Below are 57,450 nucleotides of genomic sequence, written 5' to 3'. Positions count from 1 at the left end.
CGATCTTTTCGTTAAACGAGCTCCAGATCAGCAGGGCGATCAGCACGATGTGCAGAATCACCGAAATGATTATCGCGCGTTTTAACTTGTCGTTCTGCTCGGTTACCTTCGACACTCTCGGATCCCAAAAACGGTTCGCTTTAAATCGGCTGTGTCATCAAACCGACAGATTTCACGCCTGCCTGATGTAACAGGTTCAACGCCTTGATGATTTCGTCGTAAGGCACGTCTTTCGCTCCACCAATCAGGAACACCGTCTTTGGATTGGCTTCAATGCGACGCTGTGCTTCACTCACCACCTGTTCCGGCGGCAGCTGCGTCATACGATCGTGATCCACCACCAGGCTGTATTGCCCGACGCCAGCCACTTCAACAATGACCGGAGGATTATCATCCGTTGAGACCGTTTTCGAGTCGGTCGCATCAGGCAGATCCACTTCCACGCTCTGCGTAATAATCGGCGCGGTTGCCATAAAGATGAGCAGCAACACCAACAGCACGTCCAGCAGTGGAACTATGTTGATTTCCGACTTAAGGTCGCGGCGCCCGCGACCACGGGTTCTGGCCATCGTTAACCTCGACTTACTTCGTGTTGTCGGTGGAGAAAGCCTGACGATGCAGGATAGCCGTGAACTCTTCCATAAAGTTGTCGTAGCCCTGTTCCAGCTTATTGACACGCTGGTTCAGACGGTTATACGCCATAACGGCAGGAATGGCCGCGAACAAACCGATTGCCGTGGCGATCAACGCTTCGGCAATACCCGGCGCAACCATCTGCAACGTCGCCTGCTTCACCGCGCCAAGCGCGATAAAGGCGTGCATAATCCCCCACACCGTTCCGAACAGACCGATATACGGGCTGATAGAACCGACGGTGCCAAGGAAAGGAATGTGGTTTTCCAGCGCTTCCAGCTCACGGTTCATGGAGATGCGCATCGCACGGCTAGCGCCCTCTACCACCGCTTCGGGTGCGTGGTTGTTTGCACGATGCAAACGGGCGAACTCTTTGAAGCCCGAATAGAAAATTTGCTCAGAACCGCCCAGTTCATCGCGGCGCCCCTGGCTTTCCTGATACAGGCGCGATAATTCGATACCTGACCAGAACTTATCTTCAAAGGCTTCGGCTTCGCGACCCGCTGCATTCAGGATGCGCGTGCGCTGAATAATGATCGCCCATGAGGCAATAGAAAAGCCGATCAAAATCAACATGATAAGTTTGACCAGAAGGCTCGCCTTCAGGAACAAATCAAGAACATTCATGTCAGTCACTGCTTGAACTCCGCGACAATAGACTTGGGAAGCGCAATCGGCTTCATTAGATGTGGGTTGATGCAGGCAATCAGGACTTCTGCTTCATTCAGCACCTTGCCTTCTGCATTCACGATACGCTGCGAGAACGTCATGGTTGCGCGCGTCATGGCAGTCACTTCACTCTGGATATCCAGAAGATCGTCAAGACGTGCTGCGGCAACAAAGTCTATCGTCATGCGTCGTACCACAAACGCCACCTGTTCTTCTAACAGGGCTTGTTGATTGAAATGGTGCTGGCGCAACATCTCGGTACGTGCTCGTTCATAGAAAGCAAGATAACTGGCGTGGTAAACCACACCACCGGCGTCGGTGTCTTCGTAATAGACCCGAACCGGCCAGCGAAACAGCGTTGTACTCACTCTACATCCCGGTCTCATTTTAAACGTTGCTACTATACGCAAGTGAGATCGGCTTGGGAATGGTCCGCCAGAGCCAGGAGAAAATAATTATCACACGTTAACAACTGGAAGGAATTTCAGGATATTTCTTGACCAGGCACTGACATAAACTCACGTCAGCGCCCGAATAAAGCGGATAAAAAGCATCGGGGACTCAATGATAGAACCAATAGATTCCCAGAATCAGTACGATCATTGCGGGCAACGGTGAAAACACGGCTCGCCAGCGCGTTTGCAATGGACGGAAGCCCGTACCATGAATCACCCCAGTGCACACCGCCCAAATCATCAATAATCCATGCCAGATGGCTAAGTCGCTCGTGCGGGCGGCAAAGCGTGACGGTTGCCAGATAACACAGCCCGCCAGCCACAGCGCCAGTATCAGCGAAAGGGCCCGTAACGGGCCCTTGTCCATCAGACGATACAGCGTCTGAATCAGTGTGCGCATCAGTGTTGTTTATCCTTTGCGCCACTCTCTTCTGCTTGCTCAATCGCCAGCGCCGTGATCACGCCAAACGCACAGGCCAGCAAAGTGCCAAGAATCCAGGCAAAATACCACATGCTCAATCTCCTTAATCAGTACAGGGAGTGCGTATTGCTCTCAATGTGTTCTTTGGTGATACGGCCAAACATCTTGTAATAACACCACGCGGTATAGGCGAGGATAATCGGGACAAAGATGATGGCGGCGAAGGTCATCACTTTCAGCGTCAGCAGGCTTGAGGTGGCATCCCACATGGTCAGGCTAATGCCCGGCACGGTGCTGGAAGGCATAATGAACGGGAACATCGCGATGCCTGCGGTCATGATGACGCATGCCAGCGTCAATGAAGAAAAGACAAACGCCCAGGCGCCCTTCTCCATGCGCGAACAGAGCACTGTCAGCAGCGGCAGCACCACGCCAAGCAGCGGGAACAGCCACAAAATTGGGGTCTGCTCAAAGTTCACCATCCACGCACCGGCTTCACGCACCACTTCTTTACCTAGCGGGTTGGATGCAGCGTGATGATCGATGACGCTTTTCACCACATAGCCATCAATACCGTATTTCACCCACACACCGGCTAATACGAAGCACACCATCATCACCAGCGCACTAATTTGCGCAGTGCCGCGCGCACGCAGATGCAGTTCGCCGTTGGTGCGCATCTGCAGATAGGTCGCCCCTTGCGTCAGGATCATCGCGACGCTGATCACCCCCGCCAGCAAACCAAACGGGTTCAGCAGCTGGAAGAAGTTACCGGTGTAGAACAGGCGCAGATACTCATCCGCATGGAAAGGTACCCCCTGCAACAGGTTGCCGAAGGCCACGCCAATCACCAGCGGTGGAACGAAGCTGCCGATGAAAATGCCCCAGTCCCAGGTGTTACGCCAGCGCATGTCCTCAATCTTCGAACGGTAGTCAAAACCTACCGGGCGGAAGAACAGCGAAGCCAGCACCAGAATCATCGCAACATAAAAACCGGAGAACGCTGCGGCATACACCATTGGCCAGGCGGCAAACAGCGCGCCACCAGCGGTGATCAGCCACACCTGGTTGCCGTCCCAGTGCGGGGCGATGCTGTTAATCATGATGCGGCGTTCGGTATCGGTACGGCCGAGAATGCGAGTGAGCATACCCACGCCCATATCGAAACCGTCGGTGACCGCAAAGCCAATCAGCAGCACGCCAATCAGCAGCCACCAGACAAAGCGCAATACTTCATAATCAAACATGGTTGCTCTCCTTATCCACGCACGGGCTGAGCAGCCGCTTTCACGGTCTCATGATGGTAGCGACCTGTTTTCAGGCTGCTAGGACCCAGACGGGCGAACTTGAACATCAGATACATTTCCGCCACCAGGAAAAGGGTGTAAAGACCGCAAATCAAAATCATCGAGAACAGCAGATCGCCGACGGTCAGTGATGAGTTCGCCACCGCAGTCGGTAGGACTTCACCAATTGCCCACGGCTGACGACCATACTCAGCGACAAACCAACCTGACTCGATGGCGATCCACGGCAGCGGAATACCGTACAGCGCCGCTTTGAGCAACCAGCGGCTCTTGCCGATGCGGTTACGAATCACACTCAGGAATGAGAGCGCGATAATGCCGAGCAGCAGCACGCCACACAGCACCATGATGCGGAAGGCGAAATAGAGCGGAGCCACACGTGGAATCGAATCCTGCGTGGCCTTCTGAATCTGCGCTTCGGTCGCATTAGCGACATCCGGGGTATAGCGCTTCAGCAGCAAGCCATAACCGAGATCCTGTTTGCTGGCTTCGAACTGGCTACGCACCGTCGGATCTTTGCTCCCCGCGCGCAGTTCATTCAGCAACGCGTAGGCTTTCATGCCGTTACGGATGCGCACTTCATGTTGCGACAGCAGATCTTTCAGACCGGTAACCGGCGTATCCACCGATCGGGTCGCAATCAACCCGAGCAAATACGGGATTTGAATGGCGTACTTGTTCTCCTGCGAATCCTGATCGGGAATACCAAACAGAGTGAAGGCCGCAGGTGCAGGCTGCGTTTCCCACTCAGCTTCAATTGCTGCGAGTTTGGTTTTCTGTACGTCACCCATTTCATAACCGGATTCATCACCCAGCACGATCACGGACAGGATCGCCGCCATGCCAAAGCTGGCTGCAATACCGAATGAGCGCTTAGCGAAAGCCACATCACGGCCTTTCAGCAGATACCAGGCACTGATACCCAGCACGAACATCGCGCCAGCGGTGTACCCTGCCGCCACGGTGTGAACAAATTTCACCTGCGCAACCGGGTTGAGCACCAGCTCGGAGAAGCTCACCATCTCCATGCGCATGGTTTCGAAATTGAATTCAGAGGCGATCGGGTTTTGCATCCAGCCGTTTGCCACCAGAATCCACAGTGCGGACATGTTAGAACCGAGCGCCACCAGCCAGGTCACTGCCAGGTGCTGGACTTTGCCGAGGCGATCCCAACCGAAGAAGAACAGACCAACAAAGGTGGATTCAAGGAAGAACGCCATCAAGCCTTCAATGGCGAGCGGCGCACCAAAGATATCGCCGACGTAGTGGGAGTAATATGACCAGTTGGTCCCGAACTGAAACTCCATGGTGAGACCGGTTGCGACACCCAGTGCAAAGTTGATACCGAACAACTTGCCCCAGAACTTGGTCATATCTTTATAAATTTGCTTACCCGTCAGGACATATACGGTTTCCATGATCGCCAACAAAAACGCCATACCCAGCGTTAAAGGGACGAACAGGAAATGGTACATCGCCGTCAGGGCAAACTGTAAACGCGACAGCTCGACAATATCTAACATGATGACTCCTTGCTCCTCGCATGAATTTACTCTGCGGCTGACAACGGTAAACAACGAACATTGACGTGCAGAATAAGATCCAGGAACGACTGATTATTGATTCCAGTTTTATTACTGACAGAACAGAGAAATCTGTAGCCCGAAATGAGTGAGTAACAGTGTTGAAAATTTCCCGAAAAACCGATCGCTTCAATCTGTTTCGAGCGGGAGTGTGATGCAAGGAGGCGACAGAATTGCGCTAACAACGCCTGGCTCAAACTCCTGAAAATTCGCGGAAAAGACTGAATTGATGCAGCGCAATTTATACCGTTTGTCGTGCGTGATGCCAGCAGTAAAGTTTGTTATATCTCACGCTTTATTGATCTGGATTAAGACAATATTTTTTCAGATATGTAGTGTTAGCGTTGTTGTTAATTAGTTGTCATATACGCGTGATGCAATTAAGGAAATAATTACTTCTCCCGTATTTTTTTAACGTTAATACCGGATGCTAAGGTTTAATTTCTCATGTGAAATCACGCACATTTTCCTATCTTTACCTTACCAACTTAGTAAGCATAGCGGCAGATTTTATCTCCGTTACGGTTTTTCCCTGCTTTTTGTGTCACTCTGCACAGGGCGTTGTTGCCACTGGCTTCCCCTGCCCTTTCAGGCATAAAAAAAGCCACCCGAAGGTGGCTTAATGCGCATCACAAGTGACGGCTTATTTGATTGGCAGAACCGCTTTAACGGCGTCGCCGATGTCAGCCAGGCTGCGTACGGTTTTCACACCGGCCGCTTCCAGTGCTGCGAATTTCTCGTCAGCGGTGCCTTTACCACCGGCAATGATGGCGCCTGCGTGGCCCATACGCTTGCCTTTCGGTGCAGTCACACCTGCGATGTAACCAACAACTGGCTTGGTCACGTGCTCTTTGATGAAGGCTGCGGCTTCTTCTTCAGCGCTACCACCGATCTCACCGATCATCACGATCACTTCGGTCTGTGGATCATCCTGGAACATTTTCAGGATATCGATGAAGTTGGAACCTGGGATCGGGTCACCACCGATGCCTACGCAGGTTGACTGGCCGTAGCCGATGTCAGTGGTCTGCTTAACGGCTTCATAAGTCAGGGTGCCTGAACGGGATACGATACCGACACGGCCTGGCTGGTGAATGTGGCCCGGCATGATACCGATCTTACATTCGCCTGGGGTGATCACGCCTGGGCAGTTCGGGCCGATCATGCGCACGCCAGCTTCATCCAGTTTCACTTTCACGGTCAGCATATCCAGCGTTGGGATACCTTCGGTGATGGTGATGATCAGTTTGATGCCTGCGTCGATGGCTTCCAGGATACCGTCTTTGCAGAACGGTGCTGGAACGTAGATCACGGTAGCAGTTGCGCCCGTGGCTTCTACTGCTTCACGCACGGTGTTGAACACTGGCAGACCCAGATGCGTGGTGCCGCCTTTGCCTGGCGTGACACCGCCAACCAGCTGCGTACCATAGGCCAAAGCCTGCTCAGAGTGGAAAGTCCCCTGGCCACCGGTGAAACCCTGGCAAATGACTTTGGTGTTTTTGTCGATAAGAATGGACATTATTTACCCTCCGCGGCAGCAACAACACGCTGCGCAGCGTCTGTCAGGCTGGTTGCTGCAATGATGTTCAGACCGCTGTCGGCCAGTTTCTTCGCGCCCAGCTCGGCGTTGTTACCTTCCAGACGTACCACTACTGGCACGTTCACACCCACTTCTGCAACTGCACCGATGATGCCGTCTGCGATCAGGTCGCAACGCACGATGCCGCCGAAGATGTTAACGAATACAGCTTTAACGGCATCGTCAGACAGGATGATTTTGAAGGCTTCGGTTACGCGCTCTTTGGTCGCGCCGCCGCCGACATCGAGGAAGTTAGCAGGCTGGCCACCGTGGTGTTTCACGATGTCCATGGTACCCATTGCCAGACCAGCACCGTTTACCATACAGCCGATGTTGCCATCCAGCGCAACGTAGTTCAGTTCCCACTGTGTCGCGTGTGCTTCACGTGGATCTTCCTGGCTTGGATCGCGCATTTCACGCAGCTCAGGCTGACGGAACAGGGCGTTACCGTCGGCGCCCAGCTTGCCATCGAGGCAGATCAGATCGCCCTGCTTGGTGATCACCAGCGGGTTGATCTCAACCATTGCCAGGTCGCGCTCCAGGAACATGGTCGCCAGGCCCATGAAGATTTTGGTGAACTGGCTGACTTGCTTACCGGACAGACCCAGCTTGAACGCCAGTTCACGGCCTTGATAAGGCTGAGGACCGGCCAGCGGATCCAGCGCCATTTTGTGGATCAGGTGCGGGGTTTCTTCCGCCACTTTCTCGATTTCCACGCCGCCTTCAGTTGAAGCCATGAAGATCACGCGACGGGTAGCACGGTCAACCACCGCACCCAGATACAGTTCCTGGTCGATGTCAGTCGCTGCTTCAACCAGAATCTGGTTTACCGGCTGACCATCAGCATCAGTTTGGTAGGTCACCAGACGCTTGCCCAACCAATGCTCAGCAAATGCACGGATATCTTCCTTGCTGTTCACCACTTTCACGCCACCCGCTTTACCGCGGCCACCGGCATGTACCTGACATTTTACTACCCACGGACCTGCGCCAATTTTAGAGGCGGCTTCTTCTGCTTCACGTGGCGTAGCGCAGGCGTAACCAGTTGGAGCTGGCATGCCATAGCGAGCAAACAACTGCTTCGCCTGGTATTCATGTAAGTTCATGATGTTCTATCCATTCAGATATGAGTTTGGGCGCACCGTTGTGCGATGCGCCCGGCGAAAATTAGACGTCCAGCAGCAGACGTGCCGGATCTTCCAGCATCTCTTTCACCGCGACCAGATAGCCAACGGATTCACGACCATCGATCAGACGGTGGTCGTAAGAGAGAGCCAGATACATCATTGGCAGGATGACAACCTGACCATTGACCGCCATCGGGCGCTCTTTGATTGCGTGCATGCCCAGAATCGCGCTCTGCGGTGGGTTGATGATCGGGGTAGACATCAGGGAACCGAACACGCCACCGTTGGTGATGGTGAAGTTACCGCCGGTCAGCTCGTCAACCGTCAGCTTACCGTCACGGCCTTTCACCGCCAGTTCTTTAATTTTCTTCTCGATGTCAGCCATGCTCAGAGCATCGACATCTTTCAGCACTGGGGTTACCAGGCCACGCGGCGTAGAAACCGCGATGCTGACGTCGAAGTAGTTGTGGTAAACCACATCTTCGCCATCGATAGAAGCGTTCACTTCCGGATAGCGTTTCAGCGCTTCAACCACGGCTTTGATGTAGAAGGACATGAAGCCCAGACGCACACCGTGACGTTTCTCGAACGCGTCGCCGTACTGCTTACGCAGATCCATGATCGGCTTCATGTTGATTTCGTTGAAGGTGGTCAGCATCGCGGTGCTGTTTTTCGCTTCCAGCAGACGCTCAGCCACACGCTTACGCAGACGCGTCATTGGTACGCGTTTTTCGCTGCGGTTAGCCACAGCAGCCTGTGGTGCCGCGGCCGCTGCTGCAGGCGCCGCTTTCGCGCCGTCGGCTTTCTTCGCAACATGCTTCTCAACATCTTCACGCGTCAGACGACCACCCACACCGGTGCCTTTGATCTGGCTGGCGTCGAGGTTGTTTTCAGCGATCAGGCGACGAACCGCTGGGCTCAGCGCATCGTTGCTCTCATCTTCCAGAGACGCGGTTTTACGCTGTTCTGGTGTCGCTTCTTTCGTTTCTACTTTCGCAGAAGTCTCTTTACCACCGCTGTTGCCTTCCACCAGGCGGCCTAACAGCTGGCGCGAGAGCACCGTTGCGCCTTCGTCTTCCAGAATCGCTTCCAGTACACCGTCTGCTGAAGCAGGCACTTCAAGCACAACTTTGTCCGTTTCAATCTCAACCAGTACTTCATCGCGACTGACCGCATCGCCGGGTTTTTTGTGCCAGGTTGCAACCGTTGCGTCCGCTACAGATTCAGGCAAATCGGGAACCAGAATTTCTACGCTACTCATTTTCTTTCCTTTTAATTAACCAAGGTTCAGCGCGTCGTTAACCAGGTCTTGCTGCTGTTGTTGATGTACGGACATGTAGCCCACGGCTGGTGAAGCAGAAGCCGGACGACCTGCGTAACGCAGTGACGCACCGAATGGAACCACTTCGCGGAAATGATGCTGACTGCAATACCATGCGCCCTGGTTCAGCGGCTCTTCCTGACACCAGACGAAATCCTGCACATGCGCATAATTTTTCAGAACGTCCTGCACCACTTTGTGCGGGAACGGATAGAGCTGTTCGATACGCACGATGGCGACATCGGTCTGCTCATTCTTGCGACGCTGTTCCAGCAGATCGTAATAAACCTTACCAGAACACATCACCACGCGTTTCACTTGCTTAGGATCCAGATCGTCAATCTCGCCAATCGCCGGTTGGAAGCTGCCATTGGCCAGTTCTTCCAGGCTGGAGACCGCCAGCGGATGGCGCAGCAGCGATTTCGGTGACATTACGATCAGCGGACGGCGCATACCACGCAGCGCTTGACGGCGCAGCATGTGATAAACCTGTGCTGGCGTTGACGGCACGCACACCTGCATGTTCTGTTCAGCACAGAGTTGCAGATAACGCTCCAGACGCGCAGAGGAGTGCTCTGGGCCCTGGCCTTCATAACCGTGTGGCAGCAGCATGACCAGGCCACACATACGGCCCCACTTCTGCTCGCCAGAGCTGATGAACTGGTCGATGACCACCTGAGCACCGTTGGCGAAGTCGCCGAACTGCGCTTCCCAAATGGTCAGCACGCGCGGTTCTGCGGTGGCATAGCCATATTCAAAGGCCAGTACCGCTTCTTCTGACAGCACGGAATCCCAGACCTTGAACTGACCCTGGCCGTTATGGACATGGTGCAGCGGGGTGTAGGTTGAGCCGTTGGTTTGGTTGTGGATCACTGCATGGCGGTGGAAGAAGGTACCGCGGCCGGAGTCTTCACCTGACAGACGGACTGGAATGCCTTCATCAACCAGCGTGGCGTACGCCAGGTTTTCCGCGCCGCCCCAGTCAAATGGCTTGTTGCCTTCCGCCATCTCTTTACGGTCGTTGTAAATCTTCGCCACGCGCGACTGCACTTCTACCGCTTCCGGTACGCTGCTGATGCGGCGCGCCAGCTCTTGCAGGCGTTTGTACTCAACCGTGGCAGGATAGTTTTCATCCCACTCGTGGTTCAGGTACGGCGACCAGGTGAAGGAGTGCAGGCTCATCGGACGCCATTCTGGCACCACGCATTCGCCTTCATCCAACGCATCACGGTAGAGATTGACCAGTTCGGTCGCATCTTCTAACGTCGCCACACCTTCGCTTTCCAGCTGATCGGCGTAGATCTTACGTGGCGTTGGGTGTTTCTTGATTTTCTGGTACATCAGCGGCTGGGTTGCACTTGGCTCATCCGCTTCGTTATGGCCGTGACGGCGGTAGCACACCAGATCGATAAACACGTCGCGTTTAAAGGTGTTGCGATAATCCAGCGCCAGGCGAGTCACGAAGGCCACCGCTTCTGGATCGTCCGCATTCACGTGGAAGATTGGCGCCAGAACCATTTTGCCGATGTCGGTGCAGTAAGGCGTTGAACGCGCATCTTTCGGGTTCGAGGTGGTGAAACCGACCTGGTTGTTAATCACGATGCGAACGGTACCGCCCACTTCGTAACCACGCGCCGCAGACATGTTCAGGGTTTCCTGCACCACGCCCTGGCCGATCACCGCCGCATCACCGTGGATGGTGATCGGCAGAACTTTGTTGCTGCTTGGCTCAGCCAGACGATCCAGACGTGCACGCACCGAACCCATGACCACTGGGCTAACGATTTCGAGGTGTGACGGGTTGAACGCCAGCGCCAGGTGCACTAAACCACCTTCGGTTTCAACGTCAGACGAGAAGCCCATGTGATACTTCACGTCACCGGTGCCGAGGTGCTCTTTGTGTTTGCCGGAGAACTCGTCAAACAGATCCTGTGGCTTTTTACCCAGTACGTTGATCAGGACGTTGAGACGACCACGGTGCGCCATCCCGAGAACCACTTCACGCGTACCGCTTTTGCCTGCATGGCGAATCATTTCGCGCAGCATCGGCACCAGTGCATCACCGCCTTCCAGTGAGAAGCGTTTTGCACCCGGGAATTTCGCGCCGAGGTATTTTTCCAGACCTTCAGCCGCAGTCAGCTCTTTCAGGAAACCTTTTTTCTCGTCGCTGCTGAATGACGCATGGCCGACCACCGATTCCAGACGCTGCTGAATCCAGCGTTTCTCATCGGTGTTGTTGATGTGCATGTACTCTGCACCAATCGAGCCACAATAGGTCTGCTGCAGCGCCGCGAACAGATCAGCCAGCTTCATGGTCTCTTTGCCAATAGCAAAGGAACCTACGTTAAAGCTTTCCTGAAAATCGGCGTCGGTGAGATCGTGATAAGAAGGTTCGAGATCCGCAACCCGATCCTGTTTCCACAGGCCGAGCGGATCGAGGTTAGCGTGCTGATGGCCGCGGAAGCGGAACGCATTGATCAGCTGCAGCACTTTAACCTGTTTGGAATTGGTGGCCGGATCGGTGACTGAGGATGTGTAGCGGGTCGCATCTTTTGCCAGGCGGCGGAAGTAATCACGCGTGGTGGAGTGAAACTGCTCAGGTTTCACGCCAGTGCCGGGCAGCTGTTGGAACAGCTCGCGCCACATTTCATCAACTGAGTCAGGATCGGTCAGGAAATCCTCATAGAGTTGCTCTATGTAGGATTGGTTCGCGCCGGCCAGCCAGGAGGAGTCCAGCCAGGGTTTCATCGCGCTGTTCTGCATTGTGATCCCTTAAGCATTAATCTGCTTTTTATGAGGTTTCATTTGTTGCCGCTTTCGCGGCTTGCCGTAGTGAGTTCAGCGATACGAACCTGTGCGCAACCGGCGCCTGGCCCGTAAGGGAACCTTTATAAGCGTGGTCAGTACCGCGCTTATAGAGGCTTCCGTAAACTGCCGGGAACCTAAGTTCCCGGACAGTGACTTCAGTGTGTTACGCCCCGCGTTGCAGCAGCATCGACTTAATATGGCCGATAGCGCGCGTCGGGTTTAGTCCTTTCGGGCACACGCTCACACAGTTCATGATGCTGTGACAGCGGAATACACTGAAAGCATCGTTCAGATTGTCCAGACGCGCATCGGTGTCGGTATCGCGGCTGTCGATCAGGAAACGGTAAGCGGCTAACAAACCTGCCGGACCGATGAACTTATCCGGGTTCCACCAGAACGATGGGCACGAGGTCGAGCAGCAAGCGCACAGAATACACTCGTACAATCCATCCAGGTGCTCACGGTCTGCCGGGGTCTGCAGATGCTCGCGTGCTGGCGGATTTTCCCCATTATTCAACAGGAAAGGCTTAATCTTCTCATACTGCGTATAGAATTGTCCCATATCAACTACGAGGTCGCGGATCACCGGCAAACCAGGCAGTGGACGGATAACAATTTTCTTGGTGCCATTACCCAGCGCGGAGACTGGCGTGATGCAGGCCAGACCGTTTTTGCCGTTCATGTTGAGGCCGTCAGAACCGCACACGCCTTCACGGCATGAGCGACGGAAGGCCAACGTAGGGTCCTTCTCTTTCAGACGAATCAACGCGTCCAGCAACATCATGTCGCGACCGTCTTCTGACTCCAGCGTGTATTCCTGCATACGCGGTTTGTCATCGACTTCCGGGTTGTAACGATAGATAGAAAATTCGAGTCTCATGATGATCTCCGCAATTAGTAGGTACGCGCTTTCGGCGGGAAGGCCGCACGCAGTTTCGGTTGCATGTTCACCTCACGGCGCGTCATGCTTTCCGTTTGCGGAACATAGAGGCTGTGACACAGCCAGTTTGCATCATCACGTTCCGGGTAGTCGAAGCGGCTGTGTGCGCCACGGCTTTCGGTACGGAAGTTTGCGGCGACCGCAGTGGCGTACGCGGTTTCCATCAGGTTATCCAGCTCAAGGCACTCAATACGCTGGGTATTGAAATCTGGCGAACGGTCATCAAGACGCGCTGACTTCAGGCGTTCACGAATCACTTTCAGCTCTTCCAGACCTTCACGCATCGCATCACCTTCGCGGAATACCGAGAAGTTGTTCTGCATGCAACGCTGCAGCGCTTTACGGATTTCAACCGGATCTTCACCCGTGGTGTTGTTTTCCCAGCGGTTGAAGCGCGCCATGGCGGCATCGATGTTTTCCTGCGTGGCTTCACGCAGTTCACCCTGCTCTTCCAGACACTCCAGCAGGTGTACACCCGCCGCACGGCCAAATACCACCAGGTCCAGCAGCGAGTTACCACCGAGACGGTTGGCACCGTGTACTGATACGCAGGCAATTTCGCCTACCGCGAACAAGCCCGGAATCACTTCGTCTTCGCCCTGCTCATTCACGCGCAGCGCCTGACCGGTCACTTTGGTTGGCACGCCGCCCATCATGTAGTGGCAGGTTGGGATAACCGGAATCGGTTCTTTAATCGGGTCAACGTGGGCAAAAGTACGAGACAGCTCAAGGATACCCGGCAGACGCGATTCCAAAACTTCTGCGCCCAGATGGTCGAGTTTCAGCTTGATATGCGGGCCCCACGGACCATCGCAACCACGGCCTTCACGAATCTCCACCATCATGGAACGGGCTACCACGTCGCGACCCGCCAGGTCTTTGGCGTTTGGCGCATAACGTTCCATGAAGCGTTCGCCGTGTTTGTTCAGCAGGTAGCCACCTTCACCACGGCAACCTTCAGTGACCAGCACACCCGCACCGGCGATACCGGTTGGGTGGAACTGCCACATTTCCATATCCTGCACCGGCACACCGGCACGCAGTGCCATACCTACGCCGTCACCGGTGTTGATATGAGCGTTAGTGGTGGACTGGTAAATACGGCCTGCACCACCGGTCGCCAGAATGGTGGCTTTGGCTTTGAAGTAGACGGTTTCACCGGTTTCCATGCAGATGGCGGTACAACCGACAATCGCACCGTCTTCGTTTTTCACAAGGTCTAGCGCATACCATTCTGAGAAGATGGTGGTTTTGTTTTTCAGGTTCTGCTGATACAGGGTATGCAGCAGTGCGTGGCCAGTACGGTCGGCTGCTGCAGCGGTACGCGCCGCCTGCTCACCACCGAAGTTCTTCGACTGACCACCAAACGGACGCTGATACACGCGGCCGTCATCAAGACGTGAGAAAGGCAGCCCCATGTGCTCCAGTTCCAGAATCGCTTCTGGACCGACGTGACACATATATTCGATCGCGTCCTGGTCACCGATGTAGTCGGAGCCCTTAACGGTATCGTACATGTGCCATTCCCAGTTATCTTCATGGGTGTTACCCAGCGCAACGGTAATACCGCCCTGCGCCGATACGGTATGAGAACGGGTTGGGAAAACTTTGGATAACAGGGCACAAGTCTGGCCCGATTGGGAGATTTGCAGAGCCGCGCGCATTCCCGCGCCACCCGCGCCGATCACCACGGCATCAAATTCTCTGACTGGCAAACTCATTTACACACCCCACACAACAACGATTCCATAAATGGCATACGACAACAGCGCGACCACAATCACAAACTGCAGCAGCAAGCGGGTTGCCACTGGTTTAACGTAGTCGGTCAGGACCTGCCACATGCCAATCCAGCCGTGGATCAGAATCGAGAACAGCGTCAGTATCGTAAACACTTTAGTGAAGGCAGAGGCGAAGAAGCCGTGCCAGGCGTCATACGTCAGGGTGCCGGTCATCACCACAAAACCGAGAAGGTAGATGATGTAGAGCGTCATTAAGATTGCAGCAGCACGCAGTAACAGCCAGTCATGAATACCGTTGCGTCCTAATGCAGAAGCATTGCTTACCATACGAGGACTCCAGCCAAAATTGAGAGCACGACAGTGATACCAAAAGCCGCCTGCGCGGAACGGGTTCCCACCTGCAGGGTTTCTTCCATAAAACCAAAATCAGCCAGCATGTGACGAATGCCGCCCACGACGTGATACGCCAGCGCAGTCAGGATGCCCCACATAATGAATTTGGCGAAGAAGCTATCCATGATGGATGCCGCTTGCTGGAAGCCTTCAGGAGAAGAGAGAGAGAGACCCAGTAACCAGAGCAGTATTCCGAGAGCGACAAAGGTGATCACGCCGGAGACGCGGTGGAGAATGGACGATATTGCAGTAACGGGAAACCGGATCGTCGAGAGATCCAAGTTAACAGGTCTTTGTTTTTTCACGGTTTTGCCCACACAGCTCTTTTTTATTTTGCTTCCTCCGGACCTGAGTCGCATCAGAGCACAGCGCGTGTTCAGACTGCAACCGCCACCAAAAAAGCAACATCCAGTGTTAAGTGAAGCGAAAAAAACGCTGGGTGGCTCCTGGTGTCAGGGTATTCCGGAGACCTGGCGGCAGTATAGGAGGATCACATTCTGATTACAATTCCCCTACAATCTCTTTGGTCACATTTAGGCTGAACAGTGATCCGACTCACGAATTTCACAATTCATACATTTTTAATTATCTGATTTGACAAAAGATCAACATTTCAGTTACAAACAAACGCATTAAAGCCCTATGATGCACAAAAGTTATGGGGATACACTTTCCCCTAAGCTCAAGTTATGTAACATTGCCTTTACGAGCAACACAAAGCATCAGGTTATTGGTTACCAAGAAGTTATGTCGTGACAGGATCTTTAACATCCGCGCTGTTCAGCATGTCATGCCCGAACGCCACCGACTGGCCCTAATACATCTCCCTGTAACCCTGCACGACAAACGTTACCGCAGAGTGATACTGTGAAGATTGTGGTTTTATACAACATGAAGGCTATTCTGGTGTCTAAGATCCTTACCTACTAAGGCGCTATGGAGACGAAAAATGACAGATAAAAAAGTGACGCTAACCCTACAAGATAATGCTTCCGTTGAACTGGATGTGATGCAAGGTACGCTGGGACAAGACGTTGTTGATGTCCGCACACTTGGCAATCATGGCCTGTTCACTTTCGATCCCGGTTTCACCTCTACTGCGTCATGCGAATCTAAAATCACTTTTATTGATGGTGATGAAGGCATTCTGTTACATCGCGGCTTCCCGATTTCCGAACTGGCAACCCACTCCAACTACCTCGAAGTGTGTTACATCCTGCTGAATGGCGAAGCCCCGACCCAAGCCCAGTTTGAAGAGTTCCGCACCACCGTTATCCGCCACACCATGATCCACGAGCAAATCACCCGACTGTTCCATGGCTTCCGCCGCGATTCGCATCCGATGGCGGTCATGTGTGGTGTCACTGGCGCCCTGGCGGCGTTCTATCACGATTCATTAGACGTCAATATTGAGCGTCACCGTGAAATCGCTGCCTTCCGCCTGCTGTCCAAAATGCCGACCATGGCAGCGATGTGCTACAAATATTCGATTGGCCAGCCGTTCGTTTACCCACGTAACGACCTGTCCTACGCAGGCAACTTCCTGCATATGATGTTCGCTACTCCGTGCGAAGAGTACAAAGTGAACCCGGTGCTGGAACGCGCCATGGACCGTATTCTGATTCTGCATGCTGACCATGAGCAGAACGCCTCTACCTCAACCGTGCGTACCGCCGGTTCTTCTGGTGCAAACCCATTTGCCTGTATCGCTGCGGGTATCGCTTCGCTGTGGGGACCGGCACACGGTGGCGCCAACGAAGCTACCCTGCGTATGCTGGAAGAGATCAGCACTGTTGAGCACATCCCGGAATTCGTACGTCGCGCGAAAGACAAAAACGATTCGTTCCGCCTGATGGGCTTCGGTCACCGTGTTTACAAAAACTATGACCCGCGTGCCACCGTGATGCGTGAAACCTGTCACGAAGTGCTGAATGAGCTGGGTATGAAAGATGACCTGCTGGAAGTGGCGATGGAGTTGGAACATATCGCCCTGAACGACCCGTACTTCATCGAGCGTAAACTCTATCCAAACGTCGATTTCTACTCTGGCATTATTCTGAAAGCGATGGGCATTCCTTCGTCTATGTTCACCGTGATCTTCGCGATGGCGCGTACCGTAGGCTGGATTGCACACTGGAAAGAGATGCACGACGAAGGCATGAAGATTGCGCGTCCACGTCAGCTGTACACCGGTTACACCGAGCGTCCATTTACCTCGGCGCTGAAAAAGTAATCCACAGCTAAATGAGTGTGAAAGAAAGGCTGCCATTTCATTGAGATGGCAGCTTTTTTATTGATCGTATTTTGTTTCACACACCCTTGCGCGTCAAAACTGACATCCCGGGCACCAGTAAAATGGTCGCGACGATAGCGTACCCTTCTCAATCAGCGTGCCGCAGCGCCGACATGTCTTGCCCTGGCGATGAAACACCTCAAAGCGAAACGCCGCATCGGCATGGTATTTCTTCATACTGCCGCGCATCTGATACGACAAACGTGGCACCGCCAGCATCGCCTCACTTAATGCATTGAGCTGTATCTCAGTGAGATCCTGCGCCCGATGCGACGCCAGCAATCCGGCATGCCATAAAATCTCCACGCGCAAATAATTACCCAATCCCGCCAGAAAGGCCTGATCGAGTAACAGCCCGCTGAACTGACGGCGACGAAAACGCGGCGATAGCAACCGCTCTCGCACCGCTTCCACCGATAATGTGGCATCCAGTACATCGGGACCAACACGCTGTAAAAAAGGGTGTGCGCCAAGGGTATCCGCATTGAGCAGTTCGATATCCGAAGCGCTGTACAGCAGGATGGTTTGATCGGCATTGGATAAACGCACACGTAGCTGCCGCGAAGTGTTGGGTTCAGTACCGGTCGGTACAACCCGCCACACGCCGTACAGTTGGTTATGGCTATAGAGAGTTAAGCCATTCGAAAAATGCGTCAGCAGTGCTTTGCCACGTGTTTCAAAAGCCGTAATGGTTTCACCCATTAATGCCGGTTCATAGGTTTTCAGCTCAGGGAAGGCAAACCACACATCAGTGAGTGGCTTGCCTTCCATCGCCGCTGCCAGTTGATCCGCCGCACGGCGGATCTCCGGTCCTTCAGGCATAACTTCTCCTGTTAATGCGTCGCTCCACCGACCACGCGGATGTCATTTTCAGTGCTCAACATCACCTGCAACGAGGTTTCCAGCGCCAGGATCACGCTGGCCGTCGCCATACTGGCGACGCCGGGATGATTCACCGCCTGTTCCGGCATATAGGGGATATGAATAAAGCCACCGCGTGCCTGGCTGTTGGTGGTCTTCAGCCAGTGCAGCAGGCTGTACATCACGTTGTTACAGGTGAAGGTTCCTGCGGTTTGGGATACCGAGGCCGGCACACCAACCTCACGCAGGGCTGCGACCATCGCCTTGATCGGTAATGTAGAGAAATAGGCTGCAGGGCCATCCGCAACGATCGGTTGATCGATGGGCTGCTGATTATCGTTGTCGGGAATACGCGCATCATCCACGTTGATCGCCACACGTTCGACGGTGATATCAACACGCCCACCGGCCTGGCCCACGCACAATACGCGGTCAGGTTGGATCTCATCCAGCGCTTGCGTTAGTACCTTTCCGCAGGTGGCAAACACCACGGGTAGCTGGCGCACCACAATTCGGGCTCCGGCAATCACTTTACCGTCAAAACTGCGCACCGCTTCCCATGAAGGGTTAATGGTTTCGCCACCGAACGGCTCAAACGCCGTCATCAATACCGTTTTCATTACGACCTCACAAGAACATCAGGAAGTAGAGCAGGAATACGTTTACCACCAACAGTAGCACACCGGTTGGCACCTGAGCCTTGATCACCCCGTTTCGATCCGGCAACTCCAGTAAACGCGCGGGTACGATGTTGAAGTTCGCCGCCATCGGCGTCATCAAGGTGCCACAATAGCCAGAGAACATGCCAATTGCCGCCATTACCGCCGGATTGCCGCCGTGTTGCAGCACCAGAATAGGAATCCCAATGCCAGCCGTCACTATCGGGAAGGCAGCAAACGCATTACCCATCACCATGGTCAGCAGTGCCATGCCAATCGCGTAGACCGCGACCGCAATCAGACGATTGTCCACTGCCAGATACTGTTCAGTCAGATGTGAAATCGCGGTGCCAACGCCCGCGCTGGTGAACAACAGACCGAGCGTGGCAAGGATTTGCGGCAGAATAAATGCCCAACCCACCGCATCCAGCAGTCGGCGGGTTTCCTGCATCGACTGCAGCGGTTTTTCATGGGTGATTTGCAGCGCGATGATCCAGCCCAGTACGCAGCCGACCATCATCGAGAACAGGGTCACCAGCGTTGAATGATTACCCGGGCCAAACACGGCATACTGCAAACCCGGGATGTTGTTAAACGCCAGCACGCCAATCACCGTCACCACCGGAATCGCCAGCGCGGGCAGAAACAGCTTATTGCGCAGACGCTGCGCACTTTCGCGCTTCTGCTGATCGCTGCGCTGATGGTAGCTGCCGAGACGCACGCCGCCGAAGCCGGCAATTAACGCCATCAACACCACGGCAACACCCACGCCAATGTGCAGCATGCGTTTACCGGCGACAGCATCGCCCGCCCATTGCCCCATCAGTTGATAGGCACCCTCACCAATCAGGAACATCAGGCCATACAGCGCCCAGAATAAACCGGTCGTAAATCGTCTTGGGTTAGCCGCATCGCGCCAGGAGAGAACGGCGACCACCAGCAGGATCACCCCTGCCAGCCACATCAGATATTGTTGCTGAAACATTATTTCCCGCCTTTGGCGTGCAACGCCTGCTGATTGATAGCACCCAATTCACGCGCCAGTTGGCGGTCAAGGCGCACCAGTCGCGCCGAATGGATCAGGAAAGCGCAGAGTGCGGTGGGAATACCCCACAAAGCGATATGCAGCGGCTCGGTGCTGATGCCTGCCGACTCCTGCATAAAGTTGTGCATGAAGATAATCGCGCCGAATGCGACAAAGATATCTTCACCAAAGAACAGCCCGACGTTATCGGTGGCTGCCGACATGGCGCGCAAGCGATGGCGCACTTCATCGGGCACTTCACCATAGCGGTTTTCCGTGGCGCCTTCTGCCATCGGTGCCAGCAGTGGACGCACCATCTGCGGATGACCTCCGAGGCTGGTTAAACCCAGTGCGGCGGTGATTTCACGCACGAACAGATAGACAATCAGCAAACGGCCCGCCGTCGCGGTTTTGATCTGCGCGATCCAGCTTTGTGCGCGCTCCTTCAAACCGTGGCGCTCCAGCAAACCGATCACGGCCAGCGGCAGCAGCAAAATCAGCGGCAGGTTGCGGGTATTCAGGAAGCCGGAACCAAGTTTCTCCAGAATATCGGCCAGCGGCAGATGCGCAGCCAGGCCGGTAACAAAACCGGCAACAATTACCACCAGCACCGGGTTAAAGCGCAACACAAACCCCAGTACGATGGTGGCAATGCCGAGTAACGGCCAGAGATTGACCACGTTATCCATTTATTTCCCCTTCATCTGAAAATAAAAAGCCCGACAGCGTGCCGGGCGAGTTGTTATTTTTTAAGCACTGGTGACAGCAATTTGATGAGTAGCAAACGCGGCACGTAACGTGCGTGCAAATTGCAGCGCATGTGCGCCATCACCATGTAAGCAGACGGTCTCGGCATTCACTTTCACCCACTCCCCGCTGATACTCTGCACCTGACGCTGCTGCACCATGGTGAGTGTTTGTGCCAGCGCCTGCTCGGCGACTTCAATCATCGCCCCTGGCTGGCTACGCGGCACCAGCGCACCGGTTGCCTGATAGCCACGATCGGCAAACACCTCTTCTCGCGTGCGCAGACCATAATGCGCAGCCGCTTTGATCGAAGCACTACCTGCCAGGCCGACCAGTATCAATGCGGGATCCACCGCCTTCACCGCGCGGGCAATGGCGTCGGCGAGCGTGGCATCCGCTGCCGCCTGGTTGTAAAGCATGCCGTGCGGCTTCACATGCACTAAACGCTCACCTTCACTTTCGGCGATGCTCTTCAATGCACCGATCTGATAGATCATCTGCGCATACACCGTTTCCGGCGGCAGCTGCATCGCAGTGCGACCAAAGTTCTCGCGATCCGGAAAGCTGGGGTGGGCGCCGATCGCCACACCTGAAGCTTTGGCCCAGCGCACCGATTGCAGCATGGTTTGCGCATCACCGGCGTGGAATCCACAGGCGATATTGGCTGAACTCACCAGCGTCAGCAGCTCCTGATCGCTGGCGCTGCCTTCACCCAAGTCAGCGTTGAGATCAATCTTCATGTGCAAGCCCCCAGGCTATTTGGTCAAAGGAGCGCTGTTGATGCTGCTTCGCCAGCAGCGCTTCTTCCAGAGTGCAATGGATAAAGTGAATCGGTTCGCCGAGTCGAATCTGCGCCAGTTGATACAGGTCAGCTTCGATAACACAGGCGATACGCGGATAACCGCCGGTGGTTTGCGCATCGGCCATCAGCACAATCGGTTGGCCATTAGGCGGAACCTGCACCACGCCGGGGACTAACCCGTGCGACAACAAATCACGCGTGGCTTTACGCTGCAGTTGACGGCCCTGCATGCGGTAACCCATACGATTACTCTGCGGACTCAGCTTCCACGGACTGCGCCAGAAACCTTCCTGCGCTTCGCGCGTGAACTCGTTATACTCCGGGCCCGGTAAGGCGCGAATGCGGTTGCCCCACAGCAGTTGACGTACGCCCGCTTTGCCCTTGAACGTTCGTGAGGGTTTGCCCAACGGCAGCTGATCGCCATCCTGCAACTTACGGCCCTGGAAACCACCAAAAGCAGCCTTGAGATCGGTACTGTGCGAGCCGAGCATCTCATCAATGGCGAAACCACCATTGACTGCCAGATAGCTACGCATACCGCGCACCGGCATCGCCAGCGACAACACCTGGCCTTTTTTCACCGGTAAGCGCCAGCCAGTCCACACCGGTTTGCCATCCAGATCGGCATTACAGCCCGCCCCAGTGAGTGCAAACCAACCGTCACGTTTAAATTCGGCTTTGAACTGGCCAAGCACAATTTCGAGTACCGCACTCTCCTCCGGATTGCCCACCAGCATATTGGCAGTACGCATCGAAGGTTGATCCAGTGCTCCGCTGACGCTGATGCCATATTGCCGCCAGCCGGTGCGGCCCTGATCCTGAATCGAGGTCATTAATCCGGCGCGTAGAATGTTTAACATACGCCCTCCTGTTGCGGCACAAAGCGCACGCTGTCACCCGGCCGCAGCAGTGTCGGCGGATGCTGTAACGGATCGAAAAGGCTGACCGGGGTATGACCGATCAGTTGCCAGCCGCCTGGTGCTGCCAGGGGATAAATGCCGGTCTGACTGCCACCGATGCCTACCGAGCCGCTGGGCACGATGACACGGGGTTCAGCACGGCGCGGCGTGTGCAAACGCTCATCCAACCCGCCCAGATAGGGAAAACCCGGCTGGAAGCCGATAAAATAGACCACGTAATCAACACTGCTGTGCAGTTCGACGACCTGTTTTGGCGACAGGCTGGCACCCTCAGCCACCACTTGCAGATCGGGGCCACCCGCGCCCCCGTACACCACCGGAATCTCTACCCGACGTGATTCAGGAATCTGTTCCTCACTCTCTTCCCACCAGCGCTGTAGACGCTCAATGGCATCCAGCGCATTCAATTGCGGATCGCGCAGTAGCAACGTCAGGTTATTCATTCCCGGAATCGCTTCCTGAACCTGTTCATTGTGCTGCAGGCGTTGGCACAGTCCCCAGATGCGCTGCTGGCTGGCGAGTGAAACGGGCGGTTCCAGCTCCAGCACAACGGCTCGCTCACCCAGTAGATAACAACGTGCTCGTTGCAAAACCCACCTCCCGGTCATGATTAACGCGGACAAAAAATGTCCACAAATCGCTTTGCTTATAATGAAAGTCAATAAGTTATGCGAAAGTGACAGAGATGTGTCAACAGATTTGCGTCCTTAACGTGGGTTAAGGACGCGAAGAGGAGAAATCAGGCAGGATTGTCGATATCAATAAAGGTCACGTCGAGGCCGTAGCTTTGCGCCAGCCATTCGCCCAGCGCCTTGATACCGGCACGCTCGGTAGCATGATGTCCGGCGGCGAAAAAGTGCAGGCCTTGTTCGCGTGCGCTGTGAATGGTTTGCTCTGAGACTTCACCCGTGATGAAGGCATCCACGCCAAAAGCGGCCGCGCTATCAATAAAGCCCTGTCCACCGCCACTGCACCAGGCGACACGTTTGATCAGTGCCGGGGCGTTATCACCACAGTGCAACGGTTTACGGCCTAAACGTTCGGCGATTTTCGCGGCAAGCGCTTCGCCGCTCAACGGTTCAGCCAGCTCGCCCCATGGCACTAACGGCTGAATTTCCCCTTTCACGTCAATATCAAACAATTTTGCCAGCTGTGCATTGTTGCCGAGTTGCGGATGGGCATCGAGCGGCAGATGCCAGCCATACAGGTTGATATCATTGACCAGCAACGTGCGCAGGCGCTGGCGTTTCATTCCTTTAATCAGCGGCGATTCGCTCTTCCAGAAATAGCCGTGATGGACCAGGATAGCATCGGCATTACGCGTTACCGCTTCATCTAAAAGCGCCTGACACGCGGTGACGCCCGTAATGACGGTTTTCACTTCCGTACGGCCCTCCACCTGCAAACCATTGGGCGCATAGTCGCTGAAGGCGCTGGTGTTCAGCTGCTGATTAACGATATGTTCTAACTCAACATGATTCATTTAGTACGGCTCCCTGATCGCCTCAGGCCGCGCTGCGCGCGCGCTCAAAGGCGTCTAATGTCTTTTTACGTGCGTCCTTATGTTCCACGATTGGCGCGGGATAATCGAGTTTCTTGTTGTTTTTCTTCGCCCACACCTGCGGCTGGTGAATGTCACTCTCCGGCACATCTTTCAACTCTGGTACCCACTGGCGGATAAATTCGCCTTTTTCGTCAAAGCGTTCCCCCTGAGTCGTTGGATTGAATATGCGAAAGTACGGTGCCGCGTCGGTGCCCGTTGAGGCCGCCCACTGCCAGCCACCGTTGTTGGCCGCCAGATCGCCATCAATCAGTTGTTGCATGAAGTAGCGTTCCCCCTCATGCCAGTCGATCAGCAGGTCTTTTACCAAAAAGCTGGCAACAATCATGCGCAGGCGATTGTGCATCCAGCCCAGCGTGTTGAGTTGACGCATTGCCGCATCGACAATGGGATATCCCGTTTTGCCCTGCTGCCAGGCCGTGAGATGTGCATCGTTTTTTTGCCACTGTACGTTATGCGTCCACTCCACAAACGGCTGGTGCTTACACAACGCCGGAAATGCCACCATCAGATGGCGATAAAACTCGCGCCAGATGAGTTCATTGAGCCAGGTAAAGGCTTTGCCTTCGTTCAACGCATCAGGATGTTCTTTCAATATACGATGTAAGCACTGGCGCGGAGACAGTACTCCTATGGCCAAGTAGGGCGAGAGGCGGCTGGTGCCATCTAATGCCGGTAAATCACGCACGTCGGGATAGTGCTGCACGGATTGTTTGCCGAAATGGCGCAACTGCTTTAACGCGGCCTCTTCCCCAGCCGGAAACAGCGATGTATCGAACGCTTCCAGTGGATAATCAAATGCTGGGATTTTCTGACCCGCACTGACCGGCGCATCCTGGCGCGCTTTCGGTGCATGATGGCACTCCGGTAATCCCTGATGCAGTCGACGGACAAAGGCGCGGCTGAACGGTGTGAAGACTTTAAACATGGTGTGATTGCCGGTCTGCACGCTGCCGGGAGGCAATAACAGGCTGTCATCAAAGCCCTGACAAATTACGCCCTGGCCATCGAGACGCTTTTCGGCGGCCGCATCACGTTCGCGCTCGTTAATTTCATACTGATAGTTGTAATACAACTCATCCACCTGATGCTGGTCGCAAAACGCACTCAGGTAATCCACTGAAGCAGCAAAGTCATCGCACTGATGGTAATGCAACGGAATACCGCGCTCGGCCAGTGAATCTTGCAACGAACACAGATTCTGATGAATGAAAGCCGCCTGCCTCGGTGCCATATGGTGTTGCTGCCACTGTTTGGGCGTGGCAATAAATAGCGCCAGCACCCTCGCATGGCTGTCGCGGCAGGCAGCAGCCAGCGCAGTGTTGTCATTGATGCGCAGATCGTTACGCAACCAGACTAAGTGGGTGGTCATAATGCTCCGGGATTATTGTCCGTAGCGCAGACGGAGCGCTTCCGGATAAGGATCAAAGTAACGTTGCTGCGCCAGCCACGGATGCGGATATTCCGCCATGTAGTGTTTCAGCATGGTGATAGGAACCAACAGCGGCTGGACGCCAGTGCGATAACGATCGATGAGCTGCGCCAGTTCCTGGCGCTGCGGTGACGATAACTGCGGGCGGAAGTAGCCCTGTACATGCATCAACACATTGGTGTGATTACGGCGCGAAGCCTGATGGGACATCAAATGCATCAGGCGAATTCGGTATTCAAAGGCGTAATCATCCAGCGAATCCCACTGCTCCATTGCCGCCACAAAACGTCCCATCTCGCGATACTCATCCTGCGCGTGCGACAGCAGCAGCAACTTGTATCGACTGTGGAAGGCGATCAGCTTGTGGCGGGTTAAACCGCTGCGCCACATCTCATTGAACTCATGCAACGCATACACGCGCCCCATAAAGTTTTCGCGAATGGCATCATCGTGTAAGCGGCCATCTTCCTCCAGCGGCAGCCAGGGCATTTCCTGCTGCAGGAATGAAGTGAAAACACCGGTGCCGGCTTTGCGATTATCATTGGTATCAGGTTGATAGACGCGCACGCGCTCGAGGCCACAGCTGGGTGATTTTGCACAGAGAATGTAGCCACACAGATGATGCAGTGATTTCACCCGTTCGGCTGACCACCGCTGCATCTCATCCGTGACCTCCTGGCCGCCATCTTTACTGAAACAAAGATGAATTTGCTCATCTTTCTCTTTGACTAAACGCAGGGCAGGACGCGGTGTGGGCAAGCCAATCGCCATTTCCGGGCAAACCGGTTCAAAGCGGATAAAGGGTGTCAGTTCTTCGGTTGCAAAAGCGAAACGCTTGTGGCCACCGTCAAAACGGACCTTATCCCCGAGCAGGCAAGCGCTGATACCGACAGGAATTTTTTCGCTCATACTTGTACAACCTCCAAAATCTTGTAGAGGTTTAAGTGTAGCTGAAACGGAGAGGGATAACAGCGGTTAAGCGGGGAATACAGACAAAGTTGAGAATAAAAAAACCCGGCGCTTTTTTGAAGCTGCCGGGTTCTTAATGAATCGTTAAAACGCTTACCAGTGGATGCTGCCTACTGCTTCGGTCTGCGCCAGCCAGACGGGTTTGGTGCTGGTCTTACACCAGACGCGGTGCAGATAGCTGTAGAAACGGGCACGATCCTGGCGGAACAGCATGACAGGTAAGGCAAGTATGCCGACCAATACCGCCAGAAAACGGCGCAACACGATTTTATAAAGTGGATAAGCCTGATACATGATTGCCTCCTGGGGTAAATTTTGCGTTGAAATGTGATCTGCCTCAGATATTACGCTTAGTTGTGTAATTTTACTACTCATCCGACCACTAATTTTGGTCTTTTTTTGTGCTTTTCGGCGCTGCATGAAAGTAAGTTACATAATTGTAAACATAGAGATATTGCGAGGTTACAAACATCATGACGGACGCGGTGTCCGATTCTTGATAAAGTGCCGTGTTAACTTTACCTGTGGCAGGAGTCAGCGTGACGACCATCTTGATTGTTGAAGATGAAAAAGAGATTCGCCGTTTCGTGCGCCTGGCGCTGGAAAGCGAAGGCCTGAAGATTGTGGAAGCGGAGCAATTACAACGCGGACTGATTGAAGCGGCTACGCGAAAGCCGGATTTGGTGATCCTCGATCTCGGACTGCCGGATGGTGACGGCAACGACTTTATCCGCGAAGTACGCCAGTGGAGCAGTATGCCAGTGATCGTCCTGTCTGCACGCAGTGATGAGCAGGACAAAATAGATGCGCTGGATGCCGGTGCCGATGACTATCTGACTAAGCCGTTTGGTATTGGTGAGCTATTGGCCCGCGTGCGCGTGGCATTACGTCGGCATCAAAGCAGCCAGCCAGAGCCAGTGGTGAAATTCGGTGAAGTGAGTGTCGATCTGGCCGCACGCCGCGTGTTACGTAACGATCAGGAAATTCACCTGACACCTACCGAGTTTCGCCTGCTGAGTTTATTGCTGAACAACGCCGGGAAGGTGCTGACGCAACGTCAGTTGTTGAATCAGGTGTGGGGGCCGAATGCGGTGGAGCACAGCCATTATCTGCGCATTTATATGGGGCATCTGCGTCAGAAGCTGGAAAGCAATCCGACCCAACCCAGCCATTTGCTGACCGAAACCGGTATTGGTTACCGCTTTATGCCATAAAAAAACGACCCACGTTGTCACGTGGGTCGTTTCAGGAATCGCGTGAAAAGGCGCACATTAATCAGCGCGCCTCAACGGTTCTGTTACGCGTTTTTCAGCACTTCGCTAACAATCTCTACCGCTTCTTTCTCGATCTGCTGGCGATGCTCAGCGCCAAGGAAGCTTTCACAGTAGATTTTGTAAGCGTCTTCAGTGCCTGAAGGGCGCGCAGCAAACCAGCCGTTTTCGGTCATCACCTTCAGACCACCGATTGACGCGCCGTTACCCGGTGCTGCGGTCAGACGTGCAGTAATCGGATCGCCCGCCAGCGTGTCAGCACTCACCATTTCCGGTGACAGCTTAGACAGTGCCGCTTTTTGCGCTGAGGTCGCCGGCGCCTGCAGACGGTTATAGCTTGGCGCACCAAAGCGTTCTGCCAGTTCGTCATAGTGCTGCTGCGGGTTTTTGCCGGTCACCGCAGTGATTTCGGCTGCCAGCAGGCACAGGATGATACCGTCTTTATCGGTTGACCAGGCGGAACCGTCGAAGCGCAGGAAGGAAGCACCCGCGCTCTCTTCTCCGCCGAAACCGAAGCTGCCATCAAACAGGCCATCAACAAACCATTTGAAACCAACCGGCACTTCAACCAGCTTGCGACCAATATCATTGACCACACGGTCGATCATTGCGCTGGAGACCAGGGTTTTACCCACGGCAACATCTTTGCCCCACTGCGGACGATGCTGGAACAGGTAATTAATCGCCACGGCCAAATAGTGGTTCGGGTTCATCAGGCCTGCAGGCGTGACGATGCCGTGACGGTCGTAATCCGGGTCATTACCGAACGCCAGATCGAACTTATCTTTATACGCCAGCAGACCCGCCATTGCGCACTCAGATGAGCAATCCATACGCACCACGCCATCTTTATCCAGATGCATGAAGCGGAAGGTCTGATCGACAGCATCATTAACGATGGTCAGATCCAGCTTATAGTGCTCAGCAATACGCTGCCAGTAAGCGATACCGGAGCCACCTAATGGATCAACGCCGATTTTCAGGCCCGCTTTCTGGATTGCCGGGAAGTCAATGACCTCAGCCAGACCTTCAACATAAGGCTGAATCAGATCCTGCTCAACGATATGGCCGCTTGCCCAGGCCTGATCCAGCGGCAGACGTTTCACGTCTTTCAGTTCGCCTTTGATCAGCTGGTTAGCGCGATCTTCGACCACCTTGGTGACGTTGGTATCAGCAGGACCGCCGTTTGGCGGGTTGTACTTAATGCCACCATCTTCTGGCGGGTTGTGTGAAGGCGTGATGACGATACCGTCCGCCTGCGCGCCACCGCGTTTGTTGTGTTCCAGAATGGCGTTGGAGATCGCCGGCGTTGGCGTGTAGCCATTGTCCTGCTGCACGATCACATCCACACCGTTCGCCGCCAGCACTTCCAGCACTGACAGAATGGCCGGTTCAGACAATGCGTGGGTATCTTTACCCACATAGCACGGGCCGGTGATGCCATTCTTTTTGCGCTCTTCCGCGATCGCCTGCGCAATCGCCAGAATGTGCACTTCATTGAAGCTTTGGCGTCCCGCGCTGCCGCGGTGGCCAGAAGTGCCAAATTTCACCGCATGGTCCGGGTTCGCCGCATCTGGCTTCAGGACGTAATACTGCGAGGTTAATTGTGCAACGTTAATCAAATCGCTCTGCTGGGCAGGCTGCCCGGCACGGGGGTGATTGGCCATTGGCGCTTCTCCCTGACGCTTCAGTTTAAATGGTGCCGCGAACTTTCTCTGTCAGTTCCTGAGGGAACTGCATCGCCAACATGATGTGTTCCACCATGCTGCATTTGCGGCCTGTATTGGTATTGGTGATCACCCAGTACGGTGTGCCAGGAACGTGCTTCGGCTTAGTATGGGTGCCATTTTGCAGCAGCGTGTGCTCGTCACCCGCAAAATAGACGCGAGTGCGGCCCTGCAGCGAGGCAGTGGCATCAGCAAAGGCTGCTGGATCAAGACGATAAAGCGTTGACAGTACCAGCATAAAGCGATTAACCGCCTTATTCTGCTCGGCATACTCATCAGAGAGCAGCAGTTCACGCACAGCGCGTACGCGATCCTGAGGACGCGCTTCGCTGCGCACTGGCTGCGCTTCCTTCACCGAAGCCGAAGCAGCAGCGACAGGTGCAGTCGGTGCAGTCTGGCCCGCGGTGAATTTCAGCATGCGGCGCAAAATATCGGAGGCACTTTCACCAATGTGCTGCGTGTGGCTGGCAATATAACGGTAGAGTTCTTCGTCAACTTCAATCGTTTTCATCTTATTCCGTACAATTCTGGCAAATGACAGAACCACGCATTATTGCAACGGCCTTAGCAAAATCGAGCTGTGCAAAACGTGAGCGGGCTCTAACATAAGGATTATAAAGTTAAATCCGTGGCAGCCGATAGCGCTGGCGTTGTTTCAGGGCAAAAGTCGGAATATGCCCTAATGCCTGGCCGGCTGGCTCCTGGACAGGTGAATCCATGATACCCTAAGCCAAGGTCACAACCGTAAGAACTTTAGCCATGATTTTGAACGCCCGTCTGCAAACTGAACAATCTACCCCTGAAGCCCCCCCTATTCTGTTAATTCATGGCCTTTTTGGTAGCCTGGATAACCTTGGCGTGCTGGCGCGCGGTGTCCGGGATGCACGCCCCACGTTGCAAGTGGACGTGCGCAACCATGGTTTGTCTGAACGCAGTGAGGTGATGGATTATCACGCCATGGCGCAAGACATCGTGGAGACGCTGGATGCACATAAGATTGAACGTGCTGGCGTAATAGGCCATTCAATGGGCGGTAAAATCGCCATGGCGCTCAGTGCCGTGGCCCCCGAACGTATTGAGAAAATGGTGTTGATCGACATTGCGCCGGTGGATTATCAAACCCGCCGCCACGATGAAATCTTCGCCGGTATCCGCGCCGTGACAGCGGCGGGCGTGTCCCGTCGCAGTGAAGCGGCCGAGGTGATGCGTCATCATGTCGCTGAAGAGGGGGTGATTCAGTTTATCCTCAAGTCCTTTGTGGAGGGCGAGTGGCGCTTTAACGTGCCGGTGCTGTGGGACAACTACACCACGATTTCTGGCTGGGAGGAGGTTCCGGCCTGGCCACATCCCGCATTGTTTATTCGCGGTGGCGATTCCCCTTATCTGGACAATCAGCATCGTGATGCACTGCTGCGTCAGTTCCCTCACGCCCATGCGCACGTGATCAGCGGCGCCGGTCATTGGGTACATGCTGAAAAACCTGATGCGGTTTTGCGCGCAGTTCGTCGCTTTTTTAACCTGTAAAAGCAAAAGCTTGCCGTATGCGGTTTAGGGTTGGCGTCGCGGATGGTGCTGGAGTATGATGTCGCGCTAAAAATTTGCCGCGGATGATTTTTTCGCCGTGGTCGGGCCGATAATGTATAAATCGCGCAGCGCCTTTCCGCCGTTCGCGCCCACTCAGTTTCACAAATCATGGCAAAAGAACAGACAGACCGTACCACGCTTGATCTTTTTGCAGACGAGCGGCGTCCCGGTCGCCCCAAAACCAGCCTGCTGACACGCGACGAACAGTTGCGTATCAACAAACGTAACCAGCTCAAGCGCGATAAAGTGCGAGGGCTGCGTCGTGTTGAGCTGAAAATGTCCAGCGAAGCGGTTGACGCCCTGAACACGCTGGCCGAGCAACAAAACATCAGCCGCAGCGAATTGATTGAACAAATGCTGCTAGCGCAACTCAAACTGTCTTAGCGCGCTGACCGCACGCAGGAACACAAAGTTCAGGCTTTACTCGTTCCGCCCTTTTCAACGGTCTGCTATCATTCGCTAACATGTGCAGTCAATTGACTTACTTTCACAATCAGGCTTTAAGAGGTTACTTAACCCATGGCAATCGTAGGCATTTTCTTCGGCAGCGATACCGGCAACACTGAAAACATTGCAAAAATGATCCAGAAACAACTGGGTAAAGATGTCGCCGAAGTGCATGACATTGCTAAGAGCACCAAAGAAGATCTCGCAGCGTTCGACATCCTGCTGCTAGGTATTCCTACCTGGTATTACGGCGAAGCACAGTGTGACTGGGATGACTTCTTCCCTACGCTGGAAGAGATCGACTTTAATGGCAAACTGGTGGCGCTGTTTGGCTGTGGCGACCAGGAAGATTATGCAGAGTATTTCTGTGATGCGATGGGCACGATTCGCGACATCATTGAGCCCAACGGCGCGGTGATCGTGGGCCACTGGCCGACCGAGGGTTATCATTTTGAAGCCTCAAAAGGTCTGGCCGATGACAAACACTTCCTCGGCCTGGCGATTGACGAAGATCGTCAACCTGAGTTGACCAACGAACGCGTTGACGCCTGGGTGAAACAGATTTTTGATGAGCTGCAGTTGAAAGAGATCATCGAAGCCTGATGCCTCGCCTCCCCAATGTGAGCGCTGGCTCACGTTGGGGCAAAGGAAATTCCTATAAAAATAATAGCTACGGTTTTTTAACTTTTCCCCGCAAATCTGTAGAATACCCGCAATGGTCATCCGCTTATTCCTCTGATTGTTGACTGAGGCTGAGTGAAATGGAAACCCAAACCACACCGTTCCGCGCTGGCGTAGGCGATGTTTATCCTTACGACTTTTGTTGATTTGCGCGCTACCCTGGTTTTCATTTCACTGCTTGAGTTCTATAATGAGACGCAAATGAGAATACGCGTGACCTAAACATTCAAGGCCCCTGCGCCGTAAGTGACATGCAAAGTAACAGGACAATATCCGAATGACTGACAACAACTCCGCATTGAAGAAGGCTGGCCTGAAAGTCACTCTCCCAAGATTGAAAATTTTGGAAGTGCTTCAGGGACCGGGCCCCGAGTCCCATCACGTCAGTGCGGAAGATTTGTATAAGCGCCTGATCGATATGGGCGAAGAGATTGGCCTGGCAACGGTTTATCGCGTTCTTAACCAGTTTGATGACGCGGGTATCGTCACCCGTCATAACTTCGAAGGCGGCAAATCCGTATTCGAACTGACTCAGCAGCATCACCATGACCACTTGATCTGCCTGGATTGTGGCAAAGTGATCGAATTCAGTGATGAATCAATCGAAACGCGTCAGCGTGAGATTGCTACTCGCCACGGCATCAAACTCAGCAACCACAGCCTGTACTTGTACGGTCACTGTGCACTGGGAGACTGCCGCGAAGACGATACGCTCCACGATAAGTAATTGAGTGTGCTATGCAATATAAAAAAACCGGTGCTGGTCACCGGTTTTTTTATGCCTGTTATCAAGCGATAAAGGTTTCGTGGAGGTAGCGCCAGCGAGGAATGGTGGTGCTGCAATCCAGCACAGCCAAAGAGATGCGTGTTTGATTGGTGCCGTTCAACATCTGCAGTTCACGATACTGAATCGTCACTTCCTGGCTCTGTTGAGAAATGATGGCATGCTCACTGGTGGCAATGCGCAGCCCTTCCCGCTGACCGTGCAGTTTGCGAAACAGCACTTCGGTCTCATTCAGATCCAGCTGCTTACCCAGCGGCGTCACCATTTTGAAATCCGGGTGAAAGTGTGACAAAAGCAGTTCCATGCTGTCATCACTGCCTTCTACCTGGTTAAAAACACGTTCAATAAGCTGATGTAATACCACCACGCTATGCTTAGCTTCCAGGGCGAGACTTGTCATTTTTTTTCCTTTGATAACCCGCAGAGCTCTATTTAGAGCGCATAGCCTACCTGAAATACAATTTTTCACACTCGCAAATGGGTTAATTTTGCTAAAGTCAGAATTGTCGCAAAATAGACAACAAGCACAGCTTGCCGCCTTCAGCATAATTCATTGCCCGTGGCGAATTACAGGCAATAAAAAAGGGCGATTGCTCGCCCTTTCATGATCATATTGTGCTATCGACGAAAGATATTACTCGCCAATCTTCGCGAAAGTATCACGCAGTCCAACCGTGCGGTTAAACACCAATTTACCCGGCTGTGAGTAGACGCTATCGGCACAGAAATAGCCTTCACGTTCAAACTGATAAGCTGCGGTAGTGGCAGCTTCACGCAAACCTGACTCCACGAAGCCCTGTTTGATTTCCAGCGAGTTCGGGTTAATGGTGGTGAGGAAATCCTCAGCCGCCGCTGGGTTTGGCACGCTGAACAGACGGTCGTAAAGACGGAACTCAGCTGGCAGTCCATGAATGGCGGAAACCCAGTGGATCACACCTTTCACTTTGCGACCATCCGCCGGATCCTTGCTCAGGGTATCGACATCACAAGTGGCATAGATGCAGGTAATGTTACCCTCTTCGTCTTTCGCCACACGCTCAGCACGAATCACATAAGCATTGCGCAGACGCACTTCTTTGCCCAGAACCAAACGTTTGTACTGTTTGTTGGCTTCTTCACGGAAGTCAGCGCGATCGATCCACACTTCACGGCTGAACGACACTTCACGCGTGCCCATCTCCGGCTTGTTTGGATGATTAGGCATGGTCAGCGTTTCTTCGTGGCCGGCGGGCAGGTTTTCGATCACCACTTTCAACGGGTCGAGTACCGCCATCGCGCGTGGTGCGTTCTCATTGAGATCGTCACGAATACAGGATTCCAGCGACGCCATCTCAACGATGTTGTCCTGTTTAGTCACGCCGATGCGGCGGCAGAATTCACGAATCGAGGCCGCGCTGTAACCACGACGGCGCAAACCTGAAACAGTCAGCATGCGGGGATCGTCCCAGCCTTCCACTACTTTCTCGGTGACCAGCTGCGTCAGCTTACGCTTCGACATCACCGCGTACTCCAGATTCAGACGCGAGAATTCGTACTGACGCGGATGCTGCGGAATGGTGATGTTGTCCAGCACCCAATCGTAGAGGCGACGGTTGTCCTGGAACTCCAGCGTACACAATGAGTGGGTAATGCCTTCGATCGCATCCGAAATGCAGTGCGTGAAGTCGTACATCGGGTAGATGCACCACTTGCTGCCGGTCTGATGGTGATCGGCAAACTTAATGCGGTACAGCACCGGATCGCGCATCACAATGAAGCTGGATGCCATGTCGATTTTGGCACGCAGACACGCTTTACCTTCCTCGAAACCGCCATCACGCATCTTCTGGAACAGCGCAAGGTTCTCTTCCACGCTGCGGTCGCGGTACGGGCTGTTTTTACCCGGCGCAGTCAGAGTGCCGCGATATTCACGGATCTCTTCCGCCGACAACTCATCAACGTAAGCCAGACCTTTATTGATCAGCTCAACGGCGTAGTTAAACAGTTGGTCGAAATAGTCTGAGGAGTAACGAATGTTGCCGCTCCACTCAAAGCCCAGCCATTGCACGTCACGCTTGATGGATTCAACGAACTCCAGATCTTCTTTCACCGGGTTAGTATCGTCAAAACGCAGGTTGCACTGTCCTTGATAATCTTGGGCGATACCAAAGTTCAGGCAGATAGATTTCGCATGGCCAATATGCAGATAACCATTGGGCTCAGGCGGGAAACGGGTATGCACACTGCTGTGCTTACCGCTCGCCAAGTCTTCGTCGATGATCTGACGAATAAAGTTCGTTGGGCGGGCTTCAGCCTCACTCATCTCAAAATCCTCAAAACAATAGCGGGTGATTTGTACCACGAAGTAACGGAGTATGATCCACAAAGCGCAGGAGGGAAACAACCGTTTGTTGGTCGTTTTAAAACAAAAAAGGCAGGAATTGCTTCCTGCCTTCTGGCTAAATCACAAGGACTTAGTTTTTCACTTCATACAACGGTGTCACACCTGCAACCACTGAACCGCTTGCCAGCAGATTCAGTCCGGCGAAATCATCGCTGTTGCTGACCACCACCGGGCTGATCATTGAGCGCGCGTTGGCGTTGAGGAAGTCCAGATCCATCTCCAGAATCGGCTGACCAGCAGTGACGGTTGCCCCCTCTTCCACCAGACGTGTGAAGCCTTTTCCTTCCAGCGCCACGGTATCCAGGCCCATGTGTACCACGATCTCAACGCCGTTAGCGGCTTCCAGACAGAACGCATGGTTGGTGTTGAAGATTTTCACCACGGTACCGGCAATCGGTGCCACCACGGTTTTGTCCGTTGGTTTGATTGCCAGACCATCGCCCACCGCTTTGCTGGCGAACGCCTCATCCGGGACTGCGTCCAGCGCGACAATCTCACCGGTCACCGGTGCCACCAGCGTAGCAATCACCGCTTTTTCAGTGTTCAGCACGGCCTGGGGTTTAGTCGCGACCGGCGCAGCGGCGGCAGGAGCGGAAGCCGCAGCAACCGGGCCTTTGCTCAATACTGTTTTCATTGCGGTGGCGATACTTTCAGCCTGAGTGCCGACAATCACCTGCACGCTCTGTTTGTTCAAACGAATCACACCGGACGCACCCAAACGTTTCGCCACGCCTTCATTCACCTGGGCTGAGTCTTTGACGTTCAGACGCAGACGGGTAATGCAGGCATCGATGTTGGTCAGGTTGTCTGAACCGCCGATGGCAGCAATGTAGCGGCGTGCCAGTGATTCAGTCTGGCTTTCACCATTACCGCTATGGTCGACGTTAACGTCATAACCATCAGTTTCATCGCCCGCAGACAATTCGCGGCCCGGGGTCATCAGGTTGAATTTCTGAATAGTGAAACGGAACACCACATAGTAGATGGCGAAGAACACCAGACCTTGTGGGATCAGCATCCACCAATTCACCGCCAGCGGGTTACGCGTTGACAGCACCATATCCACCAAACCGGCACTGAAGCCGAAGCCTGCAATCCAGTGCATGCTCGCAGCAATAAATACCGAGATACCGGTCAATACGGCATGGATCACATACAACACCGGCGCCACGAACATGAAGGAGAATTCCAGCGGTTCAGTGATACCCGTGAAGAAGGCCGCGAAGGCCGCAGCCAGCATGATACCGCCGACTTTCGCGCGGTTTTCTGGACGAGCGCAGTGGAAGATAGCCAATGCTGCACCCGGTAAGCCAAACATCATGATCGGGAAGAAGCCCGCCTGATAGCGACCGGTGATGCCCGGGATACCCGTACCATTCGCGATAGATTGTGCACCGCCAAGGAACTTAGGAATATCGTTAATGCCTGCCACGTCAAACCAGAATACGGAGTTCAGTGCGTGATGCAGACCGACCGGAATCAGCAAACGGTTAAAGAAGGCGTACACGCCTGCGCCCACCGAGCCCATTTTCTGAATGTGCTCACCGAAGTTCACCAGGCCGCCGAAGATGATTGGCCAGATGTACATCAGGATAAACGCCACAACGATCATCAGGAATGAGACAAGGATCGGCACCAAACGGCGCCCGCTGAAGAACGACAGCGCTTTGGGCAGCTCAACATGGCTGAAGCGGTTATACACTTCAGCAGAGAGAATACCGACCAGAATACCCACGAACTGGTTGTTGATCTTGCCGAAGGCAGCAGGCACCTGATCGACCGGGATCTTCTGAATCATCGCCACCGCAGCAGGTGAGCAGAGTGTCGTCACCACCAGGAAGCCCACGAAGCCGGTTAACGCGGCCGCACCATCTTTATCTTTGGACATACCGTAAGCCACACCGATGGCAAACAGCACTGACATATTTTCGATAATGGCAGAACCGGACTTGATCAGCAGAGCGGCCAGCGCATTGCCTGCACCCCAGCTGTCTGGATCAATCCAATACCCTACCCCCATCAAGATTGCCGCTGCCGGCAGTGTCGCTACCGGCACCATAAGCGCGCGGCCGACCTTTTGCAGATATCCTAAAATACTCACCTTTTTCTCCCCCTATGAGACTGGCGTTTGCCGTAGCGTGGGTTGATTTTATTATCCCTACGCCCGGTACCTTGATGACATCTTTCACCACGAGGCGCAGTGTAAAGATAAATTAATTCGCCTCGCAAATTAAAACCACAGTAACTGTGACTTTAATCACCATAATGGACGTTTATCACTGCGAAATGCTAGCCACCACCACAAACTTATTTTATGATGAAAAATATCAAGTCGCACTTTTCCCAGCTGGTTGCGCTTAAACAGATTACGCTTAATGGCAGCAACCTAAACCAGCATCGGCGACAACATTTTCCTAATCTTAATTGAGGTGAAGACATGAGACTGATCCCTTTGGCCACACCGACCCAGGTGGGTAAATGGGCTGCACGCCACATTGTTAACCGCATTAATGCGTTTAAGCCTAGCGCAGAACGTCCCTTCGTGCTGGGCTTGCCAACCGGTGGTACGCCACTGGAAGCTTACAAGCACCTGATTGATATGCACAAAGCGGGCCAGGTTAGTTTCAAGCACGTGGTGACGTTCAATATGGACGAATACGTGGGCCTGCCAAAAGAGCATCCGGAAAGCTACCACAGCTTCATGTACCGCAACTTTTTCGATCACGTTGATATCCAACCAGAAAATATCAATCTTCTGAATGGCAATGCGCCAGATATTGACGCAGAATGTCGCCAGTACGAAGAGAAGATTCGCTCTTACGGTAAAATTAATCTGTTCATGGGCGGCGTGGGCAACGACGGACACATTGCCTTTAATGAGCCGGCTTCTTCACTCTCTTCCCGCACCCGCATTAAAACCCTGACGCACGATACCCGCATCGCCAACTCGCGTTTCTTTAACGGCGATGTCGATCAGGTGCCAAAATACGCTCTGACCGTGGGTGTGGGTACGCTGCTGGATGCCGAAGAAGTGATGATTCTGGTGACGGGCCATCTGAAAGCGCAGGCGTTGCAGGCCGCTGTAGAAGGTAACGTTAATCATATGTGGACCATCAGCTGCCTGCAGCTGCATGCGAAATCTGTGGTGGTGTGTGACGAACCGGCCACCATGGAACTGAAAGTGAAAACCGTGAAATATTTCCGCGAAATGGAAGCGGAAAATATGAAAGGTGTGTGAGAACACGTTGTGAAAAACCTGCTGCCTTAAGGTGGCAGGCTTAGCCGGGAGAGAAAAACGATGTACGCATTAGTGAACGGCCGGATTTTTACCGGTCATGAAATTCTGGACAATCATGCCGTGGTGATTGCAGATGGCCTGATTGAGCGCGTGTGCCCACGAGATGCGCTTGATGCAACAATGGCACAGCAGGATGTGGCTGGTGCGTTTATCGCTCCCGGATTTATTGATTTGCAGTTAAACGGCTGCGGCGGCGTGCAGTTTAACGATGATATCGATGCGCTGAGCGTGGAAACGCTGGAAATCATGCAGCGTGCCAACGAAAAATCAGGCTGCACCAGTTATCTGCCAACGCTGATCACCAGCACTAATGCACTGATGAAGCGCGCCATCGAAACCATGCGTGCCTATCTGGCAAAACATCCGAATCAGGCGTTAGGCCTGCATCTGGAAGGCCCATGGTTAAACAAAGCCAAAAAAGGCACCCACAATCCAGATTTGATTCGTCTGCCCGATGCGGAGATGGTCGATTTCCTCTGCGCTAACGCGGATGTGATTACCAAAGTGACGCTGGCGCCAGAAAACGCCGGTGCCGAGGTGATTGGCAAGCTGCGCAATGCCGGCATTATTGTTTCTGCGGGCCATTCAAACGCCACTTATGAAGAAGCCAAAGCGGGCTTTAGTGCGGGTGTCTCTTTTGCCACTCACCTTTATAATGCCATGCCGACCTTCGCCGGTCGTGAGCCTGGACTGATCGGTGCGCTGTTTGATTCACCTGATGTATACTGCGGCATTATTGCGGATGGTTTACATGTCCACTACGCTAACGTGCGCAATGCAAAGCGTATCAAAGGTGACAAGCTGGTGCTGGTAACGGATGCAACCGCACCTGCCGGCGCGTCGATTGATAAATTCATTTTTGCAGGCAAAACAATATACTATCGCGACGGCCTTTGCGTTGACGAAAACGGTACCTTAAGCGGTTCTGCGCTCACCATGATTGAAGCGGTGCAAAACAGCGTAGAACATTGTGGTATCGCGCTGGATGAAGCATTGCGTATGGCAACGCTCTACCCGGCCCAGGCAATGGGTGTGGAAAAACAGCTGGGTTCAGTGACAGCAGGAAAAGTCGCTAATCTCACTGTCTTTACCCGCGATTATCAAATCACTAAGACGTTAGTCAATGGAGACGACGTCCTCAGCGAGTAAGTACTGAATGACCACTGGCGGCCAGACTCAAATAGGAAATGTCGATCTTGTCAAACAACTCAATAGCGCAGCCGTTTATCGGCTAATTGATCAACAAGGGCCGATATCGCGCATACAGATCGCCGATCTCAGCCAGCTTGCGCCCGCCAGCGTCACGAAAATTACCCGCCAGCTTATTGAACGCGGCCTGATCAAAGAGGTAGAGCAACAAGCCTCTACCGGTGGTCGCCGCGCCATTTCCATCATTACCGAAACTCGCCATTTTCATACCATCGGCGTTCGCTTAGGACGCAATGATGCCACGCTGACATTATTCGATCTGAGCGGCAAATCGCTGGCGCAGGAAGATTATCCCCTGCCTGAGCGCACCCAGGAAACGCTGGAGAATGCGCTGTTCAATGCCATCACGGCATTTATGGCGGCGCATCAACGCAAGATTCATGAATTAATCGCGATCGCGGTGATTCTGCCGGGCCTGGTAGACCCGATTAACGGCATTATTCGCTATATGCCGCACATTGCTGTCAGCCACTGGCCGCTGGTATCCAGCTTGCAGAAACGCTTTAACGTCACCAGCTTTGTCGGTCACGATATCCGTAGCCTGGCGCTGGCGGAGCACTATTTCGGTGCAAGTCGCGACTGTGCAGACTCCATTCTGGTGCGTTTACACCGCGGTACCGGCGCGGGCATCATCGCTAACGGCCATATTTTCCTCGGCAGCAACGGCAATGTGGGGGAAATTGGCCATATCCAGGTTGACCCATTGGGCGAGCGCTGCCACTGCGGCAACTTTGGCTGTCTGGAAACTATTGCCGCCAATGGCGCGATTGAAAATCGCGTGCGCCATCTGCTCAACCAGGGCTATCCCAGCACGCTGACGCTGGATAACTGCCTGATGCCGCAAATTTGCCGTGCCGCTAACCAGGGCGATGCGCTGGCCTGCGAAGTGATTGAGTATGTAGGGCGTTACCTCGGGAAAGCGATTGCGATTGCCATTAACCTGTTCAACCCACAAAAGGTGGTATTGGCCGGGGAAATCACCGACGCAGACAAAGTGCTGTTCCCGGCGATTGAAGGCTGCATTAATACCCAGGCGCTGAATGCCTTCCGCAAAAACCTGCCGGTGGTTCGTTCCGAACTGGATCACCGTTCCGCTATTGGCGCCTTTGCCCTGGCGAAACGTGCGATGCTGAATGGTATTTTGCTGCAGCACCTGCTGGAAGAATAATTGAAGCCTGCCGTCTGGCGGGCCCGACCGGAAACTAATATGACCATCAAAAGCGTAATCTGTGACATCGACGGCGTGTTGATGCACGACAATACCGCCGTGAAAGGCGCGAATGAGTTTCTGCAACGCATCCTTGAAAAAGAGATGCCGCTGGTAGTGCTGACCAACTATCCGTCGCAAACCGCTCAGGATCTGGCAAACCGTTTTGCCAATGCAGGTGTCGAGGTACCGGATTCGGTGTTCTATACCTCGGCGATGGCGACCGCCGATTTCCTGCGCCGTCAGGAAGGCAAAAAAGCCTACGTGATTGGCGAAGGCGCGCTGATTCATGAACTGTATAAAGCCGGATTTACCATCACCGATGTGAATCCCGATTTTGTGATCGTCGGCGAGACGCGCTCCTTTAACTGGGAAATGATGCACAAAGCGGCTTTCTTTGTGGCCAATGGCGCACGCTTTATCGCCACCAACCCGGATACCCATGCACGCGGTTTTGTGCCAGCCTGCGGTGCACTCTGCGCCGGTATCGAAACCATCTCTGGTCGCAAACCGTTTTATGTCGGCAAACCGAGCCCGTATATCATGCGCGCTGCGCTTAATAAGATGCATGCCCACTCGGAAGAGACGGTGATTGTCGGCGATAACCTGCGCACCGATATTCTGGCCGGATTCCAGGCGGGGCTGGAAACCATTCTGGTGCTCTCCGGGGTTTCGACGCTGAGTGACATTGATGCGATGCCTTTCCGCCCTGACTGGATTTACCCTTCAGTGGCCGATATCGACCTGTTCTAAACCTGCTCTTATCGCGTTTACTTATCGCCCTGCCCGCACGCCCTGTGAGCAGGGCGTTTGTTTTTGCATCCCTTTATCATGATTCAGTGCAACGTTAATTGCGCAGGAAATCATCCAAAACGCCAATTCATTAGACACCATCTAATTTAATCGACATTAAATTAGATAAAATTCAATTTTTAAGCCATCACAACAATCTTTTTATCAAAAGATCGCAATTTCACTTGCGTTAACACCACCAGATAGCGCATTTTCTTATACATCACGCAGTCAAGGCTGCCGGACAAACGTAGAAATAACATCGCCGCAAGGTGAGATCAGGAGTCAGTTATGTGTTCGATTTTTGGTGTGCTGGATCTGAAAACCGATCCTGTTGAATTGCGCAAGAAAGCGCTGGAGTGTTCCCGTCTGATGCGTCACCGTGGCCCGGATTGGTCTGGTGTGTATGCCGAGGACAACGCCATTCTGGTGCATGAGCGCCTGTCGATTGTTGACGTTAACAACGGTGCACAGCCGCTGTACAACGCTGACCACACCCACGTACTGGCCGTGAACGGCGAGATCTACAACCATCAGGCTTTGCGTGCTGAACTGAGCGATCGTTATGCGTTCCAGACCGGTTCTGACTGCGAAGTGATCCTCGCGCTGTACCAGGAAAAAGGTCTCGATTTCCTGGATGATCTGCAAGGTATGTTCGCCTTTATTCTGTGGGACAGCGTGAAGCAGCAGTATCTGATTGGCCGTGACCACATCGGGATTATCCCACTGTACATGGGCAACGATGAGCACGGTAACCTGTTTGTCGCCTCAGAAATGAAAGCGCTGGTGCCGGTTTGCCGCACCATTAAAGAATTCCCGCCGGGAAGCTTCCTGTGCAGCAGCGATGGCGAAATCCGTCGTTACTGGCAGCGCGACTGGATGGATTTCTCTGCCGTTGCCGAGAACACCACTGACGCTGCGGGTCTGAAGCATGCGCTGGAAGAGTCAGTGAAAAGCCACCTGATGTCTGACGTGCCTTATGGCGTGCTGCTGTCTGGCGGCCTCGACTCCTCCATCATTTCTGCCGTGACCAAGCGCTTTGCGGCAAAACGTGTGGAAGATGAAGACAAAAGTGATGCCTGGTGGCCACAGCTGCACTCTTTTGCTGTCGGTCTGGAAGGCTCACCTGATCTGAAAGCGGCCAAATCCGTGGCGGAACATCTGGGCACCGTGCACCACGAGATTCACTTTACCGTGCAGGAAGGTCTGGATGCGATTCGCGATGTGATTTACCACATCGAAACCTATGACGTCACCACCATTCGCGCTTCAACGCCGATGTATTTGATGTCGCGTAAAATCAAGGCAATGGGCATCAAAATGGTGCTGTCTGGTGAAGGCGCGGACGAAGTGTTTGGCGGCTACCTGTATTTCCACAAAGCACCGAACGCTCAGGAATTCCACGAAGAGAACGTGCGTAAATTGCTGGCGCTGCACATGTTTGACTGTGCGCGTGCCAACAAAGCGATGTCTGCATGGGGCGTTGAAGCGCGCGTACCGTTCCTCGACAAGAAATTCCTCGACGTGGCGATGCGCATCAACCCGGAAGACAAAATGTGTGGCAGCAACGGCAAGATGGAGAAACACATTCTGCGTGAGTGCTTCTCTTCTTACCTGCCGGAGAGCGTCGCATGGCGTCAGAAAGAGCAGTTCTCTGATGGTGTAGGCTACAGCTGGATCGATAGCCTGAAAGAGGTGGCGGCGAAGCAGATTACCGATCAGCAACTTTCTACCGCGCACTTCCGTTTCCCGTACAACACGCCGAACTCGAAAGAAGCGTATTTGTACCGCGAAATCTTTGAAGAGCTGTTCCCGATCGCCAGCGCGGCAGAGTGTGTACCGGGCGGTCCATCCGTTGCCTGTTCATCTGCCAAAGCGATTGAGTGGGATGAAGCCTTCAAAAACATGGATGACCCATCTGGTCGTGCTGTAGGTGTGCATCAGTCCGCCTACAAATAAGCTTGTGAATGAGTAGGATAAGGGGTCTGTAAAGGCCCCTTTTTGTTTTCATCGCCGATGTTACGTTAGAAAACTGCTGAATAAATCGCCACCCTGGTTACAAGCCAGTCAAACAGGCGTTTTAAGGCAAAAAACGGCAAAAAACTTGTTGACGCTACAAAGCTCAATACGCATAATGCGCCCCGCAACGCCGATGAAGGTTAGCGAAAAAAGATGGCTACGTAGCTCAGCTGGTTAGAGCACATCACTCATAATGATGGGGTCACAGGTTCAAATCCCGTCGTAGCCACCATCTTTTCGCGGGAGTGGCGAAATTGGTAGACGCACCAGATTTAGGTTCTGGCGCCGCAAGGTGTGCGAGTTCAAGTCTCGCCTCCCGCACCATTTCAGTCTTCGGCAGCCGGATGGGGTATCGCCAAGCGGTAAGGCACTGGTTTTTGATACCAGCATTCCCAGGTTCGAATCCTGGTACCCCAGCCAATCCGATATTTACTCGTGGATGCGAGTCGACAGATGGGATATCGCCAAGCGGTAAGGCACCGGTTTTTGATACCGGCATTCCCTGGTTCGAATCCAGGTATCCCAGCCATTATCGGATGCAGTAAGCAGTAAACTCAGGCTACGTAGCTCAGCTGGTTAGAGCACATCACTCATAATGATGGGGTCACAGGTTCAAATCCCGTCGTAGCCACCAAATTTTTGGGGTGTCGCCAAGCGGTAAGGCTCTGGTTTCTGATACCAGCATTCCGGGGTTCGAATCCCTGCACCCCAGCCAAATTGCACAATAAAGCCCGCTTTTGCGGGCTTTATTGTTTTCTGCTTCCGGTTAAAACAAAGAGCGCCTTGCGACGCTCTGACACCTATAGGCCCAACGCGTACTTCAGCGCCTTACGTTTCAGCGCTCCGGCATTCTCCGCTGCAATCAATCCCAGATTACGCACAAAACGCAATGGGGCCAGCGTGTTGCTAAAGGCAAAATAGAACAGATCCATCCCGCCCTGCATCAGCAAATTATCTTTATAACGTTGACGATGATAACGCTGTAACACCGCGTCCGATGACCACAACTGTGCCTGGCTGCGCGCTTCCACCAACGTATTGATTAATGCATCAACGTCACGATAGCCGAGGTTGACGCCCTGTCCCGCGAGGGGATTGATGGTGTGTGCCGCATCACCCACCAGCGCTAATCCTGGTAAGACATAGCGGGTAGCGTGGCGACGAACCAAAGGGAATGAGGCAGCTTTCTTGACCTGAACCCGCCCAACGCGTGCCGGAAAATGGGCGTGAATCTCTTTTTCAAGCTGTGACAATGGCAACGCCTGTAGCTGGCGAATACGCGCCGGTGCGTCATACCACACCAGAGAAGCATGGCGATCAAACAGCGGCAGAAAAGCACGTGGCCCCTCTGGCGTAAATTGCTGCCAGGTCGAATCCCCCGTATCATGCTCACATTCGACGCTAATCAGCATGCAGGACTGCGCGTATTGCCAGCCACGCACCCCAATTCCCGCCAGCTGGCGCACGCGCGAGTTGGCGCCATCCGCGCCAACCACCAGCCGCGTATCCAGCGTGGTGCCATTATCCAGCTGAACCTGCCAGCCGCCGCGATGCGATTGAAGCTGTTGCAGGCTGGCGGGGCAGATCAGCGTGATCCCCTCTTCCTGCATCTTTTCCCACAGCGCACGTTGCAGCACGCTGTTTTCCACCATATATCCCAGCTCAGGCAAGCCCAGCGAGGCGGCATCAAAGGTCACATGTGCACTTTGCCACTCCCAGGTTTCGAGCTTGCGATAAGGCGCACAGCGCATCGCCTGCACGCGTTCCCACACATTCAATTGACGCAGCAGTGCTACCGACGAGGCTCCAATCGCGGAAATGCGAACATCGGGCGGGCTTGCGGCATTAAACGCAGCGGGTTCAGCACGTTCAATCACCGCCACACGAAATTGCTGCTGTGCCAGTCCACAAGCCAGCGCGGCACCGACCATACCGCCGCCCACCACCACCACATCAAAATGTGAATCCTGCATTGACTCTAATCCTTCTGCTTGCCGTGATAGCTCACGTCATCACGTTGATAGATAAAGTGTACCGGAAATTTGCTGCACAATCTCAGGCCCTGCTGTGCTGGTCACAACAGCAGCAAAGCATTACAATACGCGCCCTGCACTTCCCTGCTCTGAATCAATGGCTAGTTCGATGACCAAAAAACTGCATATTAAAACCTGGGGCTGTCAGATGAATGAGTACGATTCATCAAAGATGGCCGATCTGCTGAACAGTACGCACGGTTACACCCTGACCGAGGATGCTGAAGAGGCGGATGTACTGCTGCTCAACACCTGCTCGATCCGTGAGAAGGCGCAGGAGAAGGTTTTCGCCCTGTTAGGACGCTGGAAGAAATTGAAAGCGATCAATCCTGACGTGATTATTGGCGTCGGCGGCTGTGTCGCTTCGCAGGAAGGTGAACGCCTGCGTGAACGCGCCAATTGCGTGGATATTGTGTTTGGTCCACAGACGCTGCATCGCTTGCCAGAGATGCTGAATCAGGTGCGCGGGACGAAAAGCCCGGTGATTGACATCAGCTTCCCGGAAATCGAGAAATTTGACCGTCTGCCAGAACCGCGTGCAGAAGGCCCGACGGCCTTTGTCTCCATTATGGAAGGCTGTAACAAATACTGTACTTTCTGCGTGGTGCCTTACACCCGAGGCGAGGAAGTGAGCCGTCCCTGTGACGATATTCTGTTGGAAATCGCGCAACTGGCTGCGCAGGGCGTGCGAGAAGTGAATTTACTGGGCCAAAACGTCAACGCCTATCGCGGCACGACCTTTGATGACCAGCTCTGCAGCTTCGCGGAACTGTTGCGTCTGGTGGCGGCCATTGATGGCATTGACCGCATCCGCTTTACCACCAGCCATCCGATTGAATTCACTGATGACATTATTGATGTCTACCGTGACACGCCAGAGCTGGCGAGCTTCCTGCACTTACCCGTTCAGAGCGGTGCCGATCGTATCCTGACGCTGATGAAGCGTGCGCACACCGCGCTGGAATATAAAGCCATCGTCCGCAAGCTGCAGAAAGCACGTCCTGATATTCAGATGAGTTCAGATTTCATCATTGGTTTCCCTGGCGAAACGCAGCAGGATTTTGAGCAGACCATGAAACTGGTGGGCGACGTGAATTTCGATGTCAGCTTCAGCTTTATCTACTCGGCCCGTCCGGGTACGCCTGCCGCTGATTTGCCTGACGATGTTTCGGAAGAAGAGAAAAAGCAGCGCCTGTATATTCTGCAGGATCGCCTCAATCAGCAGGCGATGGCGTGGAGTCGTCGCATGCTCGGCACCACGCAGCGTGTGCTGATTGAAGGTATCTCACGTAAAAATGTCATGGAACTCACCGGGCGCACCGACAACAACCGCGTGGTGAACTTCGAAGCGCCGGTTGAAATGATCGGTAAGTTTGTCGACGTGGAAATTGTCGATGTTCATGCCAACTCGCTGCGCGGCAAACTGATCCGCACCGAAGATGAAATGGCCTTGCGTGTCAGCCAAAGCCCCGATGCCGTCATAGCCCGTACACGCCGTGAAAATGACATCGGTGTCGGTCTCTACCAACCTTGATATCCCACGCTTTGCGCGGCAGTGCACAAGATGCTGCCGCCCGTTTCATCCCGTGCCCCTTGCATTCCACCTGCAACGCCCAAATATCGCTTTTGCAACTTGCAGCCGGGCCTTGCCCCATAAATAATTCCGTATATACCCTAAATCATTCAAGGTTCATGAAGGCGGCAAGGGAATGAATCCCCTGGAGCTTACTCCGGTAAGTGACTGGGGTGAATGAGTGCAGCCAACGCACCTGCACCTTGAAATATGACGGGTATAGATGCTTATGTCTGTAATGATGCATTGGATACACCTTCTTCAACTGGCCCTGAGTGACCCAAAGGATTCATTTGAATATCGAAACTCGTGAAATCGCCCTTGAACCGGCTGATAACCGCCGACTGATGAGCCTGTGCGGTCCGTTTGATGACAATGTGAAGCAGCTGGAAAAACGCCTCGGTGTCGAAATCAACCGCCGGGACAACCATTTCAAACTGGTGGGCCGATCGCTCAGCGTCGACGCGGCCATCAACATTCTGCGTGACCTGTACGTGAGCACCGCACCTGTGCGTGGTCAAATCCCGGATATTGAACCGGACCAGGTGCATCTGGCGATCAAAGAGAGCCGTGTACTGGAGCAAACCGCCGAAAGCGTGCCGGAGTTTGGTAAGGCGATACACATCAAAACCAAGCGCGGTGTGATTAAACCTCGTACGCCAAACCAGGCACAGTACGTGGCGAATATCCTCGACCATGACATCACCTTCGGTGTGGGTCCAGCCGGTACCGGTAAAACCTATCTGGCGGTGGCCGCTGCTGTTGATGCCCTCGAACGTCAGGAAATTCGCCGTATTCTGTTGACGCGTCCTGCGGTAGAGGCCGGTGAGAAACTGGGCTTCCTGCCGGGAGACCTGAGCCAGAAAGTCGATCCTTATCTGCGTCCGCTCTACGATGCCTTGTTTGAAATGCTCGGCTTTGAGCGCGTGGAAAAGCTGATGGAGCGCAATGTCATTGAAGTGGCCCCGCTCGCTTACATGCGCGGCCGCACACTCAATGACGCCTTTGTGATTCTCGATGAGAGTCAGAACACCACCATCGAGCAGATGAAGATGTTCCTGACACGTATCGGTTTCAACTCCAAAGCGGTGATCACCGGTGACGTCACACAGATTGACCTGCCGCGCAGCACCAAATCCGGCCTGCGTCATGCCATTGAGGTTTTGGCGGAAGTCGATGAAATCAGTTTTAACTTTTTCCACAGCGAAGACGTGGTGCGTCATCCGGTTGTCGCACGCATCGTGAATGCTTATGAAGCGTGGGAAGAAGCCGATCAGAAACGCCGTGACAAACTGGCAGAAGAGCGCAAGCGTGAAGCGCTGGCGTCTCAACTTGCCGCCCCATCCAGCCCGCAGGAGCCTTCATGAGCGCGGTGATTTTAGATTTACAGTTGGCCTGTGCCGATGAAAATGGCCTGCCAGCCGAACCTGCTTTCCAGCGCTGGCTCGAAGCTGCCGTTACGCCTTTCCAGCCGGAAAGTGAAGTCACCATCCGTTTGGTGGATGAAGCGGAGAGTCATGAGCTTAATCTGACTTATCGCGGTAAGGATAAGCCGACCAACGTGCTCTCTTTCCCGTTTGAAGCGCCACCCGGGATTGAGTTGCCACTGCTGGGCGACCTGATTATTTGTCGTCAGGTTGTTGAGCAAGAAGCGGAAGAACAAGGCAAAACCGTTGAAGCCCACTGGGCTCATATGGTGGTCCACGGTACGCTACATCTGCTGGGCTATGACCATATTGAAGACGAAGAAGCCGAAGAAATGGAGGCGCTGGAGACCGAGATAATGCTTGCTCTTGGTTATCCTGACCCGTACATTTCGGAGAAAGAAGACGCCTGATCCCCTTAGGTTCAGGTTATTGCGCTGCTGGCGCGGATGCCAGCAGTTCCTTTCCCTCACCAGAGAGAACGAAATAAAAACGCCATGAGCGACGACCATTCTCAAAACAGCGACGCACCCAGTAGTAAAAAGGGATTTTTCTCCCTGTTAATTAACCAACTTTTTCACGGTGAACCTAAAAACCGTGATGAGCTACTGGGACTGATCCGCGATTCTGAGCAAAAAGAGCTGATCGATCAGGACACCCGCGACATGCTCGAAGGGGTTCTGGATATTGCCGAACAGCGTGTGCGTGACATCATGATCCCGCGCTCCCAGATGATCACCCTTAAACGCAACCAAAGCCTTGAAGAGTGTCTCGCGGTCATTATTGATTCCGCCCACTCACGCTTCCCGGTGATCAGCGAAGATAAAGACCACGTCGAAGGCATTTTGATGGCCAAAGACCTGCTGCCGTTTATGAGCAGCGCGTCTGAACCTTTCAGCATTGAGAAAGTGCTGCGCACCGCCGTTGTCGTGCCTGAAAGTAAGCGTGTCGACCGCATGCTGAAAGAGTTCCGTTCCCAGCGCTATCATATGGCGATCGTCATTGATGAATTCGGTGGCGTTTCCGGGCTGGTCACGATTGAAGATATCCTCGAATTGATTGTCGGTGAAATTGAAGATGAATATGACGATGAAGAAGATCGTGATATCCGTCAGTTAAACCGCCATACCTATACCGTACGTGCGCTTGCGCCTATCGAGGATTTTAACGAGGTATTTGGTACCAGCTTCAGTGATGATGAAGTGGATACCATTGGCGGTCTGGTGATGCAGGGATTCGGCCACCTTCCCGCGCGCGGTGAGAGCATCGACATTGATGGTTACCAATTCAAAGTCGCGATGGCCGACAGCCGCCGTATCATCCAGGTGCATGTGAAAATTCCGGAAGACTCTCCACAACCGCAACTGGAAGACGAATAATTTTATGGCTTTAGCCTCTCTATACTCGCAGCAGCGGGTTCGCCTGCTGCTGGCTTTGATTACGGGTGCCGTTGGCACCCTTTCCTTTTCTCCCTACGATTTTTGGCCTGCCGCATTAGTTTCCCTGGCGGGACTGCAGTTGCTACTACTGGATCGCCGCAGCCCACAAGCCGCTGCGATTGGCTTCGTCTGGGGCTTTGGTCTGTTCGGCAGTGGCATTAATTGGGTTTACGTCAGCATCGCCACCTTCGGCGGTATGCCCGGCCCGGTTAACATCTTCCTGGTGATATTGCTGGCCGCTTATCTCGCCATCTATCCGATGCTGTTTGCGGCGGTACTTAATCGCCTGTGGCCCCGCGCGACCTTGTGGCGTCTGGTGTTAGCTGCACCGGCATTGTGGCAAATCAGCGAATTCCTGCGTGGCTGGATTCTGACCGGATTCCCGTGGCTGCAGTTCGGCTATAGCCAGATCGACGGTCCGCTCAAAGGCCTTGCGCCGCTGGCAGGCGTCGAAACCATCACTTTCCTGTTAATGATGATCGCCGGTCTGCTGGTGCATGCGCTTTATCATCGCACGGTGAAGAGCCTGGTGGCCGCCGCAGTATTGTTGCTGCTGCCATGGCCACTGCGCATGTTGCAATGGTATCAGCCGTTGCCGGAACGCAGCGTGGATGTGGCGATGGTACAAGGCAACATTCCACAGTCGATGAAGTGGGATCCGCAGCAGTTGCTGAATACGTTGCGCGTGTACACCTCTTACAGCCAGCCTTATATGGGCAAAGCGCCCATCATTATCTGGCCTGAATCGGCGATTACCGACCTGGAAAGCAATCAGCAGCCGTTCCTCAAAGCGCTGGACGCAGAACTGCGCGAGCGCGGCAGCTCGTTAATTACCGGGATTGTCGATTCACGCGTTGAAGGGGATAACCGCTACCACGATTACAACTCCGTGATTGTGCTGGGCGGCGAGCAACCTTACAGCTACCAAAGCCATAACCGTTATCAGAAAAACCATCTGGTGCCGTTCGGGGAGTTTGTGCCGCTTGAAGACTTGCTGCGTCCGCTGGCGCCGTTCTTCGATCTGCCAATGTCGTCGTTCAGCCGTGGCGCCTATGTGCAGCCGCAGTTGAAGGTGGCGGGTTATGACCTCACCAGCGCCATCTGCTACGAGATTGTGTTGGGCGAGCAGGTACGCGCTAACTTCCGCCCTAATACCAATTTCCTGCTGACGGTGTCTAACGATGCCTGGTTTGGTCACTCCATCGGCCCATGGCAGCACTTCCAGATGGCGCGTATGCGTGCACTGGAACTGGGCCGTCCACTGTTGCGATCCACCAATAACGGTGTCACGGCGGTGGTGAATGCCAACGGCGAGGTTGAAAAAGAGATCCCGCAGTTTACGCGTGATGTGCTGGAAGCCAGGGTGACACCCACCACCGGTGAGACCCCTTATGCCAAAGCAGGCATCTGGCCGGTATGGATTCTGACGTTGATCGGCATCGTCCTGGCGATTATTCGTCGCCGCCACTGACACTTCGATCACACTCTGACAGGCGAAGTGCTCACTTCGCCTTTTTTTTGCGCTGTTTTCCGCTCCCATCGGCTACGCTTTACCAGATTCTCTGCTGGCTTTTTCGCGCATTTCACCGTGCTGGCACGATCATTGCTAATTATTTCAGTGATTTTATCAACATCAGCGTTTTGTCAGCGTAATGCCATGTTCGCGCACTATTATTTGGCACTGACACGCACCGAAACGGCGCAATGGCTTTTCATTGCCTCTTAATGGTGCGGAGCGGCTCGCAAAAAACAAACTTTTTTGTTTCATTGCGTTAACAATTCGCTATGTTAATCACTATCCTGCGCGCAGTTGCGCTAAGGGATAACTAAAAAAGCAGCACGAAATACACACAACATCACAATCTGCGCAGTTTATGTTCTGCGCGACATCCATTCAAAGGAGTAGGAACATGCAGACACGCAAAGTGGCATTATCTCTTCTGCTGTTGGGAGCAGCAGCGGGAGCGGCCCAGGCGGAAGATCTCACCGGCACCCTGAAAAAAATTAATGATAGCGGCGTGATCGTCGTTGGGCATCGTGAGTCATCAGTTCCCTTTTCTTACTACGACAACCAGCAAAAAGTGGTTGGCTATTCACAAGACTACTCAAACGCCATCGTAGCGGCGATCAAAGCCAAACTGAACAAGCCTGATCTTCAGGTAAAAATGCTGCCGATCACCTCTCAGAACCGTATCCCACTACTGCAGAACGGCACTTACGATTTTGAATGTGGTTCTACCACCAACAACCTGGAGCGTCAGCAGCAAGCCGCCTTCTCCGATACCGTATTTATCATCGGTACGCGTCTGCTGGTGAAGAAAGGTGGCGACATCAAAGATTTCGCGGACCTGAAAGGCAAAACCGTTGTCGTGACCTCTGGTACCACTTCTGAAGTTCTGCTGCACAAGCTGAACGATGAGAAGAAAATGGACATGCGCATCATCAGCGCCAAAGACCATGGCGATTCTTTCCGTACGCTGGAAACCGGTCGTGCCGTGGCCTTTATGATGGATGATGCCCTGCTGGCGGGTGAACGTGCCAAAGCGAAGAAACCAGATAACTGGGAAATTACCGGCACTCCACAGTCAAAAGAAGCTTACGGCTGCATGCTGCGTAAAGAAGACCCGCAGTTCAAACAGCTGATGGATGAAACCATCGCGAAAGCGCAGACCTCGGGTGAAGCCGCTAAGTGGTTCGATACCTGGTTCAAACAGCCGATTCCACCGAAGAATCTGAACATGAACTTTGAGCTGTCATCCGACATGCAGGCACTGTTCAAAGCACCAAACGACAAAGCACTCTGAATTAACAATGAAAACAAGGGCAGTTAGGCTGCCCTCTCGATTGCTGAACACGCGGTGCGGACAGACAGACTGCAACAGGTCGTTCCCCTGAAGCAGGACGCAAGACACCGCTCAACAATCTTATGGGTAGCCTCGCTACCCTTTTTTTACCGGAGCTCGTTATGGGTATCGATTGGAACTGGGGCATCTTTTTACAACAGGCCCCGTTCGGCAATACGACCTACCTCGGCTGGCTGTGGTCCGGATTTCAGGTTACCGTTGCGGTTTCCTGCTGCGCCTGGATTATCGCCTTCCTGGTAGGTTCCTTCTTTGGCATTCTGCGTACCGTGCCCAATCGACTGCTGTCGACCATTGGTACCTGCTACGTGGAACTGTTTCGTAATATCCCGCTGATCGTCCAGTTCTTCTTCTGGTATCTGGTGGCGCCAGAACTGGTTGGCGAAAAACTGGGGATGTGGTTTAAAGCAGAACTGGACCCCAATATTCAGTTCTTTGTTTCCTCAACCATTTGCCTCGGCTTGTTCACTGCTGCCCGTGTTTGCGAACAGGTCCGTGCCGCGATTCAATCACTGCCACGCGGTCAGAAAAACGCAGGGTTGGCGATGGGACTGACGCTGCCGCAAACTTATCGCTACGTGCTGCTGCCTAATGCCTATCGCGTGATTGTGCCGCCGATGACCTCGGAAATGCTGAACCTGGTGAAAAACTCTGCCATCGCTTCGACCATTGGTCTGGTGGATATGGCGGCGCAGGCCGGTAAGTTGCTCGACTACTCGGCGCACGCCTATGAATCCTTCACCGCCATTACCCTGGCTTACGTGGGTATTAACCTGGTGATCATGCTGATTATGAGTTTGGTAGAACGTAAAATTCGCCTGCCCGGCAATCTGGGAGGCAAATAATGTACGATTTTGACTGGAGTTCGATTACTCCCAGCCTGCCCTATTTGTGGAATGGCTTGATCATCACCTTCAAGATTACCGCCGTCGCCGTGGTGTTCGGCATTATCTGGGGCACGATTCTGGCCGTGATGCGTCTGTCGCCGTTCGCGCCGATTCGCTGGTTCGCTAAGCTGTACGTCAACCTGTTCCGCTCCGTGCCGCTGGTGATGGTGCTGCTGTGGTTCTATCTGGTGGTGCCTGCATTACTGCAACAGGTATTGGGACTTTCCCCCAAAACTGACATTCGCCTGATTTCCGCCATGATCGCTTTTGCACTGTTCGAAGCGGCCTACTATTCGGAAATCATCCGTGCGGGTATCCAGAGCATCTCACGCGGACAGTCGAATGCTGCGCTGGCGTTGGGTATGACGCACTGGCAATCAATGAAATTGATCATCCTGCCGCAGGCGTTCCGCGCCATGGTGCCACTGCTGCTGACGCAGGGCATTGTGTTGTTCCAGGATACGTCGCTAGTGTATGTGTTAAGCCTGGCTGACTTCTTCCGTACCGCTTCGACGATTGGCGAACGTGACGGTACCCAGGTTGAAATGGTTCTGTTTGCCGGTCTGGTCTATTTTGTGATCAGCCTGAGCGCTTCGCTGTTGGTTAGCTATCTGAAAAGAAAGAGGACGGTTTAAATGATTAGCCTGAAAAATGTTTCTAAGTGGTATGGTCACTTTCAGGTGCTGACCAACTGCTCCACCGAAGTGAAAAAAGGTGAAGTAGTGGTGGTCTGTGGACCGTCCGGCTCAGGTAAGTCAACCTTGATTAAAACGGTGAATGGTCTGGAACCGGTGCAGGAAGGCAGCATTCAAGTTAACGGTACCGAAGTGAACAACAAGAAAACCAACCTGGCGCAACTGCGCAGCAAGGTCGGTATGGTGTTCCAGCACTTCGAACTGTTCCCGCACCTCAGCATTGTCGATAACCTGGTGCTGGCGCAGGTCAAGGTGTTAAAGCGTGATAAAGCCGCTGCGCGTGAGAAGGGTCTCAAGCTGCTGACGCGTGTTGGTCTGGCTGCGCATGCGGAGAAGTTCCCAGGACAGCTCTCGGGCGGCCAGCAACAGCGTGTGGCGATTGCCCGTGCGCTGTGTATGGACCCCATCGCGATGCTGTTTGACGAACCGACATCTGCGCTCGACCCAGAGATGATCAACGAAGTGCTGGACGTCATGGTGGAGTTGGCGAACGAAGGCATGACCATGATGGTGGTGACGCACGAGATGGGCTTTGCGCGCAAAGTGGCCAATCGCGTGATCTTTATGGATGAAGGGAAAATTGTCGAAGACACTAACAAAGATGACTTCTTTAATAACCCGCAGTCCGACCGCGCAAAAGACTTCCTCGCGAAGATCCTGCATTAATTAGCGCCATCCATCGCGCCGCTGCATGGCTGTGATTTCCCATCAAGCACGCAGCGGCGCGATTCATCTTAGGGTTTTCTGCTCATTAAGGTTCAAAAGGCTGACGCTGGAAATGATCGTGCCCACACTGCGGGCAGCGCGTTAAGCTCTCCGGTGTATAGATCGCCCGGGTAAAACCGCACTTCTCACACACCAGGTTGCCCAATCCCACCACTTCACCGCTTTGATAAACACCGTGATGTCGTAGATCCTGAAACACCTCGCGCCACTCTAACTGGCTTTTGTCCGTGATATCCGCCAGTTCTTTCCACACGCTCTCGCGAATCACGCGCAAAAATACGGAGTCACCGAGCACATCTGAAGATTCCTGATAGCTGAGCGCGAACTCGTGTAGATCGCGCCTGACTGCCCGCATCACCTCATTCACTTCAGAAGAGGTCAGCGTCTTTTTCGCTAATAAATCCTGCCGTGCCTCAGCAACCAGGGCATCAACATCACGCTCGCCCTGCTCCAGCCGCTGGGTTAATGCCGCTATCGTTGCACGATACTCCTGCGCCACGTTATTCATTTTGTTCTCCTTTCCGCGGGAATAGCTGATAGTAAGTTTAGCTGTTCTGTCATATTTGCCGTGACGAAAGCGGAGTAAATCGCAAAAGGGTGAAAGCGGCGGCGCATTGAGTAGAAATCCGCTCTGCCGGGGCGTGAAATGTTGTTGAGGAAGAGCCTTATGGGTATGCTATGCGGATCTAAATGTATGCGAACCCGTCATACTTCAAGTCGCAGGTGCGTTGGCTGCACGTGTTCACGCCGTCGCTTACTTCGTTAAGCGCGAGTGTAATCACACCTTTGCCGCCTTCCTGTGACGCGAACTATTCAGGGTTAACGATTTTCATAAAGGACCACAGGCAGCCATGCAAGAGCAATACCGCCCGGAAGAGATAGAATCCCGCGTCCAACAGCACTGGGACGAAAACGAAACCTTTAAAGTGACCGAGCAGGAAGGCAAAGAGAAATACTACTGCCTTTCTATGCTGCCCTATCCTTCTGGCCGCCTACACATGGGCCACGTGCGTAACTACACCATCGGCGATGTGATTGCGCGCTATCAGCGCATGCTGGGTAAAAATGTCCTGCAGCCGATTGGCTGGGATGCATTTGGTCTGCCAGCCGAAGGCGCTGCGGTAAAAAACAACACCGCGCCCGCACCATGGACTTATGACAACATCGAATACATGAAGAACCAGCTCAAACTGCTGGGCTTTGGCTATGACTGGAGCCGTGAATTGGCGACCTGCCAGCCAGAGTACTATCGCTGGGAACAGTGGTTCTTCACCAAGCTGTATGAAAAAGGCATGGTCTACAAAAAGACCTCAGCGGTGAACTGGTGCCCACATGACCAAACCGTGCTGGCTAACGAACAGGTTATCGACGGCTGCTGCTGGCGCTGTGACACCAAAGTTGAGCGCAAAGAGATCCCTCAGTGGTTCGTGAAAATCACCGCTTACGCGGAAGAGCTGCTCAACGATCTGGATAAGCTGGAAGACTGGCCTGAAACGGTCAAGACCATGCAGCGTAACTGGATTGGTCGTTCTGAAGGCGTGGAAATCACTTTCGATGTGGCGTACAGCGAAGAGAAATTAACGGTTTACACCACACGTCCGGACACCTTCCTCGGTGCGACCTACGTTGCGGTGGCAGCCGGTCACCCACTGGCGCGCCAGGCTGCGGCCAGCAACCCTGCGTTGTCTGATTTTATCGCCGAGTGCAGCACCACAAAAGTGGCTGAAGCGGATATGGCGACGATGGAGAAGAAAGGCATGGCCACCGGCCTGTTTGCTATCCATCCGCTGACGGGCGAAGAGATCCCAGTCTGGGTTGCTAACTTTGTCCTGATGGAATACGGCACCGGCGCAGTCATGGCAGTGCCAGGGCATGACCAGCGTGACTGGGAGTTCGCCACCAAGTACAACCTGAACATCAAGCCAGTGATCCTGAATCTGGATGGTTCAACGCCTGACCTGAGCGAAGCGGCGATGACCGATAAAGGCGCGCTGTTCAACTCGGGTGAGTTCAACGGTCTGGATCATCAGGCAGGCTTCAACGCCATTGCTGATGCATTGGCGGCGAAAGGCGTTGGCGTGCGTAAAGTCAACTATCGTCTGCGCGACTGGGGTGTGTCCCGTCAGCGTTACTGGGGTGCGCCAATCCCAATGGTGACACTGGA

The 57,450-nt window shown here is 53.7% G+C and carries 55 protein-coding genes and 6 tRNA genes (2 of these 61 running past the window's edge); 27 read left to right on the top strand and 34 right to left on the bottom strand.

The window, feature by feature from the left end:
• From tolA to sdhC, 16 genes are all read right to left on the bottom strand, one after another.
• Positions 1-115, bottom strand: partial view of a cell envelope integrity protein TolA gene (tolA, locus tag IAE30_RS11875; RefSeq protein WP_200679755.1) — the 5' portion only. The gene continues 1,172 nt to the left of window position 1, outside the view; 115 of the gene's 1,287 nt are visible here — the first part of the coding sequence; the start codon lies at positions 113-115; its stop codon lies off the left edge, out of view.
• Positions 116-140: 25 nt separating this feature from the next.
• Entirely contained in the window at positions 141-569 is a 429-nt protein-coding gene (tolR, locus tag IAE30_RS11870) for a colicin uptake protein TolR (protein WP_034829164.1), read from the bottom strand.
• A 13-nt stretch (positions 570-582) separates the two neighbouring features.
• Positions 583-1,269, bottom strand: coding sequence for a Tol-Pal system protein TolQ (tolQ, locus tag IAE30_RS11865; RefSeq protein ID WP_034829162.1), 687 nt, complete (start codon positions 1,267-1,269; stop codon positions 583-585).
• Positions 1,266-1,688 (bottom strand): tol-pal system-associated acyl-CoA thioesterase, encoded by a 423-nt coding sequence (ybgC, locus tag IAE30_RS11860; RefSeq protein WP_202404442.1) that lies wholly within the window; start codon positions 1,686-1,688, stop codon positions 1,266-1,268. The genes tolQ and ybgC overlap by 4 nt, the downstream gene beginning before the upstream one ends.
• A gap of 175 nt (positions 1,689-1,863) precedes the next feature.
• Complete coding sequence (gene ybgE / locus IAE30_RS11855; protein ID WP_045833524.1) at positions 1,864-2,157, bottom strand: cyd operon protein YbgE; 294 nt, start codon at positions 2,155-2,157, stop codon at positions 1,864-1,866.
• Positions 2,157-2,270 carry a cytochrome bd-I oxidase subunit CydX gene (gene cydX / locus IAE30_RS11850; RefSeq protein WP_058962355.1) on the bottom strand — a complete coding sequence of 38 codons (114 nt, stop codon included), beginning with the start codon at positions 2,268-2,270 and terminating at the stop codon, positions 2,157-2,159. Before cydX ends, ybgE begins: the two co-directional genes overlap by 1 nt.
• Positions 2,271-2,285: 15 nt before the next feature.
• Positions 2,286-3,425, bottom strand: a complete 1,140-nt coding sequence (cydB, locus tag IAE30_RS11845) for a cytochrome d ubiquinol oxidase subunit II (protein ID WP_045816494.1) — start codon at positions 3,423-3,425, stop codon at positions 2,286-2,288.
• A gap of 11 nt (positions 3,426-3,436) precedes the next feature.
• On the bottom strand, positions 3,437-5,008 hold the full coding sequence (cydA, locus tag IAE30_RS11840; RefSeq protein WP_045816495.1) for a cytochrome ubiquinol oxidase subunit I: 1,572 nt from the start codon (positions 5,006-5,008) through the stop codon (positions 3,437-3,439).
• A gap of 703 nt (positions 5,009-5,711) precedes the next feature.
• Complete coding sequence (gene sucD, locus IAE30_RS11835; RefSeq protein ID WP_034829155.1) at positions 5,712-6,587, bottom strand: succinate--CoA ligase subunit alpha; 876 nt, start codon at positions 6,585-6,587, stop codon at positions 5,712-5,714.
• The gene (sucC, locus tag IAE30_RS11830) at positions 6,587-7,753 is read right to left on the bottom strand and encodes an ADP-forming succinate--CoA ligase subunit beta (RefSeq protein WP_034829153.1); all 1,167 of its coding nucleotides are present in this window, start codon (positions 7,751-7,753) and stop codon (positions 6,587-6,589) included. The genes sucD and sucC overlap by 1 nt, the downstream gene beginning before the upstream one ends.
• A 61-nt stretch (positions 7,754-7,814) precedes the next feature.
• A complete protein-coding gene (gene odhB / locus IAE30_RS11825; protein ID WP_038648204.1) occupies positions 7,815-9,035 on the bottom strand; it encodes a 2-oxoglutarate dehydrogenase complex dihydrolipoyllysine-residue succinyltransferase in 1,221 nt (406 codons plus the stop codon).
• Between the two features lie 15 nt (positions 9,036-9,050).
• On the bottom strand, positions 9,051-11,858 hold the full coding sequence (gene sucA / locus IAE30_RS11820) for a 2-oxoglutarate dehydrogenase E1 component (protein ID WP_038648207.1): 2,808 nt from the start codon (positions 11,856-11,858) through the stop codon (positions 9,051-9,053).
• Positions 11,859-12,066: 208 nt separating this feature from the next.
• A complete protein-coding gene (locus IAE30_RS11815; protein ID WP_200539387.1) occupies positions 12,067-12,783 on the bottom strand; it encodes a succinate dehydrogenase iron-sulfur subunit in 717 nt (238 codons plus the stop codon).
• A gap of 14 nt (positions 12,784-12,797) precedes the next feature.
• A complete protein-coding gene (sdhA, locus tag IAE30_RS11810) occupies positions 12,798-14,564 on the bottom strand; it encodes a succinate dehydrogenase flavoprotein subunit (protein WP_034829148.1) in 1,767 nt (588 codons plus the stop codon).
• Positions 14,565-14,912 (bottom strand): succinate dehydrogenase membrane anchor subunit, encoded by a 348-nt coding sequence (gene sdhD, locus IAE30_RS11805; protein WP_034829147.1) that lies wholly within the window; start codon positions 14,910-14,912, stop codon positions 14,565-14,567.
• Positions 14,906-15,337: a succinate dehydrogenase cytochrome b556 subunit gene (gene sdhC, locus IAE30_RS11800; protein WP_176505733.1), complete on the bottom strand. Its 432-nt coding sequence runs from the start codon at positions 15,335-15,337 to the stop codon at positions 14,906-14,908. The genes sdhD and sdhC overlap by 7 nt, the downstream gene beginning before the upstream one ends.
• Positions 15,338-15,927: 590 nt before the next feature.
• Here sdhC and IAE30_RS11795 point away from each other — a divergent pair.
• A complete protein-coding gene (locus IAE30_RS11795) occupies positions 15,928-17,211 on the top strand; it encodes a citrate synthase (protein ID WP_200679753.1) in 1,284 nt (427 codons plus the stop codon).
• Positions 17,212-17,304: 93 nt separating this feature from the next.
• Here the strand turns inward: IAE30_RS11795 and nei are convergent, their stop codons facing one another.
• From nei to IAE30_RS11740, 11 genes are all read right to left on the bottom strand, one after another.
• Positions 17,305-18,093 carry an endonuclease VIII gene (gene nei / locus IAE30_RS11790; protein ID WP_038648213.1) on the bottom strand — a complete coding sequence of 263 codons (789 nt, stop codon included), beginning with the start codon at positions 18,091-18,093 and terminating at the stop codon, positions 17,305-17,307.
• A gap of 11 nt (positions 18,094-18,104) precedes the next feature.
• Complete coding sequence (gene pcp / locus IAE30_RS11785; RefSeq protein WP_038648216.1) at positions 18,105-18,752, bottom strand: pyroglutamyl-peptidase I; 648 nt, start codon at positions 18,750-18,752, stop codon at positions 18,105-18,107.
• A gap of 7 nt (positions 18,753-18,759) precedes the next feature.
• Positions 18,760-19,776: a DUF979 domain-containing protein gene (locus IAE30_RS11780; protein ID WP_038648218.1), complete on the bottom strand. Its 1,017-nt coding sequence runs from the start codon at positions 19,774-19,776 to the stop codon at positions 18,760-18,762.
• On the bottom strand, positions 19,776-20,504 hold the full coding sequence (locus IAE30_RS11775) for a DUF969 domain-containing protein (RefSeq protein ID WP_038648224.1): 729 nt from the start codon (positions 20,502-20,504) through the stop codon (positions 19,776-19,778). The genes IAE30_RS11780 and IAE30_RS11775 overlap by 1 nt, the downstream gene beginning before the upstream one ends.
• Before the next feature lie 60 nt (positions 20,505-20,564).
• Positions 20,565-21,302, bottom strand: a complete 738-nt coding sequence (pxpA, locus tag IAE30_RS11770; protein ID WP_045816498.1) for a 5-oxoprolinase subunit PxpA — start codon at positions 21,300-21,302, stop codon at positions 20,565-20,567.
• Positions 21,292-22,224 carry a 5-oxoprolinase subunit PxpC gene (gene pxpC, locus IAE30_RS11765; RefSeq protein ID WP_038648230.1) on the bottom strand — a complete coding sequence of 311 codons (933 nt, stop codon included), beginning with the start codon at positions 22,222-22,224 and terminating at the stop codon, positions 21,292-21,294. The genes pxpA and pxpC overlap by 11 nt, the downstream gene beginning before the upstream one ends.
• The gene (gene pxpB / locus IAE30_RS11760; protein WP_038648233.1) at positions 22,218-22,874 is read right to left on the bottom strand and encodes a 5-oxoprolinase subunit PxpB; all 657 of its coding nucleotides are present in this window, start codon (positions 22,872-22,874) and stop codon (positions 22,218-22,220) included. The genes pxpC and pxpB overlap by 7 nt, the downstream gene beginning before the upstream one ends.
• 149 nt (positions 22,875-23,023) lie before the next feature.
• The gene (locus tag IAE30_RS11755) at positions 23,024-23,767 is read right to left on the bottom strand and encodes a type 2 GTP cyclohydrolase I (RefSeq protein ID WP_038648235.1); all 744 of its coding nucleotides are present in this window, start codon (positions 23,765-23,767) and stop codon (positions 23,024-23,026) included.
• 22 nt (positions 23,768-23,789) lie between these two features.
• Entirely contained in the window at positions 23,790-25,217 is a 1,428-nt protein-coding gene (phrB, locus tag IAE30_RS11750; RefSeq protein ID WP_038648238.1) for a deoxyribodipyrimidine photo-lyase, read from the bottom strand.
• 12 nt (positions 25,218-25,229) lie between these two features.
• Positions 25,230-26,186: a 2-thiouracil desulfurase family protein gene (locus tag IAE30_RS11745; RefSeq protein WP_045833515.1), complete on the bottom strand. Its 957-nt coding sequence runs from the start codon at positions 26,184-26,186 to the stop codon at positions 25,230-25,232.
• A 153-nt stretch (positions 26,187-26,339) separates the two neighbouring features.
• On the bottom strand, positions 26,340-26,540 hold the full coding sequence (locus IAE30_RS11740) for a YbfA family protein (RefSeq protein ID WP_038648244.1): 201 nt from the start codon (positions 26,538-26,540) through the stop codon (positions 26,340-26,342).
• A gap of 245 nt (positions 26,541-26,785) precedes the next feature.
• Here IAE30_RS11740 and kdpE point away from each other — a divergent pair, with 245 nt between their 5' ends.
• Positions 26,786-27,460, top strand: a complete 675-nt coding sequence (kdpE, locus tag IAE30_RS11735) for a two-component system response regulator KdpE (protein WP_038648247.1) — start codon at positions 26,786-26,788, stop codon at positions 27,458-27,460.
• 83 nt (positions 27,461-27,543) lie between these two features.
• Here kdpE and pgm read toward each other — a convergent pair whose 3' ends face one another.
• Positions 27,544-29,184 (bottom strand): phosphoglucomutase (alpha-D-glucose-1,6-bisphosphate-dependent), encoded by a 1,641-nt coding sequence (pgm, locus tag IAE30_RS11730; protein ID WP_038648250.1) that lies wholly within the window; start codon positions 29,182-29,184, stop codon positions 27,544-27,546.
• Between the two features lie 25 nt (positions 29,185-29,209).
• A complete protein-coding gene (gene seqA, locus IAE30_RS11725; RefSeq protein WP_038648252.1) occupies positions 29,210-29,755 on the bottom strand; it encodes a replication initiation negative regulator SeqA in 546 nt (181 codons plus the stop codon).
• A 248-nt stretch (positions 29,756-30,003) separates the two neighbouring features.
• Here seqA and ybfF point away from each other — a divergent pair, with 248 nt between their 5' ends.
• The 4 genes from ybfF (at position 30,004) to fur (ending at position 32,683) form a co-directional block, all read left to right on the top strand.
• Positions 30,004-30,768 (top strand): esterase, encoded by a 765-nt coding sequence (gene ybfF, locus IAE30_RS11720; protein ID WP_038648255.1) that lies wholly within the window; start codon positions 30,004-30,006, stop codon positions 30,766-30,768.
• Positions 30,769-30,936: 168 nt separating this feature from the next.
• Positions 30,937-31,212 (top strand): LexA regulated protein, encoded by a 276-nt coding sequence (gene ybfE, locus IAE30_RS11715; protein WP_034829114.1) that lies wholly within the window; start codon positions 30,937-30,939, stop codon positions 31,210-31,212.
• 135 nt (positions 31,213-31,347) lie between these two features.
• A complete protein-coding gene (gene fldA, locus IAE30_RS11710; protein WP_034829111.1) occupies positions 31,348-31,878 on the top strand; it encodes a flavodoxin FldA in 531 nt (176 codons plus the stop codon).
• A gap of 355 nt (positions 31,879-32,233) precedes the next feature.
• Entirely contained in the window at positions 32,234-32,683 is a 450-nt protein-coding gene (gene fur, locus IAE30_RS11705) for a ferric iron uptake transcriptional regulator (protein ID WP_007890672.1), read from the top strand.
• 61 nt (positions 32,684-32,744) lie between these two features.
• Here fur and IAE30_RS11700 read toward each other — a convergent pair whose 3' ends face one another.
• The 3 genes from IAE30_RS11700 to nagE all read right to left on the bottom strand — a co-directional run bounded on the left by IAE30_RS11700 (position 32,745) and on the right by nagE (position 37,218).
• The gene (locus IAE30_RS11700) at positions 32,745-33,140 is read right to left on the bottom strand and encodes a hypothetical protein (RefSeq protein WP_034829107.1); all 396 of its coding nucleotides are present in this window, start codon (positions 33,138-33,140) and stop codon (positions 32,745-32,747) included.
• Positions 33,141-33,374: 234 nt separating this feature from the next.
• Positions 33,375-35,042 carry a glutamine--tRNA ligase gene (gene glnS, locus IAE30_RS11695; protein WP_038648266.1) on the bottom strand — a complete coding sequence of 556 codons (1,668 nt, stop codon included), beginning with the start codon at positions 35,040-35,042 and terminating at the stop codon, positions 33,375-33,377.
• Positions 35,043-35,193: 151 nt separating this feature from the next.
• A complete protein-coding gene (gene nagE / locus IAE30_RS11690) occupies positions 35,194-37,218 on the bottom strand; it encodes an N-acetylglucosamine-specific PTS transporter subunit IIBC (protein ID WP_038650217.1) in 2,025 nt (674 codons plus the stop codon).
• Positions 37,219-37,560: 342 nt separating this feature from the next.
• Between nagE and nagB the strand changes: the two genes are divergently transcribed.
• The 11 genes from nagB to IAE30_RS11635 all read left to right on the top strand — a co-directional run bounded on the left by nagB (position 37,561) and on the right by IAE30_RS11635 (position 44,363).
• The gene (gene nagB, locus IAE30_RS11685; RefSeq protein ID WP_034829102.1) at positions 37,561-38,361 is read left to right on the top strand and encodes a glucosamine-6-phosphate deaminase; all 801 of its coding nucleotides are present in this window, start codon (positions 37,561-37,563) and stop codon (positions 38,359-38,361) included.
• A 60-nt stretch (positions 38,362-38,421) separates the two neighbouring features.
• A complete protein-coding gene (gene nagA, locus IAE30_RS11680; protein WP_200539381.1) occupies positions 38,422-39,570 on the top strand; it encodes an N-acetylglucosamine-6-phosphate deacetylase in 1,149 nt (382 codons plus the stop codon).
• Between the two features lie 7 nt (positions 39,571-39,577).
• Entirely contained in the window at positions 39,578-40,798 is a 1,221-nt protein-coding gene (locus tag IAE30_RS11675; protein WP_034829098.1) for an N-acetylglucosamine repressor, read from the top strand.
• Positions 40,799-40,837: 39 nt separating this feature from the next.
• Entirely contained in the window at positions 40,838-41,590 is a 753-nt protein-coding gene (locus IAE30_RS11670) for an HAD-IIA family hydrolase (RefSeq protein ID WP_034829095.1), read from the top strand.
• 330 nt (positions 41,591-41,920) lie between these two features.
• Complete coding sequence (gene asnB, locus IAE30_RS11665; RefSeq protein WP_200679748.1) at positions 41,921-43,588, top strand: asparagine synthase B; 1,668 nt, start codon at positions 41,921-41,923, stop codon at positions 43,586-43,588.
• A 215-nt stretch (positions 43,589-43,803) separates the two neighbouring features.
• A tRNA-Met gene (locus IAE30_RS11660) sits at positions 43,804-43,880 on the top strand.
• Positions 43,881-43,887: 7 nt separating this feature from the next.
• Positions 43,888-43,972: transfer RNA gene (locus IAE30_RS11655), tRNA-Leu, on the top strand.
• Positions 43,973-43,993: 21 nt separating this feature from the next.
• Positions 43,994-44,068 (top strand) — tRNA-Gln (locus IAE30_RS11650).
• 34 nt (positions 44,069-44,102) lie between these two features.
• Positions 44,103-44,177, top strand: a tRNA-Gln gene (locus tag IAE30_RS11645).
• Between the two features lie 28 nt (positions 44,178-44,205).
• Positions 44,206-44,282: transfer RNA gene (locus IAE30_RS11640), tRNA-Met, on the top strand.
• 6 nt (positions 44,283-44,288) lie between these two features.
• Positions 44,289-44,363: transfer RNA gene (locus IAE30_RS11635), tRNA-Gln, on the top strand.
• Positions 44,364-44,448: 85 nt separating this feature from the next.
• On the opposite strand, the gene ubiF is transcribed toward IAE30_RS11635, so the two are convergent.
• Positions 44,449-45,621 (bottom strand): 3-demethoxyubiquinol 3-hydroxylase, encoded by a 1,173-nt coding sequence (gene ubiF, locus IAE30_RS11630; protein WP_200679747.1) that lies wholly within the window; start codon positions 45,619-45,621, stop codon positions 44,449-44,451.
• Between the two features lie 169 nt (positions 45,622-45,790).
• Here ubiF and miaB point away from each other — a divergent pair, with 169 nt between their 5' ends.
• The 9 genes from miaB to IAE30_RS11585 all read left to right on the top strand — a co-directional run bounded on the left by miaB (position 45,791) and on the right by IAE30_RS11585 (position 55,226).
• Positions 45,791-47,215: a tRNA (N6-isopentenyl adenosine(37)-C2)-methylthiotransferase MiaB gene (gene miaB, locus IAE30_RS11625; RefSeq protein ID WP_038648281.1), complete on the top strand. Its 1,425-nt coding sequence runs from the start codon at positions 45,791-45,793 to the stop codon at positions 47,213-47,215.
• Positions 47,216-47,547: 332 nt separating this feature from the next.
• A complete protein-coding gene (locus IAE30_RS11620; RefSeq protein ID WP_038648284.1) occupies positions 47,548-48,621 on the top strand; it encodes a PhoH family protein in 1,074 nt (357 codons plus the stop codon).
• A complete protein-coding gene (gene ybeY, locus IAE30_RS11615; protein ID WP_034829084.1) occupies positions 48,618-49,091 on the top strand; it encodes an rRNA maturation RNase YbeY in 474 nt (157 codons plus the stop codon). Before IAE30_RS11620 ends, ybeY begins: the two co-directional genes overlap by 4 nt.
• Positions 49,092-49,175: 84 nt before the next feature.
• Positions 49,176-50,057, top strand: a complete 882-nt coding sequence (gene corC / locus IAE30_RS11610; protein ID WP_034829075.1) for a CNNM family magnesium/cobalt transport protein CorC — start codon at positions 49,176-49,178, stop codon at positions 50,055-50,057.
• Positions 50,058-50,061: 4 nt separating this feature from the next.
• On the top strand, positions 50,062-51,588 hold the full coding sequence (gene lnt, locus IAE30_RS11605) for an apolipoprotein N-acyltransferase (RefSeq protein WP_200679746.1): 1,527 nt from the start codon (positions 50,062-50,064) through the stop codon (positions 51,586-51,588).
• Positions 51,589-52,027: 439 nt separating this feature from the next.
• Positions 52,028-52,921, top strand: coding sequence for a glutamate/aspartate ABC transporter substrate-binding protein (locus IAE30_RS11600; protein WP_038648291.1), 894 nt, complete (start codon positions 52,028-52,030; stop codon positions 52,919-52,921).
• 161 nt (positions 52,922-53,082) lie between these two features.
• Positions 53,083-53,823, top strand: coding sequence for an amino acid ABC transporter permease (locus IAE30_RS11595; RefSeq protein WP_034829069.1), 741 nt, complete (start codon positions 53,083-53,085; stop codon positions 53,821-53,823).
• On the top strand, positions 53,823-54,500 hold the full coding sequence (gene gltK / locus IAE30_RS11590; protein WP_200679744.1) for a glutamate/aspartate ABC transporter permease GltK: 678 nt from the start codon (positions 53,823-53,825) through the stop codon (positions 54,498-54,500). The genes IAE30_RS11595 and gltK overlap by 1 nt, the downstream gene beginning before the upstream one ends.
• Positions 54,501-55,226 (top strand): amino acid ABC transporter ATP-binding protein, encoded by a 726-nt coding sequence (locus IAE30_RS11585; RefSeq protein ID WP_038648298.1) that lies wholly within the window; start codon positions 54,501-54,503, stop codon positions 55,224-55,226. It begins immediately after the preceding gene.
• An 85-nt stretch (positions 55,227-55,311) separates the two neighbouring features.
• On the opposite strand, the gene IAE30_RS11580 is transcribed toward IAE30_RS11585, so the two are convergent.
• Positions 55,312-55,794 carry a zinc ribbon-containing protein gene (locus IAE30_RS11580; protein ID WP_200538792.1) on the bottom strand — a complete coding sequence of 161 codons (483 nt, stop codon included), beginning with the start codon at positions 55,792-55,794 and terminating at the stop codon, positions 55,312-55,314.
• Positions 55,795-56,137: 343 nt separating this feature from the next.
• Here IAE30_RS11580 and leuS point away from each other — a divergent pair, with 343 nt between their 5' ends.
• A protein-coding gene (gene leuS, locus IAE30_RS11575; protein WP_038648304.1) for a leucine--tRNA ligase crosses the window boundary here: on the top strand, positions 56,138-57,450 show its 5' portion. It continues 1,270 nt past the right edge of the window; the window shows 1,313 of its 2,583 coding nt (coding positions 1-1,313); its start codon is at positions 56,138-56,140; its stop codon lies off the right edge, out of view.

It is taken from the genome of Pantoea sp. S61 (genome assembly GCF_016625145.1).
Lineage (GTDB): Bacteria > Pseudomonadota > Gammaproteobacteria > Enterobacterales > Enterobacteriaceae > Pantoea > Pantoea rwandensis_B.
The sequence above is the reverse complement of the archived record's forward strand: the minus strand, read 5'-3'. Positions and strand labels throughout refer to the sequence as shown.

What these genes read in the sequence shown, in the direction of transcription:
- tolR (WP_034829164.1), bottom strand. Translation starts at nt 569, where the DNA reads ATGGCCAGAACCCGTGGTCGCGGGCGCCGCGACCTTAAGTCGGAAATC.
- ybgC (WP_202404442.1), bottom strand. Translation starts at nt 1,688, where the DNA reads ATGAGACCGGGATGTAGAGTGAGTACAACGCTGTTTCGCTGGCCGGTT.
- ybgE (WP_045833524.1), bottom strand. Translation starts at nt 2,157, where the DNA reads ATGCGCACACTGATTCAGACGCTGTATCGTCTGATGGACAAGGGCCCG.
- cydX (WP_058962355.1), bottom strand. Translation starts at nt 2,270, where the DNA reads ATGTGGTATTTTGCCTGGATTCTTGGCACTTTGCTGGCCTGTGCGTTT.
- cydB (WP_045816494.1), bottom strand. Translation starts at nt 3,425, where the DNA reads ATGTTTGATTATGAAGTATTGCGCTTTGTCTGGTGGCTGCTGATTGGC.
- cydA (WP_045816495.1), bottom strand. Translation starts at nt 5,008, where the DNA reads ATGTTAGATATTGTCGAGCTGTCGCGTTTACAGTTTGCCCTGACGGCG.
- sucD (WP_034829155.1), bottom strand. Translation starts at nt 6,587, where the DNA reads ATGTCCATTCTTATCGACAAAAACACCAAAGTCATTTGCCAGGGTTTC.
- sucC (WP_034829153.1), bottom strand. Translation starts at nt 7,753, where the DNA reads ATGAACTTACATGAATACCAGGCGAAGCAGTTGTTTGCTCGCTATGGC.
- odhB (WP_038648204.1), bottom strand. Translation starts at nt 9,035, where the DNA reads ATGAGTAGCGTAGAAATTCTGGTTCCCGATTTGCCTGAATCTGTAGCG.
- sucA (WP_038648207.1), bottom strand. Translation starts at nt 11,858, where the DNA reads ATGCAGAACAGCGCGATGAAACCCTGGCTGGACTCCTCCTGGCTGGCC.
- IAE30_RS11815 (WP_200539387.1), bottom strand. Translation starts at nt 12,783, where the DNA reads ATGAGACTCGAATTTTCTATCTATCGTTACAACCCGGAAGTCGATGAC.
- sdhA (WP_034829148.1), bottom strand. Translation starts at nt 14,564, where the DNA reads ATGAGTTTGCCAGTCAGAGAATTTGATGCCGTGGTGATCGGCGCGGGT.
- sdhD (WP_034829147.1), bottom strand. Translation starts at nt 14,912, where the DNA reads ATGGTAAGCAATGCTTCTGCATTAGGACGCAACGGTATTCATGACTGG.
- sdhC (WP_176505733.1), bottom strand. Translation starts at nt 15,337, where the DNA reads ATGCGACTCAGGTCCGGAGGAAGCAAAATAAAAAAGAGCTGTGTGGGC.
- IAE30_RS11795 (WP_200679753.1), top strand. Translation starts at nt 15,928, where the DNA reads ATGACAGATAAAAAAGTGACGCTAACCCTACAAGATAATGCTTCCGTT.
- nei (WP_038648213.1), bottom strand. Translation starts at nt 18,093, where the DNA reads ATGCCTGAAGGACCGGAGATCCGCCGTGCGGCGGATCAACTGGCAGCG.
- pcp (WP_038648216.1), bottom strand. Translation starts at nt 18,752, where the DNA reads ATGAAAACGGTATTGATGACGGCGTTTGAGCCGTTCGGTGGCGAAACC.
- IAE30_RS11780 (WP_038648218.1), bottom strand. Translation starts at nt 19,776, where the DNA reads ATGTTTCAGCAACAATATCTGATGTGGCTGGCAGGGGTGATCCTGCTG.
- IAE30_RS11775 (WP_038648224.1), bottom strand. Translation starts at nt 20,504, where the DNA reads ATGGATAACGTGGTCAATCTCTGGCCGTTACTCGGCATTGCCACCATC.
- pxpA (WP_045816498.1), bottom strand. Translation starts at nt 21,302, where the DNA reads ATGAAGATTGATCTCAACGCTGACTTGGGTGAAGGCAGCGCCAGCGAT.
- pxpC (WP_038648230.1), bottom strand. Translation starts at nt 22,224, where the DNA reads ATGTTAAACATTCTACGCGCCGGATTAATGACCTCGATTCAGGATCAG.
- IAE30_RS11755 (WP_038648235.1), bottom strand. Translation starts at nt 23,767, where the DNA reads ATGAATCATGTTGAGTTAGAACATATCGTTAATCAGCAGCTGAACACC.
- phrB (WP_038648238.1), bottom strand. Translation starts at nt 25,217, where the DNA reads ATGACCACCCACTTAGTCTGGTTGCGTAACGATCTGCGCATCAATGAC.
- IAE30_RS11745 (WP_045833515.1), bottom strand. Translation starts at nt 26,186, where the DNA reads ATGAGCGAAAAAATTCCTGTCGGTATCAGCGCTTGCCTGCTCGGGGAT.
- IAE30_RS11740 (WP_038648244.1), bottom strand. Translation starts at nt 26,540, where the DNA reads ATGTATCAGGCTTATCCACTTTATAAAATCGTGTTGCGCCGTTTTCTG.
- pgm (WP_038648250.1), bottom strand. Translation starts at nt 29,184, where the DNA reads ATGGCCAATCACCCCCGTGCCGGGCAGCCTGCCCAGCAGAGCGATTTG.
- seqA (WP_038648252.1), bottom strand. Translation starts at nt 29,755, where the DNA reads ATGAAAACGATTGAAGTTGACGAAGAACTCTACCGTTATATTGCCAGC.
- ybfF (WP_038648255.1), top strand. Translation starts at nt 30,004, where the DNA reads ATGATTTTGAACGCCCGTCTGCAAACTGAACAATCTACCCCTGAAGCC.
- ybfE (WP_034829114.1), top strand. Translation starts at nt 30,937, where the DNA reads ATGGCAAAAGAACAGACAGACCGTACCACGCTTGATCTTTTTGCAGAC.
- fldA (WP_034829111.1), top strand. Translation starts at nt 31,348, where the DNA reads ATGGCAATCGTAGGCATTTTCTTCGGCAGCGATACCGGCAACACTGAA.
- fur (WP_007890672.1), top strand. Translation starts at nt 32,234, where the DNA reads ATGACTGACAACAACTCCGCATTGAAGAAGGCTGGCCTGAAAGTCACT.
- IAE30_RS11700 (WP_034829107.1), bottom strand. Translation starts at nt 33,140, where the DNA reads ATGACAAGTCTCGCCCTGGAAGCTAAGCATAGCGTGGTGGTATTACAT.
- glnS (WP_038648266.1), bottom strand. Translation starts at nt 35,042, where the DNA reads ATGAGTGAGGCTGAAGCCCGCCCAACGAACTTTATTCGTCAGATCATC.
- nagB (WP_034829102.1), top strand. Translation starts at nt 37,561, where the DNA reads ATGAGACTGATCCCTTTGGCCACACCGACCCAGGTGGGTAAATGGGCT.
- nagA (WP_200539381.1), top strand. Translation starts at nt 38,422, where the DNA reads ATGTACGCATTAGTGAACGGCCGGATTTTTACCGGTCATGAAATTCTG.
- IAE30_RS11675 (WP_034829098.1), top strand. Translation starts at nt 39,578, where the DNA reads ATGACCACTGGCGGCCAGACTCAAATAGGAAATGTCGATCTTGTCAAA.
- IAE30_RS11670 (WP_034829095.1), top strand. Translation starts at nt 40,838, where the DNA reads ATGACCATCAAAAGCGTAATCTGTGACATCGACGGCGTGTTGATGCAC.
- asnB (WP_200679748.1), top strand. Translation starts at nt 41,921, where the DNA reads ATGTGTTCGATTTTTGGTGTGCTGGATCTGAAAACCGATCCTGTTGAA.
- ubiF (WP_200679747.1), bottom strand. Translation starts at nt 45,621, where the DNA reads ATGCAGGATTCACATTTTGATGTGGTGGTGGTGGGCGGCGGTATGGTC.
- miaB (WP_038648281.1), top strand. Translation starts at nt 45,791, where the DNA reads ATGACCAAAAAACTGCATATTAAAACCTGGGGCTGTCAGATGAATGAG.
- ybeY (WP_034829084.1), top strand. Translation starts at nt 48,618, where the DNA reads ATGAGCGCGGTGATTTTAGATTTACAGTTGGCCTGTGCCGATGAAAAT.
- corC (WP_034829075.1), top strand. Translation starts at nt 49,176, where the DNA reads ATGAGCGACGACCATTCTCAAAACAGCGACGCACCCAGTAGTAAAAAG.
- lnt (WP_200679746.1), top strand. Translation starts at nt 50,062, where the DNA reads ATGGCTTTAGCCTCTCTATACTCGCAGCAGCGGGTTCGCCTGCTGCTG.
- IAE30_RS11600 (WP_038648291.1), top strand. Translation starts at nt 52,028, where the DNA reads ATGCAGACACGCAAAGTGGCATTATCTCTTCTGCTGTTGGGAGCAGCA.
- IAE30_RS11595 (WP_034829069.1), top strand. Translation starts at nt 53,083, where the DNA reads ATGGGTATCGATTGGAACTGGGGCATCTTTTTACAACAGGCCCCGTTC.
- gltK (WP_200679744.1), top strand. Translation starts at nt 53,823, where the DNA reads ATGTACGATTTTGACTGGAGTTCGATTACTCCCAGCCTGCCCTATTTG.
- IAE30_RS11585 (WP_038648298.1), top strand. Translation starts at nt 54,501, where the DNA reads ATGATTAGCCTGAAAAATGTTTCTAAGTGGTATGGTCACTTTCAGGTG.
- IAE30_RS11580 (WP_200538792.1), bottom strand. Translation starts at nt 55,794, where the DNA reads ATGAATAACGTGGCGCAGGAGTATCGTGCAACGATAGCGGCATTAACC.